The sequence below is a fragment of the Chryseolinea lacunae genome, from assembly GCF_016735595.1.
In the GTDB taxonomy this organism is placed as follows: domain Bacteria; phylum Bacteroidota; class Bacteroidia; order Cytophagales; family Cyclobacteriaceae; genus Chryseolinea; species Chryseolinea lacunae.
Genome location: NZ_JAERRB010000001.1, coordinates 1384118 through 1441788 on the forward strand (window position 1 = coordinate 1384118; position 57671 = coordinate 1441788).

At 48.6% G+C, this 57671-nt stretch carries 52 protein-coding genes (2 of these 52 running past the window's edge); 24 read left to right on the forward strand and 28 right to left on the reverse strand.

Features of this window, described 5'->3' with window-relative positions; all coding sequences use genetic code 11:
- The 7 genes from JI741_RS05565 to JI741_RS05595 all read right to left on the reverse strand — a co-directional run.
- Positions 1 to 178, reverse strand: the beginning of a protein-coding gene (locus tag JI741_RS05565) for a hypothetical protein (protein WP_202007999.1). 311 nt of this gene lie to the left of the window's left edge; 178 of the gene's 489 nt are visible here — the first part of the coding sequence; it begins with the start codon at positions 176 to 178; its stop codon lies beyond the left edge, outside the window.
- A gap of 16 nt (positions 179 to 194) precedes the next feature.
- A complete protein-coding gene (locus tag JI741_RS05570) occupies positions 195 to 1109 on the reverse strand; it encodes a transporter family protein (protein WP_236675875.1) in 915 nt (304 codons plus the stop codon).
- A gap of 7 nt (positions 1110 to 1116) precedes the next feature.
- The gene (locus tag JI741_RS05575; RefSeq protein ID WP_202008001.1) at positions 1117 to 2154 is read right to left on the reverse strand and encodes a cytochrome-c peroxidase; all 1038 of its coding nucleotides are present in this window, start codon (positions 2152 to 2154) and stop codon (positions 1117 to 1119) included.
- 42 nt (positions 2155 to 2196) lie between these two features.
- Entirely contained in the window at positions 2197 to 2997 is an 801-nt protein-coding gene (locus tag JI741_RS05580; RefSeq protein ID WP_202008002.1) for an MbnP family protein, read from the reverse strand.
- A 102-nt stretch (positions 2998 to 3099) separates the two neighbouring features.
- Positions 3100 to 3477, reverse strand: a complete 378-nt coding sequence (locus JI741_RS05585; protein WP_202008003.1) for a hypothetical protein — start codon at positions 3475 to 3477, stop codon at positions 3100 to 3102.
- A gap of 160 nt (positions 3478 to 3637) precedes the next feature.
- Positions 3638 to 4060, reverse strand: a complete 423-nt coding sequence (locus tag JI741_RS05590) for an EamA family transporter (protein ID WP_202008004.1) — start codon at positions 4058 to 4060, stop codon at positions 3638 to 3640.
- An 11-nt stretch (positions 4061 to 4071) separates the two neighbouring features.
- The gene (locus JI741_RS05595) at positions 4072 to 6477 is read right to left on the reverse strand and encodes a TonB-dependent receptor (protein ID WP_202008005.1); all 2406 of its coding nucleotides are present in this window, start codon (positions 6475 to 6477) and stop codon (positions 4072 to 4074) included.
- 457 nt (positions 6478 to 6934) lie between these two features.
- Between JI741_RS05595 and JI741_RS05600 the strand changes: the two genes are divergently transcribed.
- Positions 6935 to 7645, forward strand: coding sequence for a hypothetical protein (locus JI741_RS05600; protein ID WP_202008006.1), 711 nt, complete (start codon positions 6935 to 6937; stop codon positions 7643 to 7645).
- Between the two features lie 20 nt (positions 7646 to 7665).
- Positions 7666 to 10092, forward strand: a complete 2427-nt coding sequence (locus JI741_RS05605; RefSeq protein ID WP_202008007.1) for a mechanosensitive ion channel family protein — start codon at positions 7666 to 7668, stop codon at positions 10090 to 10092.
- Between the two features lie 52 nt (positions 10093 to 10144).
- Here JI741_RS05605 and tamL read toward each other — a convergent pair whose 3' ends face one another.
- The 3 genes from tamL to JI741_RS05620 all read right to left on the reverse strand — a co-directional run bounded on the left by tamL (position 10145) and on the right by JI741_RS05620 (position 17508).
- Positions 10145 to 12418 (reverse strand): translocation and assembly module lipoprotein TamL, encoded by a 2274-nt coding sequence (tamL, locus tag JI741_RS05610; RefSeq protein ID WP_202008008.1) that lies wholly within the window; start codon positions 12416 to 12418, stop codon positions 10145 to 10147.
- Positions 12415 to 16704 carry a translocation/assembly module TamB domain-containing protein gene (locus tag JI741_RS05615; protein ID WP_202008009.1) on the reverse strand — a complete coding sequence of 1430 codons (4290 nt, stop codon included), beginning with the start codon at positions 16702 to 16704 and terminating at the stop codon, positions 12415 to 12417. The genes tamL and JI741_RS05615 overlap by 4 nt, the downstream gene beginning before the upstream one ends.
- An 87-nt stretch (positions 16705 to 16791) precedes the next feature.
- Positions 16792 to 17508: a hypothetical protein gene (locus JI741_RS05620; protein ID WP_202008010.1), complete on the reverse strand. Its 717-nt coding sequence runs from the start codon at positions 17506 to 17508 to the stop codon at positions 16792 to 16794.
- Between the two features lie 219 nt (positions 17509 to 17727).
- Between JI741_RS05620 and JI741_RS05625 the strand changes: the two genes are divergently transcribed.
- A complete protein-coding gene (locus JI741_RS05625; RefSeq protein ID WP_202008011.1) occupies positions 17728 to 18954 on the forward strand; it encodes a BamA/TamA family outer membrane protein in 1227 nt (408 codons plus the stop codon).
- Positions 18955 to 18962: 8 nt separating this feature from the next.
- Here JI741_RS05625 and JI741_RS32740 read toward each other — a convergent pair whose 3' ends face one another.
- Positions 18963 to 19754 (reverse strand): CPBP family intramembrane glutamic endopeptidase, encoded by a 792-nt coding sequence (locus JI741_RS32740; RefSeq protein WP_202008012.1) that lies wholly within the window; start codon positions 19752 to 19754, stop codon positions 18963 to 18965.
- Positions 19755 to 19786: 32 nt separating this feature from the next.
- Positions 19787 to 20137 carry a lipocalin-like domain-containing protein gene (locus JI741_RS05635; protein ID WP_202008013.1) on the reverse strand — a complete coding sequence of 117 codons (351 nt, stop codon included), beginning with the start codon at positions 20135 to 20137 and terminating at the stop codon, positions 19787 to 19789.
- 157 nt (positions 20138 to 20294) lie between these two features.
- Between JI741_RS05635 and JI741_RS05640 the strand changes: the two genes are divergently transcribed.
- On the forward strand, positions 20295 to 21227 hold the full coding sequence (locus JI741_RS05640; protein ID WP_202008014.1) for a TerC family protein: 933 nt from the start codon (positions 20295 to 20297) through the stop codon (positions 21225 to 21227).
- A gap of 53 nt (positions 21228 to 21280) precedes the next feature.
- Here the strand turns inward: JI741_RS05640 and JI741_RS05645 are convergent, their stop codons facing one another.
- The 3 genes from JI741_RS05645 to JI741_RS05655 form a co-directional block, all read right to left on the reverse strand.
- Positions 21281 to 21493, reverse strand: a complete 213-nt coding sequence (locus JI741_RS05645) for a hypothetical protein (protein ID WP_202008015.1) — start codon at positions 21491 to 21493, stop codon at positions 21281 to 21283.
- Positions 21494 to 21513: 20 nt separating this feature from the next.
- Positions 21514 to 22194: an FAD-binding oxidoreductase gene (locus tag JI741_RS05650; RefSeq protein WP_202008016.1), complete on the reverse strand. Its 681-nt coding sequence runs from the start codon at positions 22192 to 22194 to the stop codon at positions 21514 to 21516.
- A gap of 118 nt (positions 22195 to 22312) precedes the next feature.
- Entirely contained in the window at positions 22313 to 23170 is an 858-nt protein-coding gene (locus tag JI741_RS05655; protein WP_202008017.1) for an AraC family transcriptional regulator, read from the reverse strand.
- Positions 23171 to 23247: 77 nt separating this feature from the next.
- Between JI741_RS05655 and JI741_RS05660 the strand changes: the two genes are divergently transcribed.
- Positions 23248 to 24531 carry a hypothetical protein gene (locus tag JI741_RS05660; protein WP_202008018.1) on the forward strand — a complete coding sequence of 428 codons (1284 nt, stop codon included), beginning with the start codon at positions 23248 to 23250 and terminating at the stop codon, positions 24529 to 24531.
- A gap of 559 nt (positions 24532 to 25090) precedes the next feature.
- Here JI741_RS05660 and JI741_RS05665 read toward each other — a convergent pair.
- Entirely contained in the window at positions 25091 to 26404 is a 1314-nt protein-coding gene (locus tag JI741_RS05665) for a cytochrome P450 (RefSeq protein ID WP_202008019.1), read from the reverse strand.
- Between the two features lie 233 nt (positions 26405 to 26637).
- Between JI741_RS05665 and JI741_RS05670 the strand changes: the two genes are divergently transcribed.
- The 6 genes from JI741_RS05670 to JI741_RS05695 all read left to right on the forward strand — a co-directional run bounded on the left by JI741_RS05670 (position 26638) and on the right by JI741_RS05695 (position 33539).
- A complete protein-coding gene (locus JI741_RS05670) occupies positions 26638 to 27123 on the forward strand; it encodes a hypothetical protein (protein WP_202008020.1) in 486 nt (161 codons plus the stop codon).
- A gap of 163 nt (positions 27124 to 27286) precedes the next feature.
- A complete protein-coding gene (locus JI741_RS05675) occupies positions 27287 to 27469 on the forward strand; it encodes a hypothetical protein (protein ID WP_202008021.1) in 183 nt (60 codons plus the stop codon).
- 127 nt (positions 27470 to 27596) lie between these two features.
- Positions 27597 to 27980 (forward strand): hypothetical protein, encoded by a 384-nt coding sequence (locus JI741_RS05680; RefSeq protein WP_202008022.1) that lies wholly within the window; start codon positions 27597 to 27599, stop codon positions 27978 to 27980.
- A 170-nt stretch (positions 27981 to 28150) separates the two neighbouring features.
- Entirely contained in the window at positions 28151 to 29701 is a 1551-nt protein-coding gene (locus JI741_RS05685) for a SulP family inorganic anion transporter (protein WP_255534510.1), read from the forward strand.
- A 421-nt stretch (positions 29702 to 30122) separates the two neighbouring features.
- Positions 30123 to 30995 (forward strand): hypothetical protein, encoded by an 873-nt coding sequence (locus JI741_RS05690; protein WP_202008024.1) that lies wholly within the window; start codon positions 30123 to 30125, stop codon positions 30993 to 30995.
- A 96-nt stretch (positions 30996 to 31091) separates the two neighbouring features.
- The gene (locus tag JI741_RS05695) at positions 31092 to 33539 is read left to right on the forward strand and encodes an ABC transporter permease (RefSeq protein ID WP_202008025.1); all 2448 of its coding nucleotides are present in this window, start codon (positions 31092 to 31094) and stop codon (positions 33537 to 33539) included.
- 244 nt (positions 33540 to 33783) lie between these two features.
- Here the strand turns inward: JI741_RS05695 and JI741_RS05700 are convergent, their stop codons facing one another.
- Both JI741_RS05700 and rnk read right to left on the reverse strand, forming a co-directional pair.
- Entirely contained in the window at positions 33784 to 34383 is a 600-nt protein-coding gene (locus JI741_RS05700) for a nucleoside deaminase (protein WP_202008026.1), read from the reverse strand.
- Positions 34380 to 34790, reverse strand: coding sequence for a nucleoside diphosphate kinase regulator (gene rnk, locus JI741_RS05705; RefSeq protein ID WP_202008027.1), 411 nt, complete (start codon positions 34788 to 34790; stop codon positions 34380 to 34382). The genes JI741_RS05700 and rnk overlap by 4 nt, the downstream gene beginning before the upstream one ends.
- 202 nt (positions 34791 to 34992) lie before the next feature.
- On the opposite strand from rnk, the gene JI741_RS05710 reads away from it, so the two are divergent.
- Positions 34993 to 36102, forward strand: a complete 1110-nt coding sequence (locus JI741_RS05710; protein ID WP_202008028.1) for a sensor histidine kinase — start codon at positions 34993 to 34995, stop codon at positions 36100 to 36102.
- A gap of 1 nt (position 36103) precedes the next feature.
- Positions 36104 to 37441: a sigma-54-dependent transcriptional regulator gene (locus JI741_RS05715; protein ID WP_202008029.1), complete on the forward strand. Its 1338-nt coding sequence runs from the start codon at positions 36104 to 36106 to the stop codon at positions 37439 to 37441.
- On the opposite strand, the gene JI741_RS32445 is transcribed toward JI741_RS05715, so the two are convergent.
- The gene (locus tag JI741_RS32445) at positions 37421 to 37777 is read right to left on the reverse strand and encodes a hypothetical protein (protein WP_236675876.1); all 357 of its coding nucleotides are present in this window, start codon (positions 37775 to 37777) and stop codon (positions 37421 to 37423) included. The two genes, JI741_RS05715 and JI741_RS32445, sit on opposite strands and share 21 nt — an antisense overlap.
- Before the next feature lie 70 nt (positions 37778 to 37847).
- Here JI741_RS32445 and JI741_RS05720 point away from each other — a divergent pair, with 70 nt between their 5' ends.
- From JI741_RS05720 to fusA, 5 genes are all read left to right on the forward strand, one after another.
- Entirely contained in the window at positions 37848 to 38246 is a 399-nt protein-coding gene (locus tag JI741_RS05720) for a toxin-antitoxin system YwqK family antitoxin (RefSeq protein WP_202008030.1), read from the forward strand.
- 200 nt (positions 38247 to 38446) lie between these two features.
- The gene (locus JI741_RS05725; RefSeq protein WP_202008031.1) at positions 38447 to 39358 is read left to right on the forward strand and encodes a TerC family protein; all 912 of its coding nucleotides are present in this window, start codon (positions 38447 to 38449) and stop codon (positions 39356 to 39358) included.
- A 212-nt stretch (positions 39359 to 39570) separates the two neighbouring features.
- A complete protein-coding gene (locus tag JI741_RS05730) occupies positions 39571 to 40503 on the forward strand; it encodes a hypothetical protein (RefSeq protein WP_202008032.1) in 933 nt (310 codons plus the stop codon).
- 162 nt (positions 40504 to 40665) lie between these two features.
- Positions 40666 to 40788, forward strand: a complete 123-nt coding sequence (locus JI741_RS32745; protein ID WP_255534511.1) for a hypothetical protein — start codon at positions 40666 to 40668, stop codon at positions 40786 to 40788.
- Between the two features lie 255 nt (positions 40789 to 41043).
- Entirely contained in the window at positions 41044 to 43125 is a 2082-nt protein-coding gene (fusA, locus tag JI741_RS05735) for an elongation factor G (protein WP_202008033.1), read from the forward strand.
- Positions 43126 to 43212: 87 nt separating this feature from the next.
- Here fusA and JI741_RS05740 read toward each other — a convergent pair whose 3' ends face one another.
- From JI741_RS05740 to JI741_RS05765, 6 genes are all read right to left on the reverse strand, one after another.
- Positions 43213 to 43800, reverse strand: a complete 588-nt coding sequence (locus tag JI741_RS05740) for a Crp/Fnr family transcriptional regulator (RefSeq protein WP_202008034.1) — start codon at positions 43798 to 43800, stop codon at positions 43213 to 43215.
- A gap of 76 nt (positions 43801 to 43876) precedes the next feature.
- The gene (locus JI741_RS05745; protein WP_236675877.1) at positions 43877 to 44668 is read right to left on the reverse strand and encodes an alpha/beta fold hydrolase; all 792 of its coding nucleotides are present in this window, start codon (positions 44666 to 44668) and stop codon (positions 43877 to 43879) included.
- Between the two features lie 139 nt (positions 44669 to 44807).
- Positions 44808 to 45677, reverse strand: a complete 870-nt coding sequence (locus JI741_RS05750) for an alpha/beta fold hydrolase (protein WP_202008035.1) — start codon at positions 45675 to 45677, stop codon at positions 44808 to 44810.
- A 129-nt stretch (positions 45678 to 45806) separates the two neighbouring features.
- A complete protein-coding gene (locus tag JI741_RS05755; RefSeq protein ID WP_202008036.1) occupies positions 45807 to 46226 on the reverse strand; it encodes an OsmC family peroxiredoxin in 420 nt (139 codons plus the stop codon).
- A gap of 46 nt (positions 46227 to 46272) precedes the next feature.
- On the reverse strand, positions 46273 to 47082 hold the full coding sequence (locus JI741_RS05760; RefSeq protein ID WP_202008037.1) for an alpha/beta fold hydrolase: 810 nt from the start codon (positions 47080 to 47082) through the stop codon (positions 46273 to 46275).
- 82 nt (positions 47083 to 47164) lie between these two features.
- Complete coding sequence (locus JI741_RS05765; RefSeq protein WP_202008038.1) at positions 47165 to 47830, reverse strand: Crp/Fnr family transcriptional regulator; 666 nt, start codon at positions 47828 to 47830, stop codon at positions 47165 to 47167.
- A gap of 581 nt (positions 47831 to 48411) precedes the next feature.
- On the opposite strand from JI741_RS05765, the gene JI741_RS05770 reads away from it, so the two are divergent.
- The 4 genes from JI741_RS05770 (at position 48412) to JI741_RS05785 (ending at position 53388) form a co-directional block, all read left to right on the forward strand.
- Positions 48412 to 50928: an ABC transporter permease gene (locus JI741_RS05770; RefSeq protein ID WP_202008039.1), complete on the forward strand. Its 2517-nt coding sequence runs from the start codon at positions 48412 to 48414 to the stop codon at positions 50926 to 50928.
- A 241-nt stretch (positions 50929 to 51169) separates the two neighbouring features.
- On the forward strand, positions 51170 to 52153 hold the full coding sequence (locus JI741_RS05775) for a hypothetical protein (protein ID WP_202008040.1): 984 nt from the start codon (positions 51170 to 51172) through the stop codon (positions 52151 to 52153).
- A 9-nt stretch (positions 52154 to 52162) separates the two neighbouring features.
- Positions 52163 to 52633, forward strand: coding sequence for a hypothetical protein (locus JI741_RS05780; protein WP_202008041.1), 471 nt, complete (start codon positions 52163 to 52165; stop codon positions 52631 to 52633).
- A gap of 203 nt (positions 52634 to 52836) precedes the next feature.
- On the forward strand, positions 52837 to 53388 hold the full coding sequence (locus JI741_RS05785) for a putative antibiotic biosynthesis monooxygenase (RefSeq protein WP_202008042.1): 552 nt from the start codon (positions 52837 to 52839) through the stop codon (positions 53386 to 53388).
- A gap of 73 nt (positions 53389 to 53461) precedes the next feature.
- On the opposite strand, the gene JI741_RS05790 is transcribed toward JI741_RS05785, so the two are convergent.
- Positions 53462 to 54361 carry a LysR substrate-binding domain-containing protein gene (locus JI741_RS05790; RefSeq protein WP_202008043.1) on the reverse strand — a complete coding sequence of 300 codons (900 nt, stop codon included), beginning with the start codon at positions 54359 to 54361 and terminating at the stop codon, positions 53462 to 53464.
- Positions 54362 to 54478: 117 nt separating this feature from the next.
- Between JI741_RS05790 and JI741_RS05795 the strand changes: the two genes are divergently transcribed.
- A complete protein-coding gene (locus JI741_RS05795; protein ID WP_202008044.1) occupies positions 54479 to 55030 on the forward strand; it encodes a hypothetical protein in 552 nt (183 codons plus the stop codon).
- Positions 55031 to 55278: 248 nt separating this feature from the next.
- Here the strand turns inward: JI741_RS05795 and JI741_RS05800 are convergent, their stop codons facing one another.
- Positions 55279 to 56274 (reverse strand): NADP-dependent oxidoreductase, encoded by a 996-nt coding sequence (locus JI741_RS05800; protein ID WP_202008045.1) that lies wholly within the window; start codon positions 56272 to 56274, stop codon positions 55279 to 55281.
- Between the two features lie 9 nt (positions 56275 to 56283).
- Positions 56284 to 57093 (reverse strand): enoyl-CoA hydratase/isomerase family protein, encoded by an 810-nt coding sequence (locus JI741_RS05805; protein ID WP_202008046.1) that lies wholly within the window; start codon positions 57091 to 57093, stop codon positions 56284 to 56286.
- 383 nt (positions 57094 to 57476) lie between these two features.
- Here JI741_RS05805 and JI741_RS05810 point away from each other — a divergent pair, with 383 nt between their 5' ends.
- On the forward strand, positions 57477 to 57671 hold the 5' portion of the coding sequence (locus JI741_RS05810; RefSeq protein ID WP_202008047.1) for a winged helix-turn-helix transcriptional regulator. The gene runs 219 nt beyond the window's last position; the window shows 195 of its 414 coding nt (coding positions 1-195); its start codon is at positions 57477 to 57479; its stop codon lies off the right edge, out of view.

Sequence of the window (57671 nt, forward strand, 5' to 3'; positions counted from 1 at the left end):
TCCTGGTTTTCAACTTGCCTTCCAGGGTATACACCTCGTCCATGCGAGGCATAAGTTCATCGTGAATTTTCATGGCCTCCTGATACACGGTTTGTGCCGTTGCTTCTGTCGTTACTTTTTGGCGTTCGCAGGCGGTTAACCAGACGAGGGCTGAGCATATGACCAGGATAGTTTTCATAGTGATGTTGTCCATTTTAAAAGTTGAAGGTGAGCGATGTTGTCCAGCGCGCCTTGCTGGTGATGTCGGCCGTGGCGTCGCTGTTGTAGTGTTGAGACACGGGCTTCTGGTAGTTGACACCCAGTGTGAAACGATTGATGTAGATGTCCACACCGCCGGAGCCAAGCCAGGCAGATCCACCGGTGTTCACCTGAATGATATCCCCATCCTTGTGCATGGCAGCCTGCTCATAGTTCATGCCCGCATGTGGAAGGAATGAAAAGGCACCTGCCGTTTGCCAATAGAACAGTTGAGCCGACGCGCGATATTGATTGCCAAACAAATATTCATGACTGTTGCGGGTATTGATTTTGTAGCCCGTCTCCACATTGATGCCTGTCTTCTTATAACGAAGGGTGTAGACGGCGTTTACATTGAAGTCTACGCTTCCCGTGCCGAGCTGAAAATTTCGGTTGATAATCTTCCCTTTATCTTCCAGGTCAAATTTCCCCGTGGGCAGCTTAACACCACCACCGGCAATGAGCGTGTGTTTAAAATCAGACTTGCTTTCGCCGGTATTGACCACCACATAGTTGGCCATGATGGAAATATCTCCAAGTCCGCTGGCCGACACAGCCTGATCGGTTCCGTTCATGTTGTTGTAGGCATAAGGAACAAAGGCAAACAGTTGAATGCGTTTCGTGAGATAATATCTTCCCCAGAGTTCCACCTTGGCATAGGTGTCGTTAGACTGCTGTGCCGACAGGTATTGGGTGGGTGCTATGTAAGAATGAAATTTTGCCTGTGACCATCGCAGGCCCACGAAGTTTTTATTGTAAAGCGGGAGAATGCCAAAGTAGTTTCCGCCCAGTGAACATCCGCAGACATCGCATGCGCGCGCCGGGCATGAAGCAGCAAGGCTCAACAGGATTAAGACCATCATTTTTTTCATGTTCTGTTTAGTTAAGGAACGGATTAGAAAATCGTTTGTCGTTGGTGAAATTCCGATCGGTCAGCGTTTTAATGTAGAGTATAATCTTTGCTTTTTCATCGTCGGTCATGACAATTCCAAGAGCGCCGTTTTGTTTTAATGCAGGATCAAGCGTTTCCGATTCTTTCACAGAATGCGCATAGTGGTTGAGCACTTCTTGTAAGGTTCTGAATCGTCCGTCGTGCATGTAGGGAAACGTAAGCTCGGCATTCCGGAGGCTGGGCACTTTAAATTTGCCGCGGTCGTCGGCCGATTCGGTGACGCGCGCTCTTCCGGAATCCTGCGCGAAGGTTTCGTTCAGTCCGTTGTTGCGAAAGGTGCCGTCGGTGAACATATCTGTGGCATGGCAGGTGCTGCACTTGGTTGCAAACAACTTCATGCCCGCAGCTTCGTCGGCCGTGAGTGTTTCGCCTTCGTGGCGGATGTAGCGATCATATCTTGAATCGGCAGAGATCATCATGTTCATGAATTGCGACAGCGCATACAACATTTTCTGACTGCTCACTTCACCTGTGCCAAACGCGTTCTCGAATTTCTCGCGATACACATCGCTCCGACTCAGCTTCGTGACCACATGGCTCAACGACTCGGCCATCTCTATTTCGCTGGTGATGGCGTTGATGGGAACAAAGTCAAGATGATTCACACCACCGTCCCAGAAGAAGTGTGCTTGAAAGGCCATGTTCTGAATGGCGGGGGCATTCCGAAATCCGGATACGTCGTTCACACCTTTGCTGAATTTATGAACCGGGTCGGAGAAACTTCTCACCTGCTGATGGCAGTTGGCGCAGGCAATGGTGCTATCGGCCGAAAGCACCGGATCATAAAACAACGCCCGGCCAAGTTCAAATCTGTCCTTGGTTACAGGGTTGTTTTCGAAGGTGTAGGTTGCTGGCGGAAAGTTGCTGGGTTGCTGAAAGACATAGGCCGTATCTGCCGGTGAGATGCCTTCGCTGCCGCAACCGAAAAGAAACAATCCGATTATGAACACTATCGCTGTTCGCATAGTCAAGGCGCTGTTAAATCCAATGTGGACTAACGTTGCTTTTTAGTTGGCGTGAACATGATCGACCACAAACGACGCAGCGATGTTGCCGGCCAGCGTCTCGCATGCTTTGGGTGAGTGGCGGCTCGCGTTGGTGGAAAACGTTACCTGCTCGCCCGTGCCATTGAAGAATTTGTTCACATCAAAAAGCAAATGCACCTCAGGTTCGTGTTGGGCTCTTACGGGCGCAGTGTCTCCATTAAAGCTTAGCGTGATCGTTCTGACGTTGTTGACCTGGCTGGACGCGGCGTCGGCCTTGTATCCGCCGACGTGGTATTGAAATACGTTTTCGGTTTCGGTAGATGCTGGCGACACACCTTCGATGGCCAGAAAAATGTAGCCCGAATTCCAACTCCAGAACAGACCTTTGGCAGGATCGAGTGCACCGGTTTGCGCGCCCTGATCTACCTGGCTGGCATCCACACCAATGGTGAACGTTACTTCGGTATAGTCGCCGGCAGGAACATTTTTGAGTGTGATCTCCTGCGACGCTGCATCGTTTTCATCTACCAGGTAGTAGCCTGCCGATCCGTCTGATTTTATCGGATCTTCAAACACGGTGCCGTCTGCTTTTTTGAGCTTGACGTTGCTCACATAATAGGTGAGCCAGGTGAGCTTGTAGGCTTCGCCCTTGGCATTGGTGTAGGGCGTGTTGGTGGTGTTGAGTTGAAGGTTGGTAGCGCCCACAACATTGTCGAACTCCAAGGTGATGGGACCGCTCTCTGCAATGCTCTCGTCGTCGGAGCAGGAAACTGTGGACAATAGAATAACACCCACGAACAGAAGTGAACATATTTTTTTCATGTATGAAAGACTTAAATAGAATGAGATTATTTACGCAAAAGGATAGCTGTTGCCGGACAAAGTCCGGGCAAAAGAAAAAAATGAAAAATGATTTTGCGTGGGTTACGCGGGCGGATGAAAGATCGGGAATCCGGGAGACGTATACTTCTTGTGATGAAGTATAGTGAGGTGATTTGCCAGTGTTATTTCAGAACGTGGATCAACACGAACAAGATCAAATTGAAAGAACAGAATAATTTCGCGGGCCTGCGACAGCGTGGGCGGAAGGTGCGACTTGTCGGAATCGTGCGTCACGATAGTTAAGCCCTTGTCGAAGTCGTAGTCGTGATGACAGACGGCGATTGGAATTTCGTCAATCAGCCCCAGGGCGAATGCAATTTCCTGACGTTGTGCATAGAGGTAGGAAAGGAAATTCATCCTGCTGGCACAATGGAGTACCATGCTGGTCAGGATGAGAAAAATTACAACCTTCCGTAACATGCTGGCAAAGATAACGTCCGAAAAGACAGATGCAAAAGATTAAGCTCATATTCTCGTATGAATAAGGGTAGTGAATTTATTTATTTAAGCATCTCGTCAGTTCCCGTTTGAAAACTTCCGGTTGATCGATCCAGGCTACTGCCACAACAGCACACCAAGATCACTTCCAGATAAGAACAATCATCCCGGCAAAGATCAACGCGCCGCCGAGTATTATTTTGGCATTCACCGGTTCCTTCAAGAGAAAGAAAGACAACAGCAGGGTTATGAGAATGCTGGCTTTGTCGATCGCAGCAACATAAGACACCAGTCCATCCTTCATCGCTCTGTAATAGAAAATCCAGCTCAAAGTAGTGGTGATGCCCGAAGCAATCAGCAATACTATTTGAACCGTCGTGAGGCTTGCAAATTCTTTGAAGCGCGCTCCGACAATGTTCAGGGTGGTGATGATGACGAAGATCACCGTGGTGCGGATGCCTAGCCCAAAGTCGGCACTGATATTTTGAAGTCCGTATTTTGCGAGCACCGAGGTTAGCCCGGCAAAGATCATGGACAGAATCGCGTATAGAACCCAGGTTTGCATGGCATGTCTGTTTAGAATTTGTAGGTATATCCCAGCCTGACCACTTGTGTTTCATAGTAGTCTTTGCTCACATAGTGAAACCCGGCACCCTGAACTTCCTTTTTGATGCGGAGTGTGTTTCCGATGTCGGATGCATTCAGGAAAACTTCGCCCTTGCCGCTCTGAATCGACTTCTTGATTCCCAGGTCTACATAAAAACGCGAGTAGGTTTTTCCTTGCGGAACGATATCGGGTGCCGAGTAGACGCTGGTGAATTGAACATCGTATTTCCGCGGCAAATGAAAGAGCCCGTTCAGCTTCATGTTTCCGGAGAAAATCTCCTGTCGTTCGGCAGCAAATGTATTCTCCTGTGGGTATTTATTAACCACCTGGAAGGCCTCCACAATGTTCTGATAGCCGTTCAGATTTAGATTGAAGACAGCCCACTTGCCAACATTTTGCGACAGGATGATCTCTATTCCGGAGGTGTAGCTGTGTCCGGCATTTTGAAAAATGTTGTAGATAAGATCGCTACCGGGAACCGTGCTGGCAATTCTGGTGATGGTGGCATCCATACTTTTGTGATACAAGGACGAATACAGGTAGCCATCGCTCCAGCTTGTTTTATAGCCAACCTCAACGGTGTTGGTGAACTGCGGACGCAGGCCCGGGTTGCCGACTTTGATAATTTCTGCGTCGTCGTATTTCGGAAAGATTCGGATGTCTACCTCGTTTGGCCGGTCAACACGACGATTATAAAACAGCGACAAGGTGTTGTTGTTGTCGAGCTTAACAGCAAAGCGAAGATTTGGAAACGGCTGTGTGTAGTTATAGCCGTCACTTTTATAGGTGCTGTGGTCGGGATTCACTTTATAGTAGATGTCGACATACTCTACACGAAGGCCCGCTTCAATTTCGAAACGCTGGTTTTCAAAAACATAGTTTCCGTATGCCGCCGGTATCACTTCGCTGTAGTCGGCCCAGCCGCCGGCGCTCACATCGAGCGGCGAATTGAGCCCCGGAATGAATTGCATGTTGGTGGGAATGAAACGGTTTCTGAATTTAAGCCCCGTTTCAAAACGCCCATACCGCAGGGGCTGCACATAGTCGACAGTAAAATCAGCAACGTGCTCGTCGGAGAGCAACTTGAATGAATCGAGTCCGGTGTAGGTAGGCAGGATGTTGGTGAAGAAATATTTTTCATCTTCACGGTGAAATGTGTAGTTAACGCCCACATTCAACGACCGCCCCGGTTGTTTAAATTTATGCTGCCAGGCCGCCATGGCCGTCACGGTTGTTTTCAGTTCGTCTTCCAGAAATTGCCAGAGGCGTTGCCTTTCCGAAAGGTCACCATTGAAGAACGGCTCATCGCCACGGTCCAGGATTTTTTCGCTGCTAAATAGTCCGGACACAGTCAGGGTGTTGTTGTTGTTTACATACCAATCAAACCCTCCTTTGGCCGTGACAATGTTGGTGGTTCGGTTTCGTTTGGTCTGTTGCCGCACGATGTCGCCATTGTCGTAGAACCTGTCGACAAACTCATTCTTGTTTAATGTTTTTGTATACAGATCGTCGGCTTGCAGAAACAGGTTTATTTTTTTCTTGCGATAGTTCACAGAAACAGACGGATTGATCTTTGGTGTGTTGCTATACTGCGGTCGTATGGTTGGATAGTTTTCGCGTTTCTCCCACAGTGCGCCAAGCCCCCCGGTGAACCCCACCTTTCCGTTGAAACCTTCTTTGACTTCCTTTTTATAGACGATGTTAATGATCCCTGCGTTTCCGTTGGCATCATATTTAGAAGATGGGTTGTTGATGACTTCGATTCGCTCAATGGCCGAAGCCGGAATATTGTCTAACGCACGCTGGTTGCCAAAGCCGGTAAGGGCCGTTTGCTTGCCATCGACCAGGACAGCCACTTTATCGCTTCCCCGCAATTTGACAGTTCCTTCTTCGCTGATGGTTACCCCGGGCAGGTTCTGCATGACCTGTAACAATGACCCGCCGCTCTGGTTGATGTTGTCGGCAATCGAAAATGTTTTTTTCTCCAGGGTCTCGGCCACTTCATCCTTGGTGCCGCTCACGGTTATTTCCTGCAGCATTGTGGTGATGGGCTCGATGCTTAACATGCCAAGATCAAGGAACTCGCTCAGCTTGCCAACCAGAAGCGATTGTTTGTGGGGAGCATAGCCGACGTAGGATGTTTCGAGAACATAGTTTCCCGGGGTGATGCCGTTAATTGTGTAGCGGCCATCTTCTGTGGTGACTGTGCCGGCCACAAAGGTGCTGTCGGTGCCGGTCTTCAGAATAACGTTGACGTAAGGAAGGGCTACGCTCGAGACATGATCTTTTACAACGCCAGAGACGGCAACTTTGATTTGTGCATAGGTGCCCGTGGATAGGATGACCAGCAAAAAAAGTGATCCAATTCGTTTCATGCCGGCAAGATGAATTCTAAATCTGTTGAAATTCTGTGGTTAAAAATTCAAGCGTCGGACTGCGATTTCAGGATCTGGTGAAAGAATGACCTGCTGGACTCAAGGTTTATAATTCAGTGGAAATTCTGAAGAAATTATATCATCTCTAGATATTTACCAAAACATTGAAGCTGTTACAAGTTTTCCTTCTTCTGATTAACCAAACCCATCAAACCCAATTAGGCGAATCTTCCGGGATGGTTTTTAAGCACCAGCCGTGTTGTGGGGCAGTTTTTTATGAAATAATGCAAATCCTTGACTAATTTGAACAACTTAAATTATGTCGCAGGCAGCGTCGTCATTTCAGTTTTTTTACAAACGACGGTTGCACTGCATCGAAAGCGCTAGTTTGATTGAAGAATTATTCCAGTAGTATGAACGTGAAACTTTTTGTTAAACCCAAAAAATCACCCTACTCATGAAAAAAACGTTACGATTTTTTTTGGCCTTCGTTGTACTCGCACACATTGTACTGCAGGCAAGCGCGCAAGACGAGAGTTCCTTTGGAGCGTTCTATGCACTGCCGGTGGGAAGCTTTGGATCAACTGATGTAAAAGAGGGTGGCTTTGCCAAACCCGGATGGGGTTTTGTCTTCGACTCGCGCTCCACCTATAAATTCCTTCCCAAAGGAATGTCGCTTTATTTCCATTCCACCTATCAGTGGAATACGATGGATACCGAAAAGGTGGCCGAGGCTTTCACCCAGGCCCTGGGGCGCAGAACCGTTACATCCAGCAGCCGCTACAGCCCTTTGCTCACAACCATCGGTCCTGCCTACACGTTCGACCTGGGCCAGAAGGTGAAGCTGGGCGTGAACACAAGTGTGGGCATCATGTTTAACAATACCCGTGCTTTTTCGCTCCAGGTCTACGACGACAACAACAACGAGCTTCTGCGCGAAACCATCAACTTCAACAACAATGTGGCGTTTGCCTACACCGCCGGATTCGAACTGAAGTTCCCGATCCTGGAAAACGTTTTGAGCGGCGCCATCTATGCCGATTACACCGGTGCCAAACAAAAAACAGAATTAACCTTCGACACGCTCGATCCGATTTCTTCCTTTCAAAAAATCAGGTACTTGAATTTGGGATTCAAACTGATCGTGCCGAAGAAAAAAGCAGAGTAACGTAAACAAAATTCGATCGATTGAAAAAACGACTATCCTTTCTGACGGGAATGTTATGCCTGGTGTTCCTCAACGGCGCAGGACAAACAAAAATCGGTAGCGATTCGGCTCACCATGCCAGCGAACGTGTTGCCGATTCCCGGCCAAAGACCAAAGGATTTGAGATCGAACGAACACGATTGAAACAACGGCGACTGATTGCCGAGATTGAAGAAACAACCCAGTCCATCAAGGACTATCTGCGCCGTGGCATCGATACCCTGTCGATGCGTCGGGAGTTGATCGGGATCGATCACTGGGACTCCCTGGCCCGCGCCGCAAATCACCCCGACGTTGTCACGATCCCGTCTTTTCGCAACGTCACCACTACCGCCCGGATTCTGACCGGGTTGAGAACACTGATGGTGAGGCGAAAAGCCACGCTGGAAAAATATGCCGACGCCCTGGACCACTATACGTATGTGCTCGACTCGTTGCGTGCCGATAGCCTGCTGACCTCGTTGCCCCAAGACGAGCCACCCGCCACCGACGACCTGGTTCAACGCATCAACACACTCACACTCCTGGTGCAACCGGTAGACTCTGCCCTGGCGCGGGCAGCGCTGCACGTGCACACGCTGTTGGCACGTGCCTCCCTGCAACTTAAAAGAGCAGATGCGTCGCTGGAGCATCTCGGCGCTGTGCAAAATGAAATTTCAAAGGCGACCTTTAGCCAGGAAGCAGACTACTTCTGGCGCATGTCGGGCACGCCCGGCGAATGGAACAGCGTTGTCGAATTTTCGATGCTACGCGCCAGGGTTGTGCTGCTTTTTTATTGCGCGGCACATCAAACGGAAATCGTTATCATACTGGTCACACTGATTCTCTGCGCGACCTATCTGTTCACGTTGCGTCGCGTGTTGGAGGAAGAAAAATTGCTACACGCCAACACCGCGGGGCAGCTTGTGCTGCGATATCCATTGCTGTCGGCACCGGTCATTGTCATCAGCCTTTTCCAGTTTATCTTGCCCGACCCACCGGCCATCCTGAACTTCATTTTGTGGATGACTACTGCCCTTTCGCTCACGGTGGTTTTTTCGCACACCGTCAACGGCTACTGGATGAGGGTGTGGCTTGCCTTCCTCATCCTGTTTTTTGTTAGCGGCGTGCTCAACCTCCTGCTTCTTGTTTCGGTTGTGGAGCGCTGGGCCATGCTGTTGCTGGCGCTTGGTGGCAGCGCGGTGGCACTAACGGCCCTGCTGGGCAACAAACACGAGCTTCGTGAGCGACGCATTCTTTATTTTATCGGCCTTGTGCTCATCCTGCAGCTCGCTTCCATTGCGGCAAACCTCGCCGGGATGTATAACCTGTCAAAAAACTTGTTCACCACCGGATACTCAAGCCTGATGATCGGCATCCTGTTTCTCTGGACCGTGCGCCTGATCAATGAAGGCCTGGGCTTGTCGTTTCATGTATACACACTGAACGATCGCAGGCTGTTTAGCATAAACTTCGAAAAGGTTGGAACCCGAACACCCTACTTGCTCACCGCCGGCCTGGTGGTGGGGTGGTTCATTTTGTTCGCCCGCAATTTCTATGTATTCAAAGTCATCTCCGATCCAATAAAAGAATGGGTCCTCACACCGCGCACGGTGGGTGGCTATTCGTTCAGTGTGGCCAGCATCCTGGTATTTATTTCCATCATGGGCGTAGCCGCCGTCATATCCCGCATCGTATCATTTTTTGCTTCCGACCGGCCGCGAAGCAGAGATGGGCGCGCTGGCATAGGGAGCCTGTTGTTGCTTGTTCGCATCGGCATCATGGGCATGGCCTTGTTTCTGGCACTTGCCGCAGCAGGCATACCGTTAGACAAAGTCACCGTCATTCTGGGTGCCTTGAGTCTGGGCATTGGCTTTGGGTTGCAAACGCTCGTGAACAACCTGGTGAGCGGGCTGATCCTGGCCTTCGAACGCCCTGTTAATGTTGGCGACATCGTGGAAGTTCAGGGTAAGGTGGGTGTCATGAAATCGATCGGGTTCAGAAGCAGCCGCATTGGAAGCTGGGATGGCGCCGATGTGATTGTTCCGAATGGCGACCTCTTGAGTGGCCAGCTTGTGAACTGGAGCGACAACGAATCCAGCACACGCCTGGAGCTTGAGCTGGGTGTGGCCTATGGAACCAACCTGCGCCGTGTTGAAACCCTGCTGAACGAAATATTAAAAAAACACGAAGGCATAATCGACAAGCCCGCGCCGGCTGTGCTCTTCCAGGGGTTTGACGAGAGTGCCATCAGCGTGAAAATTCTTTTTTGGGTAACGCAATACAAGGACGGGTCCCGGGTGCGTAGCGAACTTATTGTGAGCATCGACGACGCCTTCAGACAACAGGGCATCATCATGCCGTTCCCACAAAGAGAGGTGAACGTACGAAAAATCGCGCCCACACCCGAGCCGCCTGCGCTTGCATAGTGCCAACCTATTTTTTACGATCGGCACGTTTGCCTACACGGCAAGATCAAACTCAAAACGGCAAGCCAAATCCCACCACGGGTCCCCACATCGGAAGTTTGTTTTGCCACAGCCATTTGTAGCCGTCGATAAAAAAAGGAGCATAGAGCACACAACCATAATCAACACGCAACACCAGCACGTTCACATTCACCCTCAGGCCCACGCCCGCGGTGAGATAGCTGTCGTTAAAAATTTTGTTCCAACGAATTTGTCCATAAGGCCGGCTGGGGTCTTCGCGCAACAGCCACACGTTTCCGGCATCGCTCCACAGGGCGCCGCTCAGGCGGGAATTGATGCGAAAGCGATATTCAAGGTTCACTTCCATCTTCAGGTCGCCCACTTGATTGATCTCGCCCTCGCGCAGTTCAACATAACGTCCCGGCCCGAGCCGCCGCGCATTGATGGGGCGCAGACTGTTGGCACCTCCCACAAAAAACTGCCGGATGTAGGGAAGCTGCCGCGAATTGCCATACGAAATGCCAAAGCCACCCACGTGACGAAAGGCCAGTTCGGCGCGATTGTTAAGCCGGTAGTGTGTGCGGAACTCATAGGTGAGTTCAACAAATTGTGAAAAGTCCAATCCAAAAATACCGCGCCGGTCTTTGCCTTCAGAGCCTCCCGTGTTCACGCGACTAAGCAGGTACAAAAGATTTCCTGCCGATTCAATTTTTCCTTCGAAGTAGGTGCCGATACGTTTATGCGTGGTAGCCAGGTTGTCGTACTTAAAAGAATAGAATGCGCCCAGAATAAACTGATCGGTCAGGCTGGTTTGAAGCGAAGGGTTTTGTTTAACCAGTGTGTCATACAGGGGCGTGGTGTTCAGCAAATCAGAATACGTCACCTCTACCGGCGAAAGGCGGTGCGACATCTTCGGGCTGCTCTTCCAGGTGAAGGCATAGCCAACGCTAAAGCTTGCCATGGTGAAGTAGTCGCGGCGGTCGTTAAGCTCGCCATTCAGCATGATGTTCTTTTTTGGCAGCGAATAACGATCGTGTATAAATCGAAACGGAGGTGTGATGAGCGGGGCCGACAACGTGGACCGCAGCGACACACCCGTTGAATTGGAAACACGCTCCTTATACACGCCGATAGGAAAGTAGTAATAGCCGTCAAGATCAACCGAAAGGTTCTCGGCGCCGTGAAACACATTTAGCTGTGTGAGGTTAAGCCCCAGCGAGGGTCCGTAGTAGCCCGTAGCCCGGTAGTTTCCTTTCACGTTCGCGCTCACCGATGTGGCATCCAGGGTTTGCATCAGCACACGGGCATCAATGGATGTAGAGTCGCCGTTTGCCACACTAAACGACACCTGTGGATTTCCAAACACGCCCATCTCCGACAGATTGCGTATCGACGTTTTCACGTTGGCCAGCGAATAGCGCGTCTGCTTTCTCACGGTGATGAGGCTGTCCAGCAGGCGCCGCCGCATCTTGCCCGCTTCAAAATAATAAAATTTATCGCCGTCGTTTTGTTGCGTCATCGTGTCCACCACCAGCCGCCGTTCTCTGATTGTCTGGGTGGTGAGATAGGCTGGTCGCAAGCCGTCGTCCAGGCCCACGTTCACATCCATTTGTTTGGCTCCCACCGTGGTGTCGGCTTTCACCACCACATGATCGCGCTGAATAAAAAAATGTCCATTGTCCTGGAGAAAATTCCAGAAGGCGGCCTTTTCGCTTTTGATGTCCTCCAGGTTAAACTCGTCGCCGGGCTGCAGCTGCGATTCGAACCGTGCAACCACCGGCTGCATCGCGGCAGCCGTGGTGTCTACGCGATGAGTCACAACCCTATAGGTATACGCCTTCGGTATCAGCAAGCCATAGCTCACCCACGCTTTTGTTCGCTTGCTGTTGTAGTGAACGTTGTAGCTTCCGGTGGTGCCAAAGTGTCCATAGTTTTCGAACAGGTTGATGAGCTTTTGCGTTTTCAGATCGGGCTGGATAGCGCTCAGCAAAACGGGGCGTTCGCCAAAATTGTTCATCATCCAATAGCGAAAACCCGCTGTCTTCTCTGTATAAAACCAGTTATACATAATTAGCCGCGCAGGCACAATCCGGAACGACGGAAAACCAAAGGCAGCACCATTGGGCAGATCCCAAACGGTCCAGTAGGCGCTCGCCTTTTTTATCGAGCCCTCGCGAATGTTCCACCCGGTGGCAGGCGACTTTTCCATCCGCAGCCCGCGGGTGCCCACATAGAGGGTTTCGCCTGGCGGCAAGTGCCGCGTTCCCGAACAGGACACAAACACTATTGCCACAACTACCAAAATCGCCCTGCGCAGTTTCATCATGGCTTCTTTGGTTTTCTATAGCGGCTCAGGAAGTTTCGGAACCGCCTCACATAGGTAACACCCACCGACGATTCGTCTACCATCCCGTCGATCACGCCGGTGTACACGCTGGCCCGGCTGCTTTGCAGTGTCACAGTGGGATCTTCCCGCAGCACATACTCCACCTTGATGTTCGACAGTGACGAATTCCCCCCGGTCAAATCAACGTTGCCGCCCATCGACAGTTTGATCTTCTTGTTCAATATGCCACGCGACATCATATAGCCCAACCGGTTGGTTGGTCCGTTGCCATCCGTAGCCACGCGGCTGTCGTCATAAAAAGATACGTCGGCACCCTTGATGTTCCGGCTTGCAATTTCATTCATCTTGGTCACCAGGCTTTCCATCAAGGGGTTCACTTCAGACGCGCCGCTGGTGTTTATGCGTCCGCGGATCATCAGGGCCAGGGCATTGGCCTGACGCGAGTCGGCCGGTTGCGACCTGATCCAGTCGGCCACCTGGTTGTTGGTGCTGGTCAGGTCGAGGGTGAGCGTCAGATCGTCGAGTGGCTGATCATTGATAGTGGCCACCACGGCTATCGGCCAGCGGTCGGATGTGTTTGTCCACAGCGATGATATTTCACTGGGCGCAAGTCTGAAAACCTCCGACCCCGAGAAGGTGATCAGCGGCCGGTTCAGTTCACCAGCCCAGCGCACCGCCGCCCGCTCAATGGTGAAGCGCAGGTCAGAGATCATGGGTGTGTGATACAAGATGTTGCCCGCGTTGCTTTCGATGCCGCCATACGCAAAGGGCATGGCGCTGTTCCCTGTTTTGAAAAACAATTTGCCCTGGGCCGTGGTCTTAATATGTTCCTGCTCGGCTTCGCTAAACAAAATGGTGGCGTCGATGGTGCCCACATCCAGTTCCACATTCCATGCCACGGGTGTGCTGCGCCTCCGGCTTCGCGGCACAACGTGGGCTTCGGTTTTCTCCTTGCCAAATTCCACAAATTCAATTTCGCGCTCGCGGTCGTCAAGGCTCACCTGATTCTTGTAGAGATACGTTACGGCGGCACCGTGCAAGGTGGCCACTCGCCCACTCACGCTATATTGTCCGCCCGAACCCGACACGCGCACATCGCAGGCCACATCCACCACACCACGCACCACGGCGCGCTCCTGTGTTTCGTCCAACAGCCTGAAGCGGTCGCTCTTCACGGCAAGGTCAAGCGTGCCCGCGTCAAGGTTCACGCCACCCTCAAGGGTCACTGCATGGTCGTGCTCATCGAGCAATGTGAAATGGTTCAGCATCACACGGCCGTCCTTCACCCGCACCGAATCGTTTTTTGTCTTGAAGTGAAGGTCATAGCGGGGTAATCGCACTTCCGTATCGGGAAAAACAACAAAGCCACCGGCATGCCATGTGGAATCATATGTGCCGGCAACGCGGCCATTCACCACACCCGACACGTGCAAGTCGCTTGCGTGCCAGGGCAACAGGGACGTGAGTTGGTGCAGGTCGATCTGTTCCAGCAACAGATCAAACGCCAACGGCTGGGCTAGTGTTCTCTGCAGGGTGGCCACGCACCGTCCCGCGCGTTGCGTCAACAAGGCTTTGGCCTGCAACAATTCCCGGCTGTTCTCGCCTTCAATATGCAGGTCGCCCAACATCACCGTGTCTATCTGTGCATGCATCACTGTTCCGGACCAGGTGTAGCGCTGTTCACGAATGTTGCACACAGCCTGGGCATTCAATACACCCGACAACGGCACGTCCGGCGAAAGCGCAGTAGCCAGAGGATGTATATCAAGACTGTCAACATTCATGCGAAGTTCATTATTCGAACCTTCCACGCGGATGCGCTGCTGTTTGTTGGCCACAACAAGGTTTCCCGAGAACGAGTCGAGCGCGCGGTTCACCTGCAAAAAACTACTTTGTTGGGTGTTCCAGCGCGTGCCTCCAAATTGCAGATCCATACCGCCAAACGCCAGCGTGTAGCCATCGGACAAAACCGACAGCGTGGCGCTCACGTTCAGCCGTTGCTCCAACTCGGGCAGCGACGCACGCAAGCCAACAGCAAATACACTGTCGCGCCGGGTGTCTACACTCAGGTCGGCGCTATCAATCAGCGTGAAAGGAGTGGTCAGTGAGAGGGCCGTCACGTGGCTATCGAGATGGCCACTGGAATAGTCGATATTTCCGGCCAAATCCTGGCCCGCATAGCCCGCCCACTCCGCGCCACGAATCACAAAATCCGCATGCACATTTTCAGCGGTCGATTCAATCACCGCCTTTTCGATCGCCAGCTTTCCCCGTTGCCCGGTCAGTTCCCAAATCAATGTGCTGTCCGCCGTCACGCTAAGTTGTGCTCGCGCCTGTGGAAATGTAGTTGGCCGATGGCCCATCCAGGCTGACTTCCAATCCCAGCTCAAGGCATCGCGATGCAGCAACGCATCGAACCACAACACATTCTCGAGGGCAAGGCGTGTGGTCAGCATCTGTCCGGGTTGTTCGGCAAGCGCGAAACTTCCCGTTGTCACAAAGGCGTCATGACTGTCTGCGCCTGTCATGCGCAACGTGTCGAGCTGTATGGCGAGCGCCCGTCGGTTCTCGACGGGACTATAAGTTCCCCGAAAGATCGAATGAATTCCTGTTGGCGAGCTCCTGGCCGAGAGCGATACAGAATAGTCCACCTTACCGCGGAAATCCATTTCGGCTTGTCGCATCACATTGCCTGCCAGTTCCAGCTCCAGTTGCACGGGCTGCGATTGAAGGGCCAGCGTGGTCATCTTCGGCGTGTAGCGAGCCGCTGCGTGTGGCGCAACGAACCAGGCGTTGTTTAGCAGCATCGAGTCGCTGCGCAATTGTAGGGTGAGGGAGGAAAGCTTTCCTTTGGCAAAATCTGTATTCGTGACTACCGACGCACCCGCGAGTTTCAGGTCCGAATTCAGACCCGTTGCAAAATCGGATACCGATAGCTGCGGCGAATGCAACGTAGCCCGCACGTGCATGCCCTGCTTTGTTTGTGTGATTGACGACGAATAGCGCACGGCCGTGCGATCAACCCAAACCTGCCCCGTTGCGTGCAGCCGGTCATAACGTCCGGCCACGTGCACGGTGCCACGCAGGGCACATTCTTTTTCTGCTGTCGCGCGCGTCATCCCAAACCAACCGGCCAGTTTTCGCGACGATGTGTAAAGGGACGTCACCTTTAGATCGATGCTGTCGCGCAGGCCGCCGATGCCCACAAATCCATTTCCAACAAACGAACCATAGCGGTCTGGCGTCAGGGCCGCGTCGCTAAACATGAGCCGCCCGTGGTGATAAGACGCGCCGCCCTGAAAATCCACACGGGTGTCGGACGGCAACATGCTTTTCCACGACGGAAAAAAGAAAAGCAACAGATTGGTATTAAAATACGAAGGCTTGAACACCGTGCCTACTTCCACGCTCCCGTCGCGATGAGCAATCGCTACTTTCGACGTGGCCACCTGCAGCCCGGGCAACACAAGCGACAGGTTGTTGATGGCCGCGTCGTCCTGGCCATTCACCGTCACGCGGTCGGAAGCGAAGTGCACATCAAGCGAATCCTGATAACGAAACTGCAGCTCGCGCAACGACACGTCTACCTGCTCCGGAGTGTTCGCCCCGCCAAACAGCAGGCTCAGGTTGCTCACCACATAGGGCTTGCCGCCATAATCAATAGCTATGCCGCAGTCGTCAAATTTCGCATAGCGGATGGCAAAACGCGGAAGCGATGAGAGCAAGAATGTTTTTTCTCCAGCGCCTGCTTGGCTATTGCCGTGCACATATTGTCCATCAAACCGGCTCGCCTTGTTTATCAGCGAATCGATGGAAAGGCTATCCTGAAAACGAAGACCGGCCAGGCGCACATCGCCCAGCAGCAGCCTCGAAAAGTTGGAATCGCTGCGAAGCGATATCGCGATGTTCTTCAGACGCACGCGGTCAAACACCATGCCGGGAAGCGTGGCCAGGCTATCGCCACTTTGAGAAGATGCCCGTACGTCGGCGGTAGCGTTCGCGATGGTTAAAAAATTGCCATGGATGTTTCCATGCAACAGTGCGCCCCACGACCAGTTTGCTTCCACCGTGTCGGCTTTCACGGTGAGGGAGGCCTGGTGCACAGACAGGCCGCGCACGTATAGTGTTGAAGGGAACCGGAACGAGGCACGATCATAGGCAATGCCATAGCGTGTCAGCAAATACAAACCCGTGGTAGCGGCTATCACGCACAGCAACACCACGCACGCCAGCGCCCACGCCAGGCGTTTCAGAAATAAGCGCATCGCAGGAGACGAAGTATCCAAAGGGTTTGGGTCGGTTCGGGTCAGACGACTACTAACAAGTTACGCATTCTGGCCAATCGTTTTGTGCTAATGTAAATTTATCGCCGCCCCCAGGCCCAGGTTCACAAACGACAGATTGAAGTACGAATGAACGCTTTCCAAATTCGCCACCGAAGAACTCACTTTTTCGCGTGCCGCCGAATAGTTGGCAAAGGCCACCAGGCTCACGCGTGGCGACAGTGTATACTCCCCGTTGCATCCCAGCAAAAACGTGAAGTTGGGATCGGTGTGAAACTGCACGTCGGCCGTGGTGAGCAGCTTTGCCTGGTTGTCATAAAATGAAAGGTTCAGCGCATCGATGTTGGTCAGCAAAAAACCAATGCCCGTTTTGATGCCGATGCGAAGCGATGGTGACGCGGGAATATAGAACGTGGGGCCGAGGGTGACCAGCAACGGATGAAAGCTGGCTTTTGAAACCCGCGCATTCACATCGAGCGCCTCAGAAAGTTCGGCCGACATCGCATCGTTGTCGATAGGATTATTTTGATAGGAGGTGTGGAGGTTCAACGCAAAAAATGTTGGCCATGACTTGAGTCGCAGTTCATACTCCAGCATCACGCCCCATCCGGATTTAGCGGCGCTGCCGTCGTCAGCAGACGTGGAGCGATACTTGCCCAGCGGCACCGACGAAAAAAGGCCGGCGGTGAGTTTGCCTTGCGCGCCGGCTCCATATCCGGCCAACACAAACGCAATCGATAGCAATAGTTGTTGAATTAGAGAACGGATGACGCGCGTTTTTTTCATAGCAGACCAATTGTGATTCCAAGGTAGGGCATGGGCGCGAATAACCCAACACAGCGGCACCCCTAAGTTGTTTTTACAAGGCCGGCGATCTTTGGGCATCTGCAGGCTTTTTCTTAGTTTCAGGCTGCCAAAAATCGAACGGCAACACCTCGGCCCGAAGTGGGTTGCATGCCCGGGTGTTTGAAGGTTCAACAGGCACAAAACGTTTTCGAAACATCCATGACAAAACACTTTTTGCTTGCCCTCTTGCTTTTCAGCGCAGCCCTTTCCTCTGCCCAAAACATCGCCACGGCTCCCACCTTTCGCGCGCCCGCCCAAACCCTCCCCGCATGGCAGCGCCACCCACTCAGCCTGCACCAGCACAATGTTTTGCTTCTGAAAGACACTTCAAACACCATGAAGAAGCTCAACAGCATGAACACCTTCATGCAGTGGTATATGATTTACTTTCCCGTGCCTTTTGGGTCGTATAGCAAAGAGACCAGCTGGTTGTTCGGGCTCAGCAAATACAACGCGTTCAAAATTCGCCAGGATGCGCACGACACCATTGTGCAGCCTTCAAGCATCTCGGCTTTTGGATACTACACGCTGAACACACAATATAAAATGGTGCTGGAATCGAACCTGATGCTGAAGCACAACAAGGCCATCTGGAAAACCGACCTCATCTATATCTACTATCCGCTGCTTTTCTATGGCGTGGGCAACCAAACCAAGCTGGAACAACAACGCGTGCTCAACACGCTCAACTTCCAATTCAGCACCTTCTATCTTTTCAGGGTCTGGAAGAAGTGGTATGTTGGCCCGACGTTCGACTACTACAACTACAAACAGGTTGAACTATCGGAGCTCTCGCGTGTGTTTGCCGGCGATTCTGCCGCGGTTATCCATGCCGTGGGACGACAGTCTGGTCTGGGGCTAAAGATTTCGATGGAAGGACGCGACAACCGGCTCAATGCAAAGCGTGGTTTTTTCTTCGACGCCAGCTATCAGTTCTTTGACAAATCGCTGGGCAGTCAGTATAACTACGACTACTTTCAACTCGACGCGCGCTACTACTTTCGTTTGACTAAAAAAATAGTGCTGGCCTCGCAGCTGCGCACCGAATCGAAACAGGGCGATGTGCCCGTGCAGTCGCTGGCTTTCCTCGGCGGTGACTACTTTATGCGCGGCTCGTACCTGGGCCGCTATCGCGACAACGTGTCGGTGATTGGCCAAACCGAAATGCGCTTTCCCCTCTTCTGGATTTTTGGCGGCACAGCGTTTGGAGGACTGGGCCAGGTGGCCCCGGACTATAGCAAACTCAACATGAGCTCGTTTCACAGCAACTATGGTGTGGGCCTGCGCCTGCAAGTTGACAACGCACACGACATCAACCTTCGCTTCGACATGGGCTTTAGCGGCGACGAAGCCTTGTTTATTATGAATTTCTCTGAAGCGTTCTAGCAGAAGATTTATTCGCCGTCTTGCTCTGGCAAGGATTGCAGAAACCGATTCACCGTTTCCTTGTTAGACAGCACTACAATTCCTGTGATGCCAAAAATTAACGGCGAAAGTGCAAGCAGCACACCCACCGCAGCATTCCACGGATCGCGCGCGTTGCCCGGAACCGACAAATTCATCATCACCGAAAAATCAAAAAGCCCGTGCACGACCATGGCCGGCACCAGGCTACGCGTTTTGACGCGGATGGCCAGAAAAAGCAATCCTGAAAAGGCCGCCATCACCGCCTGGGCCACACTGCTCCGCAGCTGGCCCGTCACCAGCGTATTCAACACATGGACACCGCCAAAAAAAACCGACACCAACACCACCACCCATAAAAATCTGATGCGGCCTACATGTGCCCCAAAAACATAGCCGCGAAACATCATCTCTTCCGAAAATCCCACCAGCGCGGTGTTCACCAATATCCATTTGAAGTTATCTGCATTGTTAAATCCGCCACCAAACGCGACATGTATCAGTACAGTTGTGATAACAACTGCCGGGTAGATAAGCAGCCAGGCGCCGTGAAGAAATGGCGTTGTTAAACCGGCAGCTCTTCCATGGCGTGTCAGCACTGTGAAGGCCAAAAGCACCAGGCATGCAGACAGGATAGGCCACGACAAGGCTGCGTCGATGGTATTGAGCAGGGTTGTGTCGTGATGTTCGCCCATAAACATCGGGAAGACTATACATCCTATCCAGACAAGCAGCAGGGCCAGCACCTTACCGATGGGAAGGGCGCGTGATGTGTTATTCACTAGCGCTATGCATTTACAGTATGATCAAAAAACTAGTCCGCCGCCTTTTCATACTCCAGCCTGCCCGTCATGTCGTTGTTGATGACACGGCGTTTGGCGTCGAAATATTCAATCGTGAACTTAACCTTTATGATGCTAATCTTCACCGTCAGCACTTTGTTGTCGTCTGAAAGTTTCCACTTTCCGTTACTCGTTTTGCTACCCACAATGCCTTCAAATTTGCCATCGTCAAAAAATACCTGGTAGGTATCATCCTTTATTTCCTTATCAACACCATCCTTGGTTTCTTTCACGAGCTTCCATTTTCCAATAAGCTCTTTCGATGTTTGGGCATTTACAGACACAGCGCCCAGAAACAGTAGTGATGCGATCAGTAATTTCATTGTGATAGTTTTTTGTTTTACATTTTCGATATGTGCAAAATACTATTGGCACGGCTAAAAACAAAGCTTGCACACACAACCTGAGCAGCCTTGCCCCATGGGGAATTGTCTTTATTGCGGTATATTGGTTAGCCGTTGCTGCAACGGCCCCGCACATATGAATGACACGGCAATTCTTTGGATCGTTTTCAACCTCTTTGTGCTGGCGATGCTGGCCCTTGACCTGGGTGTGTTTCATCGAAAATCACACGACGTAACAACGAAGGAGGCCCTTGCCTGGACAGGCGTGTGGGTGAGCCTGGCATTGCTTTTCAACGTTTTTCTGTATTACTATTTCGACAAAGACACCGCCGTTCAATTCTTCACCGGCTACCTGATTGAAAAGTCGCTCAGCGTCGACAACATCTTTGTCATCATCATGATCTTTTCCTATTTCAACGTGCCCAGCGCCTATCAGCACAAAGTATTGTTCTGGGGCATTTTGGGTGCCCTGGTGATGCGGGTCATTTTTATTCTATCGGGGGTCGAACTCATTCACAGATTCCATTGGCTTATCTACATTTTTGGAGCTTTCCTTGTCATCACCGGAATTCGCATGCTGTTTTCGGGAGATGAAAAAATAGAGCCCGAGAAAAATCCCTTGGTGAAGCTGGCCCACAAACTATTTCCGTTCACGCCAACCTTTGAAGGCGATCTGTTCTTTGTGAAACGCGACGCCAGACTATGGGCCACACCACTGTTTCTGGTGGTGATCTTAATTGAGGCGACAGACCTCATTTTTGCAGTGGACTCCATCCCCGCCATCATCGCCATCTCCGACGATCCCTTCATTGTGTACACCTCCAACGTATTTGCCATCCTTGGTTTGCGTTCGCTATACTTTGCGCTCTCGGGAATCGAGAAATATTTCAAGTATCTGAAATATGGTCTTTCGGCCATCCTCATTTTTGTTGGTGTGAAAATGAGCATCACCGATCTCTACAAGATCCCGACCAATTTGTCGCTCGTTGTCATTATCGCCATACTCATCATTGCCATGCTGGCGTCTGTGTTGGCGCAAAAGAAAACGCAAAACGTTAATCGCGTCTAACCAAATGACGCACTTTTTGTCGGCGATGGGAGTGTTTTAGGAGGAAGGCGTTGCTAATTCTGCAGCGCCTCACAATCATAGCCATTGCGCCTCAGAAGTTGAATGACGGCCTGCTCATTTTCTATTTTACTATCAACGCGCAAAACTTTGTCGCAATCGTCGAGGTCGAACGTCCATTTTGCGTTTTCCAAACGTTCTTGCAGCACAGGCTTCAATCGCTGAACATCTGCCTGGGTTGCTACCGAGGTTTTGAATACATAGATCACGGCGGTTGGTTTTAGTTTTTTTATAGTCCCTTCTTTCCCTCAAGCCAATAGCCTTGAGAGAATATTTTTCCGGTGGTTAAATTCTTCAACCCCTTTCTGAACACATGAACCGACTTTGCATTCCCCGTTAAAATAAAGTTGGCGGTCGGCATGTCAGGATAGTGTGGAATGGAAGATGGCCCCTTGGGAAGCACTGTGTAGTTCTCAAAGCCCAGCAACGGAAGCACCTGTTCATTTTCACGGCCCAGCGCGAAGTAGAATTGAAATTGATGTTGATTTTCTTTCAGCACCCGAAGAAACGAACACGCCAGACCCAACGATGTTTCATCTCCAAAAATCACTTGTTGTTTTACAGCGGGTTCGTAAAACTTTTTGCCCCTTGGATCGCTGATAAACAATTCGTCGCCCACGTTAAGACTGTTAATGAAATTGCTTCCCACGCCGTGGCCATGAATGTGAAAGATCATATCCAGAGTGCCGTCCTTTGCATTGTGGCCGGCGACCGTATAGTTTCTGTATTCCGTTTCGCCTACGCGAATCACGTTGGCATAGCCAATCTGGAGGTTCATCTTTGATAGGTCACCCCGAAAACGAATCTTCTTTATTTGCGGACTGAGATAGGTGGTTGCTAGCACCCTGAAGTTTGGGCGGAGCGAAGCCTCAAACAAGTTTCCTATCCACTTCGGTATTGTTGAAATCATAGTTGTAGTCTCTACCGATCGGGAAGAACAGAAACCTCCATTCCAGCCCGATTTGTGTTGACACAAAGGACCGGCGAAAAGGAAAAGCAATCAATGTTCATTCGTAGTAAGCATTGGACTAATCGAGGTTTTTGCTCCGGAAGGTTAAGGGGCTCATCTTGGTGACTTTCGCAAACAGGCGCGAGAAGTAGGGGTAATCGTCGTAGCCCAGCTCGTCTGCAATTTCTTTTACGGTTTTGGTGGAGTGATAGAGCAGCCGCTTCGCTTCCAGAACAACGCGCTGTTGGATGTGATGGGAAACCGATTGGCCGGTTGTGTTCCTAACACATTCGTTGAGATAGGGAATGGATATGTTGAGCATGCTGGCATAAGCCGCCGGCTTTTTGATCGTCACAAAGTTTTGCTCCAAACTGGCCTTGAAAGACTTGGCAATGATCTCAAAACGCGACAACGATTCCACGGCTCTGGACTGCGACAGGTATTGCGAGGCAATTAAGGCGACTAGCGTATTGCAACTGTCTTTTAGCAGGGAGTGGTATAGCTTTTCGTGTTTGCGTTCAGACAGTTTGATGCAAAGGGACACTGCTTCAGAAATAAGCGCAAATGTTTCCTTCTTTAACAACAAGGGCTTAACCGGTGCAATGTCACCCAACAATTTATGGTATTCGGGGGCCAGGCTTTCGTTGTTGATTGCCAAAAAGCTGAGCGTTATGTTTTGAAACTCCCCCACCCTATGGATTTGATTGGGATGAATGTAGATAACCGATGATGGCTTGATCTTGTATTTTTGAAAATCAATCTCTATGGGTGTGCTCCCTTTTTCTTGCAAAAAGAATAAATGATAGTCGTCTCTGTGCGATTGTTCGGCTTCCTCGAAGGTATGCAGATCTTTGATGGTTGCCTTCCCCACGGCAATGCCCGCACCGAACCTTTGGGCCATGGTGTTCAGCGGGATGGATTTTGATTTTTTACGCATCTGATCAAATCATTGCCGGATTTAGCATGGGCAAATATACATTTTAAGCGTTGTGCCGTTCGAACGTATGTGTATTTTTGAAAGAACTATCAGTCACCTATCCATTGGTGATGAAACATTTGACGACGATGGGATTAGGCATTCACTTAAGAGCAAAGATAGCTGCACCAATACAGCTTTCTACTATACAAGATCATCTTACCCGCCATTCGTCGGGGCTATTCAAAGATTTTCTTTCCTTTAGCGGCAACGAAAATTCACTTCACGTTACTGTGCATCCGTGCGAGGAAACCGTGGCATTTGAATTGGTCGATAACAATCTTATTTGTTCGGCAAGAACCAATAGCGTTGGACCAGGGTATCACGCTTACTTGGTTGAGCTAGTTGAAAAACTGGGAACAGTGCTTGGAATAGAATGGAATTGGAATTTTCAGGATGACGAGGAGCATTACTCCGATGAAACTGATTATTACAATCACCGAAATTTCAAGCAACTTCAATTCGAAATGCTTAAATGGCTTCGAGCACTAGCCAATTCTCTCATTGTAGAGAGCAACAGCGAACAGTTCATGCTCACGATGCCCTTGGGGTATCCGAGAATGAAACGTAGCTTTTTTGCCGCATCGCCCATGCGAATATGGACGCGAGAATTATTTAAGAAGATTGCTGAATCTGAAATTGAGGACTTGGAATGGGCCGCTCAAGAATTTTTTATTTGGTGGAATAGAAAAGATGACGAACAGTTCTATAAAAAGACCGGAATTGCATTGCTAAACGTTGAGTGTCCTTGGCATTACCCAACGGACGATTTGGAGAAAAAAGTATTGTATATTATTGACAATACCTTCGAACGATCTAAACAACTAAATCCACAACTCGATCTTCCTCTGAAAGATTGGGACACTGTGAAAAAATTTCTAAATGAAGAAGAAACAGACATTCCTGATACTGAGTTCGGCTACAAAAAACACTTGATGACCTTCGACTTGCCCGGCAAATGGATGATTGATTTGCCCGGAAATATCTACCACACGGTTGATGACAGCTCAGAAGTATATTATGATCATGAAAGGACCGTTCGCTGTATATGCTATACAAGAAACGACGACAAATCTGACGCAGAGTATGCCGACGGCTTTTTTAGCAACAAAAACGACTATGAAGTAGAGTATCTGGCCAGTGCGACGAACATAGCGGGAAACGCAGTGCTGTACTATAGCATAGATAAAGAAACACAACAAGAGTATTGGATATTGCAGGGCGTAAAGGTGAAAGGAGGAAAATTTGCATTCTCTACAATTTCTTATCCCAGTGAAGAACATAAAAAATGGGCTATAGATGCTTGGAATTCAATCAGGTGAGGTTGCTCGCATAGCGTGATAAGGGCTTAATCGAGTTTTGTTTGCTCGCTGGATTTCGCGTTGATTATTCTCCGGAAGACGATTTTTCAATCCCAGTAGCTTACTTGAAACGGTTTATTTTTTTCTTACTTTTCAGTATAGGAAAATATCTAAAACAGTTACACCAAACGGTTAGCGGCTATGGCGACCTGTCACAAATGTGGAGCACCAAACGCAAATTACAGACGGACAACCTACACTGGATTTTCTACTGTGAGTTCGTGGAGCAGGCGTGGCTCTGGCACGCGCACATATTATGGACTTCGCTCCGTTTGCAAAGATTGTGCGAAATCGATTGAGATAGTAGGCATCGTAGACAAAAATGGCATCAGCGAGACAATCTACGGACAGACCGCAAAGTGGTATAAAGTTGACTATAGGGGAACGACAGGTTGGCTATGGAGTGGCTAACTTAAAATACAATAGATGATCCCGACAGCGCCCCAAGATTTTGAAAGACTCCAGTCCATAGTAGCGATCTTCAACTTCCCCTACCTCGGCTCCTTCATTGACAGCACCACTAACCCACCTTCGTCACCTTCAACATCACTTTATCCGGACGCAGCGTAACCAACGGCTTCATCGTTGGTTCTGCGTTGCCCGGTGCAACATGAAACATTTGGATGAACGACTGCAAGAAGATGACCATCTCTGCCATGGCAAAATTGTTGCCGATGCAGAGGCGTGGGCCTGCTCCGAATGGATAGTATATTTTCTTTATGTCCTGGGTATGCTCTTTTGAAAACCGGGAGGGCTTGAATGACAAGGCATCGCCCCATTCGTTTGGGTCGCGATGCAGTCCGTAGTAGAAGATGACGATCACCGTTCCTTTTGGAATTGAAAAATCGGCATACTCATCGTCTTCCAGTGCCACCCGGTCGCTGATCCACGCGGGTGGATACAGGCGCATGCTTTCTTTGATCACATTGTTCAACGCTTCGTTGCCAACGATCTGCTGCAATTCGAGAGACCGCGATGCTTCTTTTGCAATCTGCAATTCATCAGGATGCTGAGCCAGCAGGTATAACGACCACGACAGTGCATTGGCAGTGGTTTCATGCCCTGCAATCAGAATAATTAAGATTTCGTCGATGACCTGCTCTTCGGTCATGGGTTGACCACTTTCTTCGTAACGCGCTTCGAGCAGCATGTCAAGCAGGTCGTTGTGCCGACCTTTGTCGTGTTGACGCTGCCGGATAAGCGAGCGGATCACGTCCCGGGCGCCGGCGGCCTTGTCGAGATTTTCTTGCAGTTCGCCAGACAGCCGAAACCACCAGCGTTTATGTGGATTGCGCACTTCTCTCATCACATACTCCTGCACATCGCTGATGAAGCTGGCCAGCTTTTGCCGCTGCGCTGTCGGCACGTCGACCGTGAACAACGTGTTGATTACGATGTCGAAGGCGAGCTTGTGCATGAGTGGGTATACGTCCACATGGCCCGTGGGGACGGTTGACAGAAACTCGTCGATCGTGTTTTTTATGATCGCATAGAGCGCATGTATTTTTTCGGCGTGAAACCCCGGCTGAATTAGTCTCCGTTGTTTCAGCCAATAGTCGCCGTTGACGGTGAGCAAACCCTTGCCCAGAAATTTGCCGAGGTATTCCGTCTGTATTTGTGACTTGTGATAGTTACGATGATTCGATTTCAGAACATGCTCTATCAACCCGCCATCCTGTGTTGCAATGAGGCGCATCATGCCGAGGTTGACCGTATAGGTTCCGTTGAATCGGGTCATACTTTCCACCATGGCGCCGATGGGATTTTTGGCCTGCTTGTAGGTGCGCACCATCGATGGAAAAAATGAGTAGCCCGGTGGAATGGATTTATTCATGACTCGTAGACTTGCCTGTGAAGTTACCATTTTTTTGACCGGGCGACGCAGGATGCCAAAACTCTTTCAAAAGAACGTTTCCCCGGAAATAGGTGCCCAGCCCATTTCATTGAAGTCTGGCAAGCTCGATTTTCTTAAAAATCCATCCTCCCTCACGGATGGGCTGGGTGTATCCATAGCTACTTATCGAATAATATTTATATTTGTTTATAGCTAAAACTTTGCCTGACCCTATGAAAACGACCCCTTCTCTTCTACTCCTTCTTCTTGTGAGCATCCTGTCTTCCTGCAGTTTCAGCGCAGGCACGAATAAAGATTTTAAAACCGGACTATCGTATTCCTACAATGGCTTCGGACTGGATCAGGTCTACTTTGTTGGACCGGAAGATAAAATACAAACCGATAACAAAGTTGACCTGAATTCGAAAGTAGCAATTGTGGTAGAGGGCCTGAGAAACTATGCGTTAAAAGATGACAAAGCCTCGCCGGGTCTTAAGCTTGCCGTAACTGACAAAGAAGGAAAATTCATTATCAATGAAGCCGATCTCTTCGCGGGCGGCGAGGGATACACGCCTGAGCAGGCTTCTGTTTTGAGAGGAACGGTGACCGTGGGCAGCCCTATGCAATCCGGCGAAAAGTACAAAATCAACATGAAGGTCTGGGACAAAAACAAACCCGAAAATGAATTTACAGCCGAGGTCGAAATAGACGTGAAGTAAGTTTCACAGTGAATCTATTTCTAAAAACCTACCCTATGCTGTCGGCAATGGTACTTAGAAAATATTCAAAGCCATGGCAGCAAATAGCACGGAAATGATCACATTTGCGCCAATGGCAATTTCCGCCAGGGACATTAATGAGCATGTAGTACAACATTAGTTTATGGAAAAGAAAAAAACACTTTCGTTTACGTTTGGCATCGTCGCCATCATTTTAGGCGTCACATTGTTTAAGCAATTTGACTTTGAAAATCTTAAATTTCAAAAAACAGGATTGGCGATTGTTTACTCCATTGCGTTTATAATTTCCATTTATGTGCTCGTGAAGAACTCTAAAACCAAATAGCAGCACGCAGCATCGGCCTGACAGGATGACGACGACCGAAGTGCATCGCGCAAACCTTGTGCATGATTTAGTTTTAAACTCCATACTGTTGTATCGATGGACTACCAGGGCATTTAACCGGGGAACAATGGAAAAATCAAGATCAATTGCTGGCATTGCGGGCCCAACGTTAGTCGTCATGGTTTTGGCTGAATTAAAAATGTGGAATCCCACGCTTTACGATTCACAAATCACGCCTTTGGTATATCTATCAGGCGTTCTTTTTTTTGTTGCTGGCCTTGCCATCGTCCGCAGTCATTCCATTTGGACGGTGGGCTGGCAAACCAGTTTAACGATTCTTGGATGGCTTGCCATTCTATTGGGCATGGCACGGATGTTTTTTCCGGAGCTTTACAAATCTCAATTTAAAAATGATGGCTTCACGTTTGCGATCGAACTACTACTGATTGGCTTTGGTGTGTTCCTAACCTTCAAGGCCTACTCCCCTCTGTCAAAAGCTAACCAAAAGTGACTCACGCCGGCATGGGTGGCCGGACGCGCCCCATTGGCAAATTCACAAATAGCGGGTGCACTTTTTTCGCATTGAGCAGCCATAATTAGCCAAAGGCTGATTTTAATCAGGAAAAAACAAGAGCCTTGTCACCTTCCGATCGCTGCATCAACGGTAGATTTGGCCGCGTCATGAGTCCTCTTCAAAAGCACAATCTCTATTCAATCGCATTTCTCAAAAATGATTTCAAGGCAAGCATCACGGTCTTCTTTGTGGCCTTGCCGCTATGCCTGGGCATATCACTGGCTTCGGGTGCTCCCCTCTATTCCGGTCTTCTGGCGGGCGTCATCGGTGGAATGATTATCCCCCTGATCAGTAAGTCAACGCTAAGCGTTAGCGGTCCGGCCGCCGGGCTTACGGCGATTTGCGCGATGGCCATTGTGTCGCTGGGATCTGTCGAGAAATTCTTTCTGTCGGTGGCCATTGCCGGGTTGCTGCAAATTCTTTTGGGCGTTCTTCGGCTTGGAGGGTTTACCCATTTCATTCCCTCGGCGGTAATTAAAGGTATGCTGGCCGCCATCGGCATCATTTTAATTTTCAAGCAAATGCCCTTGATCATCGGCTATGACAAACCTGATTTTTGGAAAGAAGAACTTTTCAATCTGATCACCTTTCGCGGGTTTGATATGAGCGGACTGTCGGAAAAGGTATCGGCGGGAGCCATACTAATTGCCTGCTTCTCGCTGCTGTTTCTCATCGCCTGGAAAAAGTGGATGGCTCCCCGCCTTGTCTTCTTGCCCACATCGTTTGTTACGGTATTGGCCGGAGCGCTGCTCGCGTTTGTTTTTCAGAAATATGTACCCGCCCTCAGCCTTACTTCCTCACAATTTGTGTTGCTGCCCGCCGACGGTTTTGCTGAACCAAAAATCCCAGAGTTTTCCGCTCTGTTTAGCAACAGCCAGATATGGAAAAGTGCAGTGGTCATTGGCTTGGTTGCTACGCTGGAAACATTGCTGAGCATTGAAGCGATCGACAAACTCGATCCATCCAACCGAATCACACCCCAAAATCGTGAACTGGTTGCACAAGGATTTGCCAATTTCGCCAGTGGTGTTTTGGGGGGCTTGCCCATCACCTCTGTCATTGTCAGGAGCGCCGCCAATGCAGAGGCCGGTGCCAAGACCAGGCTGTCTGCATTTCTTCATGGTGTCTGGTTGTTGCTTACTGCACTGTTCGCTGCGTCATTAGTACAATTCATTCCGTATTGTGTACTGGCAGTCATACTCATGCGCACCGGCTACAACCTGGCACGGCCGGCAATGATTATTGGAGTCTATAAACAGGGACGCGAGCAGTTCCTTCCTTTTGTTGTCACCATTGCGGCAATCCTGTCCACTGATCTGCTCATCGGCGTAGTGATAGGAGTTGCTTACGCTATCTATTTCCTGGTCAAACACACCTATCGCGCAGGCTACACCGTGCAGGAGCGGCAAGACGGAAGCATCCGCCAGTTCACCATCGACCTTGCATTGAATGTGAGTTTTTTGAATAAGAAAAGATTTATGGAACTCCTGGAGCGTATTCCGGAGCATTCGCTGGTAGAGATCAACGGCACACGCAGCGTTTATATTGACCACGATGTTTTGGAAATACTGCATGCCTTCAAGGTAAAAGCCGCAGACCGGCACATTCAGTTGGTTGTGAAAGGCCTCCCGGAAACAGAGGTGATCGCTATTCACTAACCGGCCTAAGAACTCGTTTTCATGTTGCCCAGACCAGACCATCAATTTTATCGCTCCTAACAAATTGGTTTGCTACCTCTGATGTGAGCATGACGGCAACGCGCTTCCACGTTCCTTTCGTTTTACCCAACATATGTGTTGTAGCGACGCAACACCGTCTGATCTTCCGCCCATAAATGAATGTCCCACGCCACACACTATCATACTGCCGGCGACGGTAGTGAAAAAAAATCAAGCTCCCTTGTCGGTCAAAATAGGCATTGCGAAATCGAAAATTAATTTTCACAAGATGCGCCTTGACCGAAGGTAAAATCATACCGGACTATAGGGATCTCAGGAGCCATAACGAAAATTTAATTTAAGTATGCCGTTTCGATGAAGTGGTCAATGATTATCTTAGGTAAACATAACCCTCTCTTCTATGAAAACACTCAACTCCCTCGCCGGTGTGCTCATCTTTGCATGCCTGTTTCTCTCCTCCTGTTTTGGCCCTGGTCCATCGCCAAAAAAACTCCGCATCAAAACCATGGAATGGGGCGGCATTCTTTATCGTGCGCAATACGATCCCTATGGAACGCTTACCCAACTGAAAGCTGCCGACCGCGACATCCATTTCTCCTATGATGAGAATCAAAAACTCTACAGCGCTGACATTGTCCTTCACGGTCAGTCTACGCCAGAAGCTCACCTCGATTTTTCGCAGGGGCCATGGGGCATTTCGAAGATCAGAACCTCGCAGGCATCTTATGCGGATATTGCCCAGCCCAATCGCGTTGACATTATAAATTACCTGACACCCACAAAGCTATCGTCGTTTACCTATCAGGAATGGGGCACCGACCTGGATGGAAATCCTTATGTGGTGTTCGAGCTCGACCGCAGGTTTGTCTATCAAGGCAACAATGTGGCCCGCGTCTATAGTGTTCCCACGTTCACCGAATTTACCGGTTCGGAATACGATCACAAGATTAACCCTTTCATGATCCTCGCCGATGCCGTTAACAATCCGGCCTTCTTTCCCTTGGGCGGTTTTTCCAATTTTCCGGGAGGAAGTTATAGCATCCCGTTGATCAGTACATTCTCGGAAAACAATCCGCTAAAAGGTGTCTATCAAATCGTGGACGCGCCCATCACGGCCACAACCCATGCCTTCAGCTATACGTATGACGGAAACCTCGTCAAAAAGATCGTTTGGAATTCAACCTACCTGGGCGACCCCACCGTGATTAACATATTCAAATTCGAATATGAATGGGCGATCTGCAGGCCGCGTGAGCACCATGGTCATGAGTAAGTGATTTCCACTACAGCATCCTTAAGCGGGTGTTGACATCAGAAGGGTAGCAGATCTGGAGCTATCGGCGAACCATCGTTTTCCAGCCTATGCTCTATGCAGCAGAAAGCCAAAAAAAATGTAACTTCAACATCAAACACTTCATTTATGTTGACTGCACTCCCACCCTTCCTAAGGAATCTTCTCCGGGACAAATTTTTCGCTTTCCTGAACATCCTGGGTTTGACATTAGGGATAACGACGGGAATAATCATGCTACTGATCTGGCAGCATGAGATCGACTATGATAAACACTTTCCGTTACATGAGCGTATCTATCGCGTTGGTGGTGATCAGAAGCAGACGGGACTCTTCTTGCACACGGCACAAAACTCGCCTGCCCTGGGTGTTGTGCTGCCGCTTGAAATGCCGGAAGTCGTGTCGTCAGTAACATTGCTGCCGCTTCCTCCAACACTTGTTTCGAATGGTGTTGCGTCTGCTGAAAAAAGCTTTTATGAAACGGGGCTCGTCATGGCAGACTTGCCCTATTTTTCTGTCTTCCGGCATTCGTTTATCGTCGGCGATGCAACGAGTTGTCTTGCCGAGGTCAACTCCATTGTGCTGACGGAAAGGATGGCAAAAAAGTATTTTGGTGGCACCGAATCTGCCATCAACAGCATGCTTATCGTTGATGGAACATCGCGAATTGTGTCTGCTGTTATCCGCGATCAGCCCGACAACACGCACGTCAAATTCGACCTGCTCATACCACTGCCTCAAACAAAGATAGCCGACATTGTATCGGAAGATTTTTGGAATCCTAATGCGTACGTATACATTTTAGTTCATGAGGGATTTGATGTGCAGGCCTTTCATCAAAAGTTCGCCGCCATTTACCGTAAATATTTTGAGCCGTTTGGTGTTTCCGTTGGTGGTGACTACAAGCCCATCCTTGAACCACTGGCCAGTATTCATTTGCATTCCGATCTGAACGACGATCTGCCGCGCGGAAATCTTTCCTATCTCTATAGTTTGTCCACCGTAGCACTGTTCCTGATTTTGCTTGCCGGGATAAATTACGTTAATCTCTCCACCGCAAAAGCCCTCCTTCGTGCGCAGAGCATCTCCATCAGAAAAATTATTGGCTCCAGCAGAAGGAAGATTGCCAGTGCCCTTCTTTTTGAATCTACGGCTGTGAGCCTGTGCAGTCTTGTCGTTTCAGGGCTTGTGGTCTACGCCGTGGTGACCCTTGGATTTGTAGAAACCACCTTAGGCATACCTCTAAAATTTGAGCCTGTTCAAAACACTACCCTGCTTGTAGGTTCCATCTCCTTAGCACTCCTTACAGGAATTTTATCAGGATTGTATCCGGCTATCTATTTATCGAGCATTCCCGCATTGTCGGGCTTGAAGGGAATATTAAAACACGGACGCTCGGCCTCTGCACTGCGTGGTGTGCTTGTGACCACACAATTGGCAGTCTCCGTTCTGGTGGTTATGTGCACGTGGCAAATGGGATCACAGATTGATTTTCTTCACCAGGCGGACCTTGGCTTTCAAAAAGACAACGTCATCATAGTTCCCTTACGCAGCGACAGTGTGACCAATAAAATTGAAGCGCTCAAAAATGATTTTACAAATCGTGCCGGAATAACTTCAATCACTACTTCATACCAGATAATGGGTTTTAACATGGCCGGGGTGTCGAACTGGATGGTCGAAACAAACACTGGCACGCGTCAGCAAGGATTTAATGTCGCCTATGTCGGAGACGATTTTGTTAAGACCATGGATATGAAAATCATCAAGGGACGGGATTTTGTGAACGGACAGGATTTCGAAAACGCATACCTGGTCAATGAAGCTGCCGTTAAAGCAATGGAATGCGGCGATGACGCTCTCGGCAAAAAGATCGCGTTTTTTCATGGCGAGTATCCGGGAACGGTTGTCGGTGTTCTCAAAGATTTTAACTTCCAGTCGTTGCATCAAAAAGTAGCACCCCTGATAATGGTTAAGCCAAGGTTCCAAGCGGGCATGCTCTATGTGAGAGTAGAACAAAGCCATGCCAAAGAAGCGCTTGCCTACATGGCAAAGCAATGGCCCCACTATGATCCCATCCACCCATTCGACTATTTCTTTCTTAACGATTCATTCAACGAGCAATACAACCACGACGAGAGTCTGCGCACCATAGTATCCTGGCTGTCCTACATCTGTATTGTTATATCGCTACTCGGCATTGTTGGATTGTCCACCTTCACGATATCTCTCCGGCTTAAGGAGATCGGGGTTCGTAAAGTTCTTGGTGCGTCAGTGTTCAGTATCATTTTCCTGGTTTCGAAACGGACGCTTCAGTTTACGGTGTTAGCCTGCATATTGGCAGCGCCCTTCACGTGGCTGATCATGGAGCACTGGAAAAGCAACTTTGCCTACCAGGCACCCTGGAGCTTTGCTGCTTTCCCGTTAATTGGCCTGGGGGCCGTGTTGATTGTCTTTTCTACCATTCTGATTTTCACCTTTCGGGCTGCAGAGTCGAATCCGGTAGACGTATTAAAGAACGACTAGCCTACTGTCCGTCTTGCCTCCCCGGGGCCCGCAACCATCGCTTCAATTCATCGTGCTCGGCGGGCGCCAGGTAGGCGAAGGTTTTTTTATACTCCTTTCTGAATAGCGTTCTACTGAAACTCATCTTCGACAAAATAATTTTACAATACTCCAACATGCTTTTCTTTAAGTCTTTCGTCCTCATTCCTGTTTCGTTTTATTAAAAGCTATTTCCTTTTGCGATAAGTTTCCCGCTGGCAACGCGCTATCGCTTTCTCCATCCATCGCCGGCAAACTTCTCAATGTCTGAAGGCTGCAACACCAGTTCCGGTATTGGCCGATAGGCATAGTCCTGGTTCAGGGCGTCATAGATTCTGCGGTAGGCAAGGCTTGCCGTCTTCCACTGCGTTGTGTCCGATGGTGCGTAGTAGACGATCCGTTCAACCTCTGCGAGGTAGAGCAATGCCAGACACATGGGGCAAGGTTTGATGCTCGTGTAGAGCACGCTGCCCTTCAATGTGGTTGTGCCGGTGTATTGACATGCCGCTTTCACGGCCTCCATCTCACCGTGGGCCGATGGATCGATGAGTTGTTTCGATCGGTCGTGCCCTTCGCCAATCACCGCTCCGTTTTTCACGACAAGACTTGTTGAAGGGGCTGCGTCGGCCGTCTGCGCCACTGCGGCACTCCCGCTCAAAATCTTTTTCATGAACGCATAGTCGTCTACGGTGGCACTGGCTTTCAGTTTTGCCAATCGCTGCTGCCGCCGGCCGTAGTGCTCCATCCGGGTTGCTGCGCGGTAGTTCACATAACCACCCAACAGCAGCAACGTCAGCAGGAGCAGTAGTTTGCCTATGGCTGTCATAATGAATAGTCGCCTACAGCTTCCGGCTGATACGTGACTTTTAAAATTTGAAATCTTCCTTGTCCAGCCGGCACTTTCCAGGACACAACATCGCCGGCCTGCATGCCCAACAACGCCGCGCCTACTGCAGAAAACACAGACACCCTTCGCTCGCGATGGTCGGCGTCTTGCGGATAGGTGATGGTTAGTTCCGTTTCACGCCCGGTCGACAAATCCTTTAGCAACACGCTGGAGTTCATGGTGACGACGCTCTCCGGAATTTCCTCGGGCAATACACGTTCTGCATCGCAGAGTGCGTGGAACAATTGCGCCAACATTTCCGGTGTCTTGCCCGTTTCGGTTGTGAAACCGATCAGACCAATGAGCCGGTGATAGTCTGTATCGGTGATTAACATTTTCTTTTCCATGACGATTCGGTTTACACAACGGCGTTGCAGTATCCGTGCCAGACAAAGGTGCCAATGGCGCGTCTATTTGAACTTGCCCGCGCACCGGCCTGGCCAAAAACTACCCACTGGGTAGAATCTACCCAGCGAACGCGTTAAACTCTTTGGCTCACTTAGTGCTTCACTCTTCATATCTTTACTGTTATTAAAAACGAGGCCGACCATGAATAGCACCGACATAAAACTGAAGGAAAGGGTTAAGGAGCTGAAATGTCTTTACGACTTATCTAAAATAGCCTGGGAGGCCGACAATGATCTGAACGCCATACTCACAAAGACACTCGCCATTCTTCCGCAGGCCATGCAGTATCCCGACCTGGCCGAAGTTTGCATTGTTGTGAACGAAACACGCTACGCTACCAAGGGATTTTCAAAGTGCCATCAGCCGATGACAACGGCCCTGGGAATGGGCAAGAAAAAATACGGAACGATCCAGATAGGCTATCGGGCTCCTCTGAAAAGCAAGAAAGCAAAGTATGTTTTCCTTGCCGAGGAGAACAATCTGGTGAGGATTGTTGCACGCGAGTTGTCGCTATTCGTTAAACGGGCCGCGATCGAGGAAGACAAGCAGAAACTGGAGATGCAGTTGCAACACTCCGAACGTCTTGCGTTTGTTGGCGAACTGTCGGCCGGCATTGCGCACGAACTGAACGAGCCCCTGGGAAGAATACTGGGTTTTGCACAATTGATACAAAAGACCGGTGCACTCGACGAACAAAACGGAAGCGACATCGAACGAATCATCAAAGCTTCGCTCTATACGCGCGAGATCATCAAGAAACTAATGATCTTTTCGCGGCAGATGCCCCGCCAGATCAATGCGGTGAACCTGAATGCAATCGTGTCTAATATTCTCTATTTTATCGACATCCGTTTTCAAAGCCGGGGCATAAAAATTGTGAAGAAACTTGATCCTCACCTTCCGCTTATCCAAGCCGATGAGGTGCAAATGAGCCAGGTGCTTGTTAACCTCATCACCAATGCGATTCATTCGTTGACGCACGGCGGCCAGATAACGGTCACGACCAAACGAAAAAAAGACCACGTAGGCCTGACCGTGAAAGACACGGGCACCGGCATGTTGCCGGAAGTGAGAAAAAAAATCTTTGAGCCCTTCTACTCCACCAAGCCGGTGGGGCAAGGCACAGGGCTGGGCCTTTCGGTGGTGCTGGGAATCGTGGAAGATCACAAGGGAAAGATTCTGGTGAGCAGCACGGTCGGCAAAGGTTCAAAATTTGAGGTATTGCTTCCGTTGAAACAGAATGGTAAATGACATGAAGAAAAAAGAGCTTGTTCCCATCAACGTATTGGTTGTAGATGATTCGCCAGAGAGCGTGGAGCTCATTAAGCGCAACCTGCAGTCGAAAGGCTATGCCATTTATACAGCCCACAATGTTCAGTCGGCCATCAAACTTTTAGGAAGCGTGGCGGTTGATTTGCTGATCACCGATCTGCAAATGCCGGGCGAAAACGGAATTGAGTTGGTGCGACATACGTCGGAAAATTATAAGAACATCGGCATTCTCGTGATCACGGGTTTTCCCTCCATTCAAGGTGCAGTTCAATCCATCAAGATCGGCGCAGAAGAATACCTCGTGAAGTCGTTTACCGATGAGGAGTTGTTCACAGCCGTGGAAAGAGTCTTGCAAAAGACGCACAGGCAAGCCAAGGCCTCGTCTAAACCGGCGATCCAAAACTTTGGAATCATTGGACATTCTGATGGCATGAAGAAAGTTTTTAACACCATCAACAAGGCTAAACCCACGCGCGCCACGGTGCTGATTCAAGGCGAGAGTGGCACGGGAAAAGAATTGGTGGCCCGCGCGCTGCACTATGGCGGCCAGGCTTCGGCTGCCCCCTTTGTGCCGGTGAACTGCGGCGGTATTCCCGACACCCTCCTGGAGAGCGAGCTCTTTGGCTATGTGAAAGGGGCCTTCACAGGCGCAACCGAAACCCGGGCCGGCTTCTTCCAAACCGCCGACGGCGGCACAATCTTTTTGGATGAGATCAGCAACACGAGTCTGGCCATGCAGGCAAAACTTTTGCGCGTGCTCCAGGAAAAGGAGTTCTATATGGTGGGCTCAAAAAAAACCCTCAACGTGAATGTGCGCGTGGTTGCCGCGACTAATGTTGACCTGATGCAGCTGGTGAAGAAAGGATTGTTTCGCGAGGATCTTTATTATCGCCTGAATATTATTTCCATCGATCTGCCGCCGCTGCGCGAACGGGGCGACGATCTGCTTGAGCTCATGGATTTTTTCTTGTCGAAATATGTTCATGAGCTTGGGAAACCACCCATGAAATTTTCGCCAAAAGCACTCCGGGCCATGCAAGCTTATGCGTGGCCGGGAAATGTGCGCGAGCTCCAGAACCTTATTCACCGCGTGGTAATTCTGGCCGAAGACAACACCATCGACATTCCCGACCTGCCCGAATCGTTTCGCTACTCGGGCGTCAGAGCAAAGGGGTTTGACCGGCCCCTGGAAGATGTGGAACGCGAATACATTCAGGATGCTTTGGCGGCTCACCAAAATAACATTTCAAAAACGGCCCTCGTGCTGGGCATTGACCGGAAGACTTTGCGCGATAAGCTAAAGAAATACAAGCTGTAAGGTTGGTGGTACAAAAAGTACCACTGGTTCAAATTTAACCACTGCGTTTGCACGCAGTGTGCCTTCCTTCCTTTGTTTCGCCGATTTATTCGTGGTATGCCTTTTGGATGGCATCGCCATAAAGGCACCCGTATGCTCACTGCTGATTGTCTGGAAACGCTTCTTCAAAATGAACTGCGCGGGCTTTGCCCCGATTGCATTTATGCAGAGAGCTGTTCCTATAGAAGGAGTACAGCGAAAACCATATTTCAGTGCGAGGTCTATGTGGCCGGCGGACAAACGAACATGCACACGCCTGCTGATGTTGCCCAGGGGCTTTGCAAGAGCTGTGTCCATGCGAAGGCATGCTGCTTGCCGGGGCGGCACGCCGGGGTGTTCCATTGTGAAGATTACGCATAGAAGAGTGATGACGGAAATTATTAACCACCTGTTCGGAAAAACGAAACCCAAACCCAAAGAAGGGCGATGGAAAGCGTTTAACCGCCGCGCCGTTCTGATTGCAGAAGGTTGTTACGTGCACAATCTGAAACATGGGCCTTGGCGCGAATATTATGATACGGGAGAATTGATGCTCGAAGAACATTATGAAAACGGTTTGCCGCATGGCCGGTATGCTTCTTACCATCCTTGTGGAGCACTGGTGAGCGAAGGTGTATATGTGCAAGGCAGTCGCGAAGGGTATTTTAAGATCTACACGAAAACAGGAAAACACATAAAGTCACTTCTTTTTATAAACAACGATCTAATAAACGAAGTCTATGTCGATAGCCCCACAGTCGAAACAGAACAAAGAAATGGAAGTTGACTATGTGTTGATTGCCATGGTTGTTATGTATTTTCTTGCTGTTTTGCTGCACGGGGTCTTGTGCTGTGAATGACACAGAACTTCCGCTTTATTTCACATCTTTTCCTGGCAGTGCCGGCAAATCAGGTGGCACCATCAAGATGTATACACCACCAACTGAACCTGGCAGACCCTTCATCCAAAATTAAACTGAATATTTCATGAGCGAAGAAACAATACTTTGGGGATCGTTCAGCCTGTTTGTGGTTGGCATGCTTGCGTTGGACCTGGGCGTCTTCCATCGAAAATCACATTCGGTGTCGATAAAAGAAGCCTTGACCTGGACCGCAGTGTGGATTGCGCTTGCCATGTTGTTCAACCTTTTTGTGTATTACTATTTTGACAAAGAAGAAGCGATCGAATTTTTCACGGCCTATGTGGTGGAGAAGTCGTTGAGCATTGACAATATTTTTGTGATCATCATGATCTTTTCATACTTCCGCGTACCCGATGCCTACCAGCACAAGGTTCTTTTCTGGGGAATATTCGGCGCATTGGTGATGCGGGTGATTTTTATCTTTGCGGGCATTGAGCTCATTCATAAGTTCCATTGGCTCATCTATGTTTTCGGAGGCTTTCTTATCGTGACCGGCGCGCGCATGATCTTTGGAGATGACAAGCCGATGAACCCGGAGAAGAACCCCGTTGTGAAATTGGTTAGGAAGATATTTCCCGTGACAGACTCCTTTGAAGGAGACAAGTTCTTTGTGAAACGCGACCACAAACTTTGGGCAACACCCCTCTTTATTGTGGTTATGCTGATCGAAGCCACCGACCTGATCTTTGCCGTGGATTCGATTCCCGCCATCATTTCCATCTCCGAAAATCCTTTTATTGTCTATACGTCAAACGTCTTTGCCATATTGGGTCTTCGCTCCCTGTATTTTGCGCTGGCCGGAATTGAAAAGTATTTTGCATACTTGAAGTATGGCCTTGCCACGATTCTTGCGTTTGTCGGCTTCAAAATGCTGATCGCCGATTTCTACAAAATTCCTATTGAAATATCGTTGATCATCATTTCCTTCCTGTTGGTCATTTCGATGATTGCCTCGGTGCTGGTTAAAAAGAAATAGGCTGGACGACAGCATGTAGGTTTTTGGGCAAGACTGTCTTTTAATTGTGCTTCAATACCAATTAGTCTATGGACAGTAATGCCTAAATTTGAACCATTCTTTGACAGCAACCTGAACCTTAAAATTAGAGAGACAACGAGATCATGGGACTGAAGACAGCATTTGAAATCACGTGCACGCCATTTTATAAACTTTTCAAAACACTGACCACGGTGGTCATTTCCATTGCAGTCTTATCGGCAATCGGCGTCGGCTGTGGCCGGATTTCGGATGACAAATCGTTATCGCTCAACAACGAAAAGAGCGACAAACACATCAAGGTTCGGGGAACAAACATTCTGGTTGTGCCACCCGACAACTTCTCGGAAGCCAATATTTTTCAGGGCTACTACGACTTCAGCACAACCACTACCCTCAAGTTTTTTCAGGACCGGGAGCCAGTTCAGAAGAAGATAAAAAAATATGACGAGGTCCTCATCAGTCCAAAAGACCTGATCAGCCGGCAGCCGATGACCGTGAATGGTTATGACGGTCTGTATATCGTGGCGCGTGATGGCGAATCGTATAAAAAACATTTTCTTTTTTTCGGCGATGATGACGTCACAGTTACCGTCATTGGGCAGCACCTGCCCTCCGACTCCGTTATGGAGAAACGGATAACGACCGCCATGTTTTCCGTTGTTCTTCAAGATGAGGCCATTCCAGATCCGCGAGACGATGCGGACTTCAAAATTGAAACCGACGATGATCAATTAACGTTTGACCGCCTTCTCAATGGCATGCTGTTATATAAAGGTGCCGGACAAAACTCATCTTCAGACCTCGCGCTGGTGGTAGCCCGCAGAATAGGAGCCACCAATGCCGCAGATCGCCAAGCTGTTGTGGAGCGATACCTGAATACCGAACTGTATCATCAGCATATTCAGATCAAGCGTACCTCCCCTGTTGACATTGATGGCATGCCGGGCTACGAGATCATTGCCGAAGGAGTATCGGATGGCAATAACAAAAATGAGCTGATGTATCTCGTGATGCTGTTCGACCAGGAGGGTGATTATGTGATCTACGGCACCGCTACTGAAAAATTTAAGGAGAATGAAGCCATGTTCCAGGAGGTTGCCGGGACGTTTCAAAGGAAAAAGTAGTGGAGAAAGATGGATAAACCCCTTAGGTTGAACCCGCGCTGAACTCCAATCCGCCGGGAAACTCTCCTGATTTTTTCACTTGTTAAAAAAAAGGTTGTCCGGAAAAGTTTATATCAATCTTATTATTACTTTTGCCGTCAGTAAAGTTTAAGACTTAACGTCATGACAACAAACTTCAACATTCGAAACAACGCTGTAGGCAAAATGGCCATCAACGCTATTATTGCCAGTAGCCACATCGTCTTTATAGGAGATGGGGGGCGCAATATGTATCCGGAAGAATGAGGTAAGTGATCATGATTAAACATCATATCGAGCCTTTCTCATCCGGGAAAGGCTTTTTTGTTGCCTCCCCTTTGAGCGTAATTCTTTAATTAACACAACATGATAAAACATCAGTTAAAAACTATAGTACGTGAAATGATAATGATGCCGGAGACATAGGCAACGGGTAAGACTGTGTGCTTACGAAAGCCTCTCCGGAACGAGAGGCTTTTTTTATTGCTTCACGTACAGATCAACACTTTAAATATTCTGAAAATGACAACGTTAAAAAACATAAGAAATATTGGAATCATGGCTCACGTAGACGCTGGAAAAACTACGGTCACTGAGCGCATACTGTATTACACAGGTGTGATTCATAAAATGGGCAATGTGGATGAAGGCAACACCATGATGGACACAGATCCACAAGAAGCCAAGAGAGGAATTACCATCTCTTCCGCTGCCATAACCACTTTCTGGGAAGTAGGTCAAACACGATACCAGGTCAACTTGATCGACACACCGGGTCACGTAGATTTTACTGCTGAAGTAGAGCGGTCACTTCGCGTGCTTGACGGAGCCGTGGCTGTGTTTTGTGCAAAGTCTGGTGTACAGCCTCAATCGGAAACGGTGTGGCATCAGGCCAATAAGTATAAAGTACCGCGCCTCATCATGGTAAACAAGATGGACCGGCAGGGCGCGGATTTCATCAGGGTGGTAAAGGAGATCAGGGAAAAGTTGGGCACGGTTGCAATACCAGTGCAATTGCCTATTGGCGTTGAAAATTCCTTTGCGGGAGTCATCGATCTCATCGGTTGGAAAGCACAGGTATGGAACAACGCCGATGGAAAATCCTTTGAAAGCACAGCCATACCCGACACGCTCCTTGAAGAGGCAACGTATTGGAGACAACACCTGCTGGAACAGCTCGCATTGGTTGACGAAGTCATCTTTGCGAAGTATACAACCTCTGAAATAGTAACGGAGGAAGAGATCAGACAGGCGTTACGTCAAGCAACACTGTCACTCCAACTTACTCCGGTTCTATGCGGAGCAGCCTTCAGAAACAAAGGCATGCAACCGCTACTGGATGCGATCGTCTCCTATCTGCCTTCACCGGCGGATATCGAAGAGATAAACGGAACGCATCCGGATAGTGGTGAAAGCATCACGAGAAAAACAAATGTCAGTGCGCCGTTTACAGGGCTTGTGTTCAAAGTCATCACGGATGATTATGTTGGCAAGCTTGTGTTGCTAAGGATCTATTCAGGCTCGATAAAGAGTGGCGATCAAATAAAGAACAGCCGCACCGGCAAGTCGATGCGTGTTAGTCGGCTACTCCGCGTTCTGTCTGACCGAATGGAGCCTTTGGAAACGCTACAAGCAGGCGACATCGGTGCTTTGGTAGGATTGAAAGATGCCAAGACAGGCGATTCGTTGTTTGTGCCTGACCATCCGATACGTCTGGAGAGTATGGATTTCCCTGCCCCGGTGATCGGCTACGCCATTGAAGCGAAGTCGGCAAAGGAATCCGGCAAGCTGAGCCAGTCATTGTCCAGGTTGTTGGATGAAGACCCTACGCTGCAGCTGGAAGTAGATTCGCAATCGGGCCAAACCATACTAAGAGGAATGGGCGAGCTTCACCTTGAAGTGGTCATGGAGAAACTCGCGACGGACTACGGTGTTGAGATCACAAAGGGGAAACCCCAGATTGCATACCGCGAAATGTTAACACAGCCGGTGTTGCACAGAGAGGTTTTTAAACGACAGAACGGAGGTAGTGGAAGTTTTGCCGAGATACACTTTGAGTTGCTTCCTGCCGCCAATGAAACGCACGGGTTGGACTTCGTCAACGATGTGAAAGGCGGAGCGATCCCCAGAGAATTCATTTCTTCGGTGAAGAAAGGTTTTGAGGAAGCGATGAAGAATGGAGTTTTGGCAGGATATCCGCTGGAGTCAATGCGGGTACGACTGTTCGACGGTAGCATCCACGATGAAGACTCTCACGCGCAGGATTTTGAACTGGTGGCTTCGTTAGGTTTCAAGCAGGCTGCAAAGAAAGCTTCGCCCAAACTTCTTGAACCCGTGATGCGCGTTGACATCGTCACTCCGGAAGAATACACCGGAGCGATAACCGGTGACCTCAACAGGAGACGCGGCATCATTCGCGAAATTGGCATCAAAGCCAATGCGCAATGGATTGATGCGGAAGTCCCGCTGGCTAACCTCTTTGGTTATGTAACGTCACTCCGAACGGTGTCGTCCGGACGGGCCTCTGCCTCACTCACGTTTTGCCGGTATCAACTGGTACCGGAAAATATTGCCGAAACGGTTTTAATCAAGACTGTGATGTGATTCTATAAGACAGGTTCTCGAAAGAGAGCCTGTCTTTACTATTATAACCTAAACGTTGCATGTCAACAATCGGCGACGCGATCTATGCTATTTCCCAGCCATCCTCTTTCTAATCCGGCTCAACGATGGGCCTTGTATCCCCAGGTATGACGCAATGTGATAGAGGGGCACGGAATTGTAAATGTCGGGGTGTTTCTGGGTCATTTCCAGATATCGTTGTTCGGGGCTTTTAAAAAGAAAGCCTTCGGTGTTCGACATAACATCGTTGAAGGCATGCTCGGCAACCACCCTTCCAAACTTTTCCCATCCGTGAGATTCTGAGTATAACTTATTAAGATGATCGATGTGAATGTATATAACCGTTGAATCGGTTAGTGAAGCGGTATGATATTCGCATGCTGTCTGATTTAAGAAGCTTTTGAACGACGTCATAAATTGCCGCTCAGTGAAGAAAAGCATATTCTTTTCGTCGCCTGTTTCTTCGCCTACATGGTATATTCTGAATACGCCACCTATCACAAAACCGAGGTGTTTGCAAACATTTTTGTATTCGTTGTAGAACTCACCCTTTTTGTAAGATTTTAGTTGCCAATACGGAACAGAAAGTTCGAAGGTTTTATCGTCCATGCCTGTCGCGGACTGTATGGCTGACTTTAATAGTTCTAGCTCGATCATATCATATTGGGATTATTCTTTACAAAAACAAAAGCTCACAAAAATTCATGTGAGCTTTTGCATTGGTTCAATTTTACTATTTAACACTCTTCACGATAGCTTCGGCAAGCTTGCCTGCAGAAGCAATGAATGATGTGTGACTGCTGATGAGGGTTTCCTCTTTGCCGACAGGTGTATTTTTAACCATTGCCTTTTGGGCATTAAAGCTCACCGCATTGTCGAGCGTTGTAAAGATGTAGGCCTTTTTCACTTTTCCAAAGTTCTTTTCTGTGAGCGAAACAGGCGTTGCCAAAGGCGCCAACGGTTCAGCTTTTGTGTTAGCAACCAGGTAAGTTTGTACTTCTTTGGGAGCGTCGAGGGCAAAAACGTCTACGATTCTGTCTTTTGCAATCACCGCGGTGCCGTTCTTCTCGTCGATGTTTAAATATTTTCCAATATGGCTATCCGGATCTTGCTTTGCAAGGGAAAGCAAACTTTCGCCGTTTCGGGGCAGGAACGCAGACAGGTAGACAAGCTCTTTTATTTGACCGGGTATTGCCTCGGCTGTCTGGCTGATGACCAGGCCGGCCATGCTATGACCAACCAGGATTATGTTCTTTTTAGAACCGATCGCGGTTGTTACGGCGTCTACATAAGATTGCAACGAGATGCCGGCAAAGGATGTCTCGTCTTTTCCATGACCGGGAAGATTGACTTCAATAACGCTATAGCCCTTTGCCTGGAGCAGAGGGGTCACGCCATGCCATGCAGAGGCATCGGCCCAGGCGCCGTGCACCAGGACAATGGTTTCATTTTTCTTTGCAGTTGACTGAGCAATGGCCGCAAAACCAAACATTGTGATTGCAGCAAGTAAGAGTGTTGATTTCATTTTCGTTTTTTTGGCCTTTGGCCTTTTTGTTTACACAAACCTACCAAGCCTGAACAACGTAAATTTTCACCCAGGTTAAAATCGCCGTTTACGTTTTCAGTTTCCGGTAGCATGTGCTGCCTCTGTTATTAGTTGTCTTTTAAACCTGTGTTCCCAGGAAAATTTCTACTTCCCTGACAAAATCTTCGTGATGCTGAAACAATCCGCCATGACCTGCATCGCTCCAAATGATGAGTTTGGAGTTGGGAATGTATTGCGACAAAACATAGGAGTTGATGGTAGGCACGATCAGATCGGTTGTTCCATTGACGATGAGCACGGGTTGTTTTATGGCCAGAAGCTGCTTGCGTTCGTCATCTTTCTGGTAGCCGAATGTTATGATTGCCTTCGCCTGCGCGCCCACCGTTTCGTTGGTGCTGGGGGTGTCTCTTTCGTTGGCCCTGAGTTGAAGTCGCTTCATAAAGGCCCTGCCGGCTTCTATGCTTTTGGCCGACTTTGCAAAAAACAGATTGACTAACGCATTCGCCGGCCCATCTTTGTAACCATCGCTGATTACTGATTCCAATTGGGTGATGCCTTCCGAGCCTATCGGGCCCGTGCCGGCCAACACCAGCTTTCTTACCAGCATTGGGTAATTGGCCGCAATGTCTTGCGCGATGAAACCACCCAGTGAGAAACCTAGTAAATCAAACTGGTCATAACCAAGTGCTTTAATAAAGTCGATGGCATCCTTCGCCATTTCAGAAATGGTGTCTGGGGTTTTGCCACTGCTGGTGCTCACGCCTTTGTTGTTAAACAAGACTACGTGGTGATTCTTTGCCAGCGCATTTGTTACCGCCGGGTCCCAATTGTCCATGGTGCCCGTGAAGTGCTGTAGAAAAATGATGGGTATGCCACCTTGTTTCCCAAACGAGCGGTATGCGAACTTCACGCCCTTCACATCAACATAGTCCGTTGGCACGGTTTGGTGCGTAAACGTTGTGTTGCCTGTGTTTGAATTCGGTTTCATTTTTTTGTGTTTAGATTTATAGTGATGTAAAAATCAGAGCAGCCATCAGCCTTGGCGGTGATGCAGAAGTTAAAAGGCATGACACTATCCAACGCGCTGCCAGCACCCCGAAGGCTGATCGCGGTCTGCTCAGGCGTAGGTTACGCTTAATGTGATCGGCACACTCAAGGCCTTTGAGATGATGCAATGTGCTTTTGCCCCTTCGGCGATTTCGGTGAATGTTTTTTCATCGACACCTTCAATAACGGTGGCCTCTAATTCCAGATGGATTCCCGTGATGCTTAATGCCTGCATGTCGAGATCTGCAATGGCGGTGGTGAAGATGTCGCCGGCGGTGATGCCGTGATGTGCCAGGGTGGCGCTAAGGGCCATAGAAAAACAGCCTGCATGTGCTGCAGCAATCAGTTCTTCGGGATTGGTGCCGATGCCATCGGCAAAACGGGTTTTGAATGAATAGCGGGTTTCTTTGAGCACCGTGCTTTGTGTGCTGATCTCGCCAAGGCCTTCTTGCAGGGTGCCTTTCCAATGTGCTTTTGCTGAACGTTTCATAGTGATCGTATTTTGATTGATTGATGAAAATATTTTCTGTTGAATATTATTTTACAATGTTGGTGAGCAGGATGGCGACCGAATCTGGTTTCACAAGGAAGGGGCTGTGGCCGGTGTTTAACGCATAGGTTGCTGCAAACTGAGGTGTTGCTGCCAGCATGCGTTTTTGCAGATCGGGAGTGATGGTGTGGTCTACCAAGGTTTTGATATAGACCTTTGGCACCGAACCATAGTTGGCCGTGGTTAACGCCACCTTGTTGGTGAAGGGGATCAACGGCTCGGTTTGATAGTTTGACAGCACCAGGTCTTTCTGGCTGGTGGTTCCATCCTGTATAAAGGCATTGATGATCTGCTCAGAAACGACATCAATGGTTAACTCGTCGCCAGATGGCCTAAGGTTTCCATGCAACACGGACGTGGTGTCGGGTAGTGCCAGATCTAGCAACGACTGGCCCGACACCGGAACGAATGCTGCGACATAGATCAGCTTTTCAATTTTGGCAGGAATCTTTTCTGCAACTTCAGAAATCACGACACCACCCATGCTATGGCCCACCAGAATAACCTGGCCGCTTAGCGTATTGATCGCGTCGACAACAGCATCGCGATACACGTCGATGCTCAGGTTTTGGGGAGCGGTGTGATCAGAACCGTGACCGGGCAATTGCACTACCACAACCGTGTTGCCCGATTTTTCCAGGTTCGCTTTCACGTTGGCCCATGCATAAGGCGCAGACCATGCTCCCGGCACAATCACATAGGTCTTGGTGACCAGCGTGGGGTCATCATCTTTGGAACACGACAACAGCACTGCAAAAACAACTAAAAGGGTGAATGACAATAAGATTTTTTTCATGTTTTGGTTCGTCTAATTTGTTTGTGTTTTTTTTAGACGATGCAAACCTAGCTTGGCCCAAACCGAATATTTTTCACCCAGGTTAAAATCGAAATTCTTTTTTGGGCTCAACAGAAACGGCAGTGTTAACGGCCACCGGGTTTTCTTTTGTGACAATTCGTTTTCTGATTCGGCTAAGCGATGGCCCTTTGATGCCAAGGTAGGATGCGATATGATAGAGCGGCACTGAATTGAAAATGTCGGGGTGAACGCTCACCAGTTCACGGTAGCGCTCTTCCGGGCTTTTGAACATAACGGCTTCGGTGTTGGTCATCACGGCGAGTAGCGACGATTCGGCAAACACCCGCCCGAAGCGATCCCAAACCGGCGATATTTTATAGAGATGCTGCAGGCTGTCGTGGTGGATATATAATATTTTTGATTTGATGAGCGATTGCGTATGATAGTCGCAGCTGTTCTGACTAAAAAAACCTTTGAACGAACACATGAACTGATTCTTGGTGAAAAAGAACATGTTCTTCTCCGCGCCCGACTGGTCGTGAAACCGGTATATTCTGAACACGCCATCAAGCACAAAGCCAAGATATTTGCACACGTTCTTATACTCATTAAAGAACTCTCCCTTTTTGTAGATTTTGTGTTGCCAATAAGGAACAGAAAGATCAAAGTCTTCGTCGCGCATACCCGAACAGTCTTTCACAAACTTTCTTAACCTTTCTATGTATTCATTGGTCTGGATGCTTCTCATGATTTGCCTTTGTAACTTTTTTTGTGACACATAGGCCGGTCGGGATATGTGTTGTATGAAAATTGTTTTACTAAATGCACGCCGTTCAAGGAGGTTAAAAGCCTTGCCAGGTCATTTGTCTACAAATGAACCATCGCTGAAAGCGAATTTTTTTCACCCAGGTTAAAATCGGAATGGTTTTTTATTTCGAACTGTAAAAGCAAGTTCGCGTGAGCGCGAGTGCCTCGCATGTAAACTAGCTTATCGACAACGCCGCTTTGAAATGCCACGACGTCCGCGGCGTGGTTTCATGCCGGTTGGGGCAAGGGGCACCGGTTCAAGATAATTTGAGAAAGAAATGCTATTTTGTGTAACTGAATTTGCCGCGTGGGTTTTTTGGTGCTGAACGTTTGTGCGATAGGAGAAATTTGCTGCATCAAGTTCTCGTGCTTTTCATAGCCCCGCTCCCGGGCCGTCCCGACGCGCCAGCCACGCCTCCATCAGGGCTTGGGGGTGAATGAACTGCCACAGAAAATTTTAACCGGTCAACACTAAACTATTGCGGCCTTAGCAACATCCCAGCACTATCACCCCCAACTACCATGATCAAATCTTACCTAATCGTCGCCTGGAGAAATCTGCTGAGAAATAAGATATTCTCTTTCATCAACATCATCGGTCTTGCCATCGGCATGGCCGTTGTGTTCATGATCTATCAATACATTCAGGCCGAACGAAGCTACGACTTGTTTCATGCAAACGCATCGCGGCTCTATCGCGTGCCCATTCAATATAGCGGCGCGCTTGCGGCAGGCCCATCCGCCACCAATCACCCGTCTATCGGTCCAGCCATGAAGGCCGACTTTCCCGAGGTCGAAGACTTTGCCAGAGTGATGCGCGGGTCGCAGTTTTTTCCCGCCGTCACCTTCACCTATGAAGGCGATCCCAAGGGCCCCTTAACCTTCAACGAAGAGGCTGTGTTCTTTGCCGACAAATCCTTCCTCTCCATGTTCTCTTTTCCATTGCTCGAGGGCGACACAAGTGCGTTGAGCGACATGAAGTCGGTGGTACTTCGGAAGGAGATCGCAAAAAAATATTTCGGCAACAAACCAGCCGTGGGCAATATATTGTTGCTGAACAGAATGCCCGTGAAAGTAACGGCCGTTGTGGAAGTGCCCGAAAACTCGCACCTGCAGTTTAATGTGCTGCTGTCTACCAGCTTGCTGGGCCCCAATTGGGGCTACGACGAATGGGCATGGCCCGAGTTCTATAACTATGTGTTGTTGAAACCCGGCGCAAGCCCCCATGCCCTGGAAGCAAAGTTGCCGGCACTCATGGAGAAACACACGGCAAAGATCTGGGAGCAATACAAGTTCAGGTCACGCATATGGCTTCAGCCAATCACCGACATTCATTTGAAATCAGACTATACACTAGAGCAAAGCGCAAACGGAAGCGAACGAACAGTCTATTTCTTGTCGCTGCTGGGCATCTTCATCCTCGTCATAGCATGGATCAACTATATAAATCTTTCCACGGCAAAGGCGCTTGAGCGGTCTAAGGAAGTGGGCTTGCGGAAAGTGTCGGGAGCATCACGCATCCAGTTGATGACGCAGTTCTTCTTCGATGCATTCCTGGTCAACATCTTTTCCATTGTGCTGGCGGCAATCATCACCGTGATTGTCACTCCCTATTTCGAATCACTCATAGGCCGGAATTTTTCTCAGACGCTCATGGCGTCCGGCACCTTCTACACACCATCCTTCTGGGCCACGGTGGTGCTCACGTTGCTCGTCGGCATCGCGGTGGTTGGGTTTTATCCTGCGTTGGTATTGTCGTCCTTCAACCCCGCCGTTGTTCTGAAAGGAAAGTTCATCAAGTCGGGCAAAGGCACGGCGTTGCGCAAAGGCATGGTCGTGTTTCAATATGTGTTGTCCATGATTCTGGTGGCGGGCATGGTCACCATGTCCACGCAAATGAACTTCATGCAAAAACAGGACCTCGGCTACGACAAGGAACACATGCTGGTGGTGCGGGCGTCGCCGATAGGTGACTCAACCTATGGAACGCGCGTCAATCAATTTATGAATGCTGTGCGGCAACTGCCGCAGGTGAAACAGATTGCAGGATCTACCGAAGTGCCGGGGCACGTCATTGTGGAACGAAACAATGTTCGCCGGGTCACGCAAGATGAATCGGGCAACGTCGGCACGTTTTTTATCAATACCGACGAGAATTTTTTCTCCACCTATGGCATAAAGATCGTGGCGGGGAGAAACCTCACCGAACAAGACAGGTTTCTCTATGTGCCGAGAGATGTAGACCCAAGTCAACCCAAGCTCATCACAGACGATGGCTACCTGATATCAGGAGCATCAAACCGCATCATGATCAACGAAGCCCTGGCACAAAGCCTGGGGTTCAAGAAACCCGAAGATGCAATCCACGAAAAGGTTGTGTTTGAGCAGGGCCGCAAATTTGTGGGCGAGATCACGGCCGTGATCAGCAATCACAATCAACTGTCGCTTCGCGAAAAATATCAGCCCATCATCTATTATTATCCGATGTACGATTTTTGGCCCTACTTCTCCATAAAGATCGATGCCAAAGAATTGGAAACATCGGCCATGATCAGCCAGGTCGGCAAACTATTCTCAGATGCGTTCCCCAACAGTGCCTACGAATATTTTTTCCTCGACGATCATTTCAACAACCAATACAAGAACGACGTGCAGTTTGCCAGCATCTTTGGTGTGTTCACCATTCTCGCCATCATCATTTCTTCATTGGGCTTGCTGGGCCTTGGCATCTTCAGCGTCTCACAACGCATCAAAGAGATCGGCATCAGAAGAGTGCTTGGCTCGTCGGTCGGCGGAATTCTGTTTCTGTTTTCAAAAGATTCGTTTTGGCTGCTGGTCATTGCCTACGGCCTGTCGCTTCCGGTCACCATCTTGGGCATAAGCAAGTGGCTCGAAAACTTTGCCTTTCGCGTAGGCTATGAATGGCAAATGTTTGTTTTCCCCCCGCTGCTGCTGCTGGCCATTTCGCTTGTCACCATTGTTTTTGTCACGGTGAAGTCGGCGGCGACAAGTCCGGCGGTTTTGTTGAAAACAGAATAGGCCGGTGGGGATATATGATTTCGTCAACCGTCACACGTATATCCTTCCATTCATTGACCGAACAAATCTCTGCCGCCGTACAGCCGCATGACGAACCAACCGACGGCCTGATGATTAAGATGCTGCAAACTCCGACGCCATCAGCTCCGGAGTTTGCAGCGACAATCTTTCACATAGCAGACCGAAGTGACATCAAATTTCCAGACCGGCAGAAATTTCAGTATTTTTGACATTAGTCAAAATGAAATTTTTAATACTCATATCCTTTGTGCTTGCGTCATTGCAAGTCTCCGCACAGTCGCAATTCAATGGCGATAAATTATCAAATGAAGCGAAGGGCATAGTTTCACTAATCGAGAACGACGACACCGTACCATCCAACACCATGGGTCTACACGCTGGATATCTGCCTAAAGATTACCCACTAACGTTACTGAGAGAAAAACTCACGATTGAGGAGTTGGTTGAGCTAACAAACCATAATAGTCCCATCGTGAGATGGTATGGCTTCAAAGCGCTAACGCAACGTAGCGAGAACGCAGCCTTCCAGGTCATAACGAGTCACCTGCAAGACACGATACAAATTTCAACCTACTCCAGCTGTTTAGAGCGCGATGAGTTCGTGGGAGACTATTTCCTGGATGTCTTTCGGGGTCATGAGGCAATTTCTCACGACTCGCTGCATTCAAATACTTTGGATAGCCTTCTTATTTTTACTCCAAACAAATTGGAGGCTAGGAACTGGGCAATCAGAAGAGCTGGAAAGAAGTTAAAATATTACAGTAAGATAAGAGAGGTTGCAATCACCGATAGACTGGCCGGAGCTGTAATTGCCCTTGCCAATTTCAAAAGAGCAGAAGATGCCGACATTATCATGGAGATGAAAGTTACTGGAGAACCGTTTAGGCACTATCCGTTAGCAACCACATTTTTTGCCATTAGTAAATTTCCGCATCCCAAGTTCCTGCCTTTCCTCGAGGATCATCTACAACAAATCATGAGTAAGCCACCTGGTGTTGAAAGCTCTTTCTTCTATCAGGCCATATCCAACTATAATAATAAACAAGGGGGGGTTCTATTGGCTCGCGGGTTTCAAATTAATGATAAGGCATTAAGGTCAAAGCACCTCGAAGAATTATCCCGGGCTTTAACTAAAAACTCAAATCCTATTTATAAAGATCTCCGAAAAAGGATAACCACTGAGGCAAAATTTCAAGTTGACTAGTGTGAATTTATGAGATCAACAGATAACCCTATTGAGGCAGCGAATCACTTTGCAAAAACAGCTTCTGCGGAGGGGTTCTCGTTCGACTTTTCGCTGCAAAGTCTGGAATCTGAAATTGACAAATTCTTGGACAAACACCGCTTCACCAATGAAACATCTAAATCTGAAATAGAATGCAAGCTGACCGCCTATATAGGCGAGACAATTAGACGTTTATATGAGGGGGAGTGGACGGGCGACTACTTCGGACAATCATCTTCTTATCGCGGACCGAATTTTTATACATGCAAAGTGAGCATTGGGAAATTTGAATTCTTTCCGAACCACTTTATTGCTTATTATCTGGAAAATGGAAAAGAGTCAGAGGGCACATTTTATGATTACCTCCATAGTCGGGACAATTCGCACGGACTATTTCACGACTTTTTAGGGGGTGGGCTTTTGAACATTATAGCAAGGGAAAATTCCACCACCATTTGAGCAGAAACAAGTCTAAACAATCAAGGGCTTCGAAAGCTAGACGAAGTTCAATCCTTTAGCGAACTTTAGCTGGACAAGCTGTCCTGCAACAAAGTGGTCAATGGGGTCGGAATTTTCAAATTAGCCCTCTGCGCAACAAAGCTTATGTGCTAACTTTAGGAACAACTTCGATGACAACATTAGAACCCAGAAACAATATCTTTATGGAACAGCAAGGTGCATCCGTGGTAATCAATCACCACATCGTAGACGGGAAGCAAAATCAGTATGAAGACTGGTTAAATAAAATTGCTCCACTATGTAGAAATGCTCCTGGCTACATCGACTGGCAAATCATTCGCCCTATTCCCGATTTAACTTTCAATTATACCGTCATCATTCGATTTGATACTATTGAAAACCTGAGCGCCTGGATGGAGTCAAAGGAGCGGAGAGATCTTATTGAAAAAGCTAAGCCACTCTTCGCGAAAGACGATAACTATTTTATTCGATCCGGCCTGGATTTTCTTTTTCCTGGCGATAATGAAAAGCAGAAAGTCCCCGTGCGCTGGAAACAGTATTTAGTAACATGGTCGGCCATTTATCCATTATCCATTGTTGTCCCGCTGATAATCCTTCCCATTTTAAAAATGGTACATATTCCGGAAAACAAATTTCTCAGCTCATTCTTTGTTTCTGGGAGTGTTGTTTTCATCATGGTTTATTTGCTGATGCCTAATTATACACGAATAATCAAAAAATGGCTTTACAAATAATTTGCAAGAGCTACGCACATGCAAAGGGAAGCATTAATAAATGGAGATATTTAACCTCCACGTTGAAACGTGCTCATTTGTGGGCATGGTCATCATAGGCGAAAGCATGCTGCTTCAAAGACTCTGCTAATAATGATGCAGCCTTTTTCCGGTAAGCGTCTTTAGGCCAGGTAATCGTTGCCTGTCGGATCATACCGGCTCCCGTAAGTCTTACGGCTTTTAACTTGGGATGATTAACGACCGTTGAGCTCATCAGTACGGTAACCCAACGTCCAAAGCGTACAAGTTGCAATAAGGTGTGAATATCGTTGACCTCCATGTTTGGCCTAAGGACAAGATCTTGATCACGCAGGATCTTATCAAAGTAATTGCGGATACTGTACCCACCCGATGGTAATATAAGGGGAAGGGTGATGAGTTCCTTCAGGCTTACCGATTTTCTTTTAACTATCGGATCACTGGATTTCACAATCAGGGAAAGTCGGGAAGAAAAAAGGTGATCTGTGATCAGCATGTAGTTTTCTTTCTGTTCGTAAAAAGAAAGCATCATATCCAGTTTACCGAGCTCCATCTCCTGCAACAACTCTTGCGTTGTGCCAAAATTAATGGTCAGTTTAATCGCTGGATATTGCGCACTGAAGTCGGCAATGGCCTTGGCAAGTAGTTCCGCTAGTCCATAGGTGAGGCCAATGGTCAAAGAGCCTGTTTTCAAACCCATCTGATCCCGCAGCAAATCCCGTCCGTTTTCAGCGTCCTTCACCGTCTTTATTGCATACGGCAAGAAAGTACTACCTGCATCCGTCAGGCGGACACGCTTTGCAATCCGGTTAAACAAGGGAAGCCCAAGCTCATCCTCCAGCTGTTTGATCTGTTGCGATAATGTGCTTTGAGTAATGAACAAAGCCTCAGCGGCATTGGTGAAGTTTTGTAGCTCAGCGGCCTTGATGAAATACTTTAATTGCCTTAGTTCCATAAAACGCAAGTTACAGCATAATCGGTTTTAACGATTAACTATATAGAAAAAATGAGTTTAGACGATTAAGCAATCTGTTGCACCTTTGACTTGTCAAACAAAAAAAAGAAACAGATTATGGAAATCCAACAAACTCAGGCCAATGCTTTATCCCATGCTGTGGCAAAAGCAATTATTAACGCACCAATAGAAAAAGTAGACATCGCTGACTGGCTATTGAACCTTCCCGATGCGGAATACCAGAAATGCTCCGTCAACCATATCGCTGCGGGAGTAACCAGCACTTATGAGGGGCAGCCGATGTCCATCAATGTAGAGATGATTGGTGATGCGTTGGTAATCCAGCATTACGTGGCTACCGAGCACGGACCACATTATTGCCGCATGCTTTCACAATCCGATGTGATTGGAAAAAATGGTCGCAGCAAAGTTCAGGTACTTTGGGAGCTTAAAGCGACAAAGATTGACGAGCACACTTGCGAATACACCAATGAAATTCATGCTACAGCCACTCCCGAATTTCTGGCTTTTATCCGGGAACATAACATCACGTTGGCGCAGGCTGCAGCGGCAAGGCAGTCTGCATCTGATTTACACAATCAGGAAGAAACACCCCTCTTTGCTAAAAGCATAGCACTAAAAGCCTTAACAGGTAAATATGGCATTTGAGAATACGCGAATGTTTATAAACGGCATAATTACCTCATCCCTCGATGGGTGCTGGCACGGAGGTAGGAAGACCTTTTATTATTTTATTTATTCCTTTATCATCCTCTCAATTAATGATACTATCGTATTTACCTTTTCAGGCCATCAAAATAACAGGTTTAAGCAGTCGTCCGATTTTTATTACAGCAAGCACTGTAACTACTTAAGTAACAATCACACCCGGGAAAGACAAAGTCCTACCGAGTCAGTTACTTTACCTTAAGAACAACTTTCCCTCGTGCCCGACCACTCTGCACGTACAGCATGGCTTCGTTGGTTTGATCAAATGAAAACACTTTGTCAATGATCGGGCTAATACTCCCGCTTTCAATCAATTCACCAACTTCAGACAACTGTTTTCCATTCGCTTGCATAAACAAAAAGGAGTATGCCACGTTAAGACGCTTCGCCTGTTTCATGATCTTTCGACTTAACAAAGAAATAAGCGTTCTCATAATCCAAGACAAACCGATTTCCTTCGCAAAGGTGACATCGGGAGGACCGGAAATGGAGATAACCTTTCCGCCAGGCTTTACTATCCGTAATGATTTTTCAAGTGTGTTTGCATCCTGGCTGTTTAAAACGAGATCATAATCTTTCAATATTGTTTCGAAATCCTGTGTTTTATAATCGATCACCACATCAGCGCCAAGGCTCTTCACAAGGTGAGCATTAGCAACGCTTGTTGTGGTGGCAACAGTGGCGCCGATGTGTTTTGCCAGCTGTATGGCTATCGTTCCTACTCCACCGGATCCGGCCTGAATAAATACCTTTTGTCCCTTTTGCAGTTTTGCTTTTTCAACAAAAGCCTGCCACACTGTGAGTGCTACCAGCGGAAGAGCAGCAGCTTCTTCCATGGAAATATTTGCTGGCTTCAGGGCTATGTCGCGCTGGTTGACGGCAATGTATTCCGCAAAGGCTCCCGGCTTTGCTGCCCTCGCAAAAACCTCATCACCCACCTTGAAGTGATCGACACGAGCACCTGCGTTAGTGACCACGCCCGAAACGTCATAACCCAACACTAAAGGAAGTTTGTAAGGCATCAGTAATTTGAACTCACCGCTTTTCACTTTCACATCCAATTGATTGATGCTGGCAGCATGTACTTCCACCAGCACTTCATCATCGTTAATGGTGGGTACAGCTATCTCTGTTTTTGCTACTGCCTGGTTCTTGCCGTATGTATTGATCGTAAATGCTTTCATAACATAAATTTACTCCGAAACTCTCTTCCCAAGGTTCAATTCCAGATCGCCATGCTGCTGCAAGCCCTTCTCAAAGAGCTTTTTGATGCGCTGTCCTGCTTCCGGCCATTGCAATGCCGCAAAGAATTTTGCTTGAGTGTCAAGGATCTGTTCATTAGTTGGAAGTGGTGCCCTCAGATTCATTATTTCTTTAATAGATGCAATGGCTTTTTTATCAAAGCCTGCAATTCGTTTAGCAAGTGCATCCACAAATGAATCAAGCGTCGCATCGGGGATAGCCCTGTTCACCCATCCATAGAATGCGGCTGTTTCAGCATCATAATCGTCTCCGCTTAAAATAATTTCCAACGCCCTCGCCTTTCCGGTGAGCAAATGTAGCCGCTCTAATCCGCCCCCACCTGGAAATGCACCAATCCCAATCTCTACCTGCGCAAAGAAGGCTTTCTCTTTGCTGGCAAATCGCATATCAAAAGCCTGAGCAAATTCACTACCCAACCCTCGCGCTCTTCCCCGGATGGACGCAATACTCACGAAGGGGGCTTGTTCCAAACGTCTGGCTATGTCCGGCCATGACATCGAAAGCCCTGTTCTGCCCATACCTTTTGGAAATTCGTTTACGTTCAGCAGCTCTACGTGGGCAACAAAAAAATTGGGGTTGGCACTTTCAAATACAACCACCTTCAGGTTTTCATCTGCCTCCAGTTCATCCATCAATACAATCAATTGTTTCGAGAATTCAGTATCAAACATATTGATAGGAGCATTATTGAAAGTCACTTTCCAATAGCCCGAGTTCACTTTTTGTGTGGTGAAAATCATAATCAGTTTTGTTTACGTGTTTTTTATAATTAGGAAAGAAACAGGTGGATAGAACCGGCAATCAGCTTAGGGTGCTGGTGCTGCAAGGCGTGCCCCGTATCGGTAATGATAATATGTTGCATAGAAGGAGCTTGCGTAAAAGTGGGAGCCAGTTCTCAACAGCAAAGCTGATGTCGTCATACCGGAATAGCGCCCTGCCAAATTGCCTGAAAGTCAGTTGCAATCCGTTGATGGCGCCAAACTTTATTTCGGAATTTGAGAAGTTTGCTGACATAGTGAATTATTCAATGTTAACCAGTAGAGTAGTATATTTGCACTTGCAAAACGCAAGTGCAAGATGCATTAAATCACTTGCACAATGCAAGTGCTATTGAAAATATTTTATGGCTGATATAAAAAAAAGATCTGGATGCCCCGTCAGTAGCTCGCTGGACATCTGGGGGGATAAATGGTCATTGTTGATTATTCGCGACTTGATGTATGCCAAGCAATGCACCTATGGCGATTTTTTGAAATCCGAAGAAAAAATCGCCACCAACATTTTGGCATCGCGGCTGGAAACATTGGAAGCAACAGGA

Bases quoted from the DNA above. Each gene is read 5' to 3' on its own strand.
- JI741_RS05760 (WP_202008037.1), bottom strand. From the start codon at position 47,082: ATGAAAAAAATCTTATTGTCATTCACCCTTTTAGTTGTTTTTGCAGTG.
- rnk (WP_202008027.1), bottom strand. From the start codon at position 34,790: ATGGAAAAGAAAATGTTAATCACCGATACAGACTATCACCGGCTCATT.
- JI741_RS05575 (WP_202008001.1), bottom strand. From the start codon at position 2,154: ATGCGAACAGCGATAGTGTTCATAATCGGATTGTTTCTTTTCGGTTGC.
- JI741_RS05625 (WP_202008011.1), top strand. From the start codon at position 17,728: ATGACAAAACACTTTTTGCTTGCCCTCTTGCTTTTCAGCGCAGCCCTT.
- JI741_RS05750 (WP_202008035.1), bottom strand. From the start codon at position 45,677: ATGAAACCGAATTCAAACACAGGCAACACAACGTTTACGCACCAAACC.
- JI741_RS05675 (WP_202008021.1), top strand. From the start codon at position 27,287: ATGGAAAAGAAAAAAACACTTTCGTTTACGTTTGGCATCGTCGCCATC.
- JI741_RS05745 (WP_236675877.1), bottom strand. From the start codon at position 44,668: ATGAAATCAACACTCTTACTTGCTGCAATCACAATGTTTGGTTTTGCG.
- JI741_RS05710 (WP_202008028.1), top strand. From the start codon at position 34,993: ATGAATAGCACCGACATAAAACTGAAGGAAAGGGTTAAGGAGCTGAAA.
- JI741_RS05795 (WP_202008044.1), top strand. From the start codon at position 54,479: ATGGAAATCCAACAAACTCAGGCCAATGCTTTATCCCATGCTGTGGCA.
- JI741_RS05690 (WP_202008024.1), top strand. From the start codon at position 30,123: ATGAAAACACTCAACTCCCTCGCCGGTGTGCTCATCTTTGCATGCCTG.
- JI741_RS32745 (WP_255534511.1), top strand. From the start codon at position 40,666: ATGACAACAAACTTCAACATTCGAAACAACGCTGTAGGCAAAATGGCC.
- JI741_RS05635 (WP_202008013.1), bottom strand. From the start codon at position 20,137: ATGAAATTACTGATCGCATCACTACTGTTTCTGGGCGCTGTGTCTGTA.
- JI741_RS05715 (WP_202008029.1), top strand. From the start codon at position 36,104: ATGAAGAAAAAAGAGCTTGTTCCCATCAACGTATTGGTTGTAGATGAT.
- JI741_RS05805 (WP_202008046.1), bottom strand. From the start codon at position 57,093: ATGATTTTCACCACACAAAAAGTGAACTCGGGCTATTGGAAAGTGACT.
- JI741_RS05640 (WP_202008014.1), top strand. From the start codon at position 20,295: ATGAATGACACGGCAATTCTTTGGATCGTTTTCAACCTCTTTGTGCTG.
- JI741_RS05585 (WP_202008003.1), bottom strand. From the start codon at position 3,477: ATGTTACGGAAGGTTGTAATTTTTCTCATCCTGACCAGCATGGTACTC.
- JI741_RS05800 (WP_202008045.1), bottom strand. From the start codon at position 56,274: ATGAAAGCATTTACGATCAATACATACGGCAAGAACCAGGCAGTAGCA.
- JI741_RS05665 (WP_202008019.1), bottom strand. From the start codon at position 26,404: ATGAATAAATCCATTCCACCGGGCTACTCATTTTTTCCATCGATGGTG.
- JI741_RS05620 (WP_202008010.1), bottom strand. From the start codon at position 17,508: ATGAAAAAAACGCGCGTCATCCGTTCTCTAATTCAACAACTATTGCTA.
- JI741_RS05790 (WP_202008043.1), bottom strand. From the start codon at position 54,361: ATGGAACTAAGGCAATTAAAGTATTTCATCAAGGCCGCTGAGCTACAA.
- JI741_RS05700 (WP_202008026.1), bottom strand. From the start codon at position 34,383: ATGACAGCCATAGGCAAACTACTGCTCCTGCTGACGTTGCTGCTGTTG.
- JI741_RS05695 (WP_202008025.1), top strand. From the start codon at position 31,092: ATGCAGCAGAAAGCCAAAAAAAATGTAACTTCAACATCAAACACTTCA.
- fusA (WP_202008033.1), top strand. From the start codon at position 41,044: ATGACAACGTTAAAAAACATAAGAAATATTGGAATCATGGCTCACGTA.
- JI741_RS05720 (WP_202008030.1), top strand. From the start codon at position 37,848: ATGACGGAAATTATTAACCACCTGTTCGGAAAAACGAAACCCAAACCC.
- JI741_RS05685 (WP_255534510.1), top strand. From the start codon at position 28,151: ATGAGTCCTCTTCAAAAGCACAATCTCTATTCAATCGCATTTCTCAAA.
- JI741_RS05765 (WP_202008038.1), bottom strand. From the start codon at position 47,830: ATGAGAAGCATCCAGACCAATGAATACATAGAAAGGTTAAGAAAGTTT.
- JI741_RS05590 (WP_202008004.1), bottom strand. From the start codon at position 4,060: ATGCAAACCTGGGTTCTATACGCGATTCTGTCCATGATCTTTGCCGGG.
- JI741_RS05655 (WP_202008017.1), bottom strand. From the start codon at position 23,170: ATGCGTAAAAAATCAAAATCCATCCCGCTGAACACCATGGCCCAAAGG.
- JI741_RS05785 (WP_202008042.1), top strand. From the start codon at position 52,837: ATGGAACAGCAAGGTGCATCCGTGGTAATCAATCACCACATCGTAGAC.
- tamL (WP_202008008.1), bottom strand. From the start codon at position 12,418: ATGATGAAACTGCGCAGGGCGATTTTGGTAGTTGTGGCAATAGTGTTT.
- JI741_RS05580 (WP_202008002.1), bottom strand. From the start codon at position 2,997: ATGAAAAAAATATGTTCACTTCTGTTCGTGGGTGTTATTCTATTGTCC.
- JI741_RS05650 (WP_202008016.1), bottom strand. From the start codon at position 22,194: ATGATTTCAACAATACCGAAGTGGATAGGAAACTTGTTTGAGGCTTCG.
- JI741_RS05680 (WP_202008022.1), top strand. From the start codon at position 27,597: ATGGAAAAATCAAGATCAATTGCTGGCATTGCGGGCCCAACGTTAGTC.
- JI741_RS05725 (WP_202008031.1), top strand. From the start codon at position 38,447: ATGAGCGAAGAAACAATACTTTGGGGATCGTTCAGCCTGTTTGTGGTT.
- JI741_RS05755 (WP_202008036.1), bottom strand. From the start codon at position 46,226: ATGAAACGTTCAGCAAAAGCACATTGGAAAGGCACCCTGCAAGAAGGC.
- JI741_RS05600 (WP_202008006.1), top strand. From the start codon at position 6,935: ATGAAAAAAACGTTACGATTTTTTTTGGCCTTCGTTGTACTCGCACAC.
- JI741_RS05595 (WP_202008005.1), bottom strand. From the start codon at position 6,477: ATGAAACGAATTGGATCACTTTTTTTGCTGGTCATCCTATCCACGGGC.
- JI741_RS05570 (WP_236675875.1), bottom strand. From the start codon at position 1,109: ATGAAAAAAATGATGGTCTTAATCCTGTTGAGCCTTGCTGCTTCATGC.
- JI741_RS05615 (WP_202008009.1), bottom strand. From the start codon at position 16,704: ATGCGCTTATTTCTGAAACGCCTGGCGTGGGCGCTGGCGTGCGTGGTG.
- JI741_RS05670 (WP_202008020.1), top strand. From the start codon at position 26,638: ATGAAAACGACCCCTTCTCTTCTACTCCTTCTTCTTGTGAGCATCCTG.
- JI741_RS05740 (WP_202008034.1), bottom strand. From the start codon at position 43,800: ATGATCGAGCTAGAACTATTAAAGTCAGCCATACAGTCCGCGACAGGC.
- JI741_RS32445 (WP_236675876.1), bottom strand. From the start codon at position 37,777: ATGGACACAGCTCTTGCAAAGCCCCTGGGCAACATCAGCAGGCGTGTG.
- JI741_RS05770 (WP_202008039.1), top strand. From the start codon at position 48,412: ATGATCAAATCTTACCTAATCGTCGCCTGGAGAAATCTGCTGAGAAAT.
- JI741_RS05780 (WP_202008041.1), top strand. From the start codon at position 52,163: ATGAGATCAACAGATAACCCTATTGAGGCAGCGAATCACTTTGCAAAA.
- JI741_RS05775 (WP_202008040.1), top strand. From the start codon at position 51,170: ATGAAATTTTTAATACTCATATCCTTTGTGCTTGCGTCATTGCAAGTC.